The sequence below is a fragment of the Niallia sp. FSL R7-0648 genome (assembly GCF_038007005.1).
Classification (GTDB): Bacteria; Bacillota; Bacilli; order Bacillales; family Cytobacillaceae; genus Niallia; species Niallia circulans.
Window position 1 is genome coordinate 1,211,104 of the sequence record NZ_JBBOWE010000001.1, and the last position, 57,671, is coordinate 1,268,774.

53 protein-coding genes, 1 pseudogene and 2 riboswitches (2 of these 56 only partly in view) are annotated in these 57,671 nt (G+C 34.0%); of the genes and pseudogenes, 38 read left to right on the forward strand and 16 right to left on the reverse strand.

Features of this window, described 5'->3' with window-relative positions:
- The 3 genes from NSQ89_RS05665 to NSQ89_RS05675 all read left to right on the forward strand — a co-directional run.
- Positions 1 to 420, forward strand: partial view of a nitroreductase family protein gene (locus NSQ89_RS05665; RefSeq protein ID WP_095321836.1) — the 3' portion only. Its footprint begins 66 nt before the window's first position; the window shows 420 of its 486 coding nt (coding positions 67-486); the start codon falls outside the window, past its left edge; it ends in the stop codon at positions 418 to 420.
- A 268-nt stretch (positions 421 to 688) separates the two neighbouring features.
- Positions 689 to 1,687, forward strand: coding sequence for an asparaginase (locus NSQ89_RS05670; RefSeq protein WP_047942920.1), 999 nt, complete (start codon positions 689 to 691; stop codon positions 1,685 to 1,687).
- A gap of 413 nt (positions 1,688 to 2,100) precedes the next feature.
- On the forward strand, positions 2,101 to 4,806 hold the full coding sequence (locus NSQ89_RS05675) for an SH3 domain-containing protein (protein WP_341132363.1): 2,706 nt from the start codon (positions 2,101 to 2,103) through the stop codon (positions 4,804 to 4,806).
- Positions 4,807 to 5,738: 932 nt separating this feature from the next.
- Here NSQ89_RS05675 and NSQ89_RS05680 read toward each other — a convergent pair.
- Entirely contained in the window at positions 5,739 to 6,863 is a 1,125-nt protein-coding gene (locus tag NSQ89_RS05680; RefSeq protein WP_047942921.1) for an NAD(P)/FAD-dependent oxidoreductase, read from the reverse strand.
- 762 nt (positions 6,864 to 7,625) lie between these two features.
- Between NSQ89_RS05680 and NSQ89_RS05685 the strand changes: the two genes are divergently transcribed.
- The 3 genes from NSQ89_RS05685 to NSQ89_RS05695 all read left to right on the forward strand — a co-directional run bounded on the left by NSQ89_RS05685 (position 7,626) and on the right by NSQ89_RS05695 (position 11,079).
- Positions 7,626 to 8,912 (forward strand): C40 family peptidase, encoded by a 1,287-nt coding sequence (locus NSQ89_RS05685; protein WP_061796845.1) that lies wholly within the window; start codon positions 7,626 to 7,628, stop codon positions 8,910 to 8,912.
- Positions 8,913 to 9,577: 665 nt separating this feature from the next.
- Entirely contained in the window at positions 9,578 to 10,294 is a 717-nt protein-coding gene (locus NSQ89_RS05690; RefSeq protein ID WP_047942923.1) for a metal ABC transporter ATP-binding protein, read from the forward strand.
- Positions 10,231 to 11,079, forward strand: a complete 849-nt coding sequence (locus NSQ89_RS05695; protein WP_144579858.1) for a metal ABC transporter permease — start codon at positions 10,231 to 10,233, stop codon at positions 11,077 to 11,079. The genes NSQ89_RS05690 and NSQ89_RS05695 overlap by 64 nt, the downstream gene beginning before the upstream one ends.
- A gap of 47 nt (positions 11,080 to 11,126) precedes the next feature.
- Here NSQ89_RS05695 and NSQ89_RS05700 read toward each other — a convergent pair whose 3' ends face one another.
- Positions 11,127 to 12,089, reverse strand: a complete 963-nt coding sequence (locus NSQ89_RS05700; RefSeq protein WP_341132364.1) for a D-2-hydroxyacid dehydrogenase — start codon at positions 12,087 to 12,089, stop codon at positions 11,127 to 11,129.
- Positions 12,090 to 12,296: 207 nt separating this feature from the next.
- Positions 12,297 to 12,810, reverse strand: a pseudogene (locus tag NSQ89_RS05705) (PhnE/PtxC family ABC transporter permease); the annotation flags it as partial.
- 190 nt (positions 12,811 to 13,000) lie between these two features.
- Here NSQ89_RS05705 and NSQ89_RS05710 point away from each other — a divergent pair.
- From NSQ89_RS05710 to NSQ89_RS05730, 5 genes are all read left to right on the forward strand, one after another.
- Positions 13,001 to 14,557: a bifunctional metallophosphatase/5'-nucleotidase gene (locus NSQ89_RS05710; RefSeq protein WP_341132365.1), complete on the forward strand. Its 1,557-nt coding sequence runs from the start codon at positions 13,001 to 13,003 to the stop codon at positions 14,555 to 14,557.
- Between the two features lie 189 nt (positions 14,558 to 14,746).
- Entirely contained in the window at positions 14,747 to 15,472 is a 726-nt protein-coding gene (locus NSQ89_RS05715) for a gamma-glutamyl-gamma-aminobutyrate hydrolase family protein (protein ID WP_061796838.1), read from the forward strand.
- Between the two features lie 153 nt (positions 15,473 to 15,625).
- Positions 15,626 to 15,892, forward strand: coding sequence for a phosphocarrier protein HPr (locus NSQ89_RS05720; protein ID WP_016200885.1), 267 nt, complete (start codon positions 15,626 to 15,628; stop codon positions 15,890 to 15,892).
- Positions 15,893 to 16,209: 317 nt separating this feature from the next.
- Positions 16,210 to 16,998, forward strand: coding sequence for an ABC transporter ATP-binding protein (locus NSQ89_RS05725; protein ID WP_095321846.1), 789 nt, complete (start codon positions 16,210 to 16,212; stop codon positions 16,996 to 16,998).
- Between the two features lie 16 nt (positions 16,999 to 17,014).
- Entirely contained in the window at positions 17,015 to 17,788 is a 774-nt protein-coding gene (locus tag NSQ89_RS05730) for a Cof-type HAD-IIB family hydrolase (protein WP_047942929.1), read from the forward strand.
- Positions 17,789 to 18,061: 273 nt separating this feature from the next.
- On the opposite strand, the gene NSQ89_RS05735 is transcribed toward NSQ89_RS05730, so the two are convergent.
- Positions 18,062 to 18,382, reverse strand: coding sequence for a hypothetical protein (locus tag NSQ89_RS05735; RefSeq protein ID WP_082809996.1), 321 nt, complete (start codon positions 18,380 to 18,382; stop codon positions 18,062 to 18,064).
- A 372-nt stretch (positions 18,383 to 18,754) separates the two neighbouring features.
- On the opposite strand from NSQ89_RS05735, the gene NSQ89_RS05740 reads away from it, so the two are divergent.
- The gene (locus NSQ89_RS05740) at positions 18,755 to 19,270 is read left to right on the forward strand and encodes a hypothetical protein (RefSeq protein ID WP_095257669.1); all 516 of its coding nucleotides are present in this window, start codon (positions 18,755 to 18,757) and stop codon (positions 19,268 to 19,270) included.
- A 27-nt stretch (positions 19,271 to 19,297) separates the two neighbouring features.
- Positions 19,298 to 20,812 (forward strand): flotillin family protein, encoded by a 1,515-nt coding sequence (locus NSQ89_RS05745; RefSeq protein ID WP_095257645.1) that lies wholly within the window; start codon positions 19,298 to 19,300, stop codon positions 20,810 to 20,812.
- A 49-nt stretch (positions 20,813 to 20,861) separates the two neighbouring features.
- On the opposite strand, the gene NSQ89_RS05750 is transcribed toward NSQ89_RS05745, so the two are convergent.
- The 3 genes from NSQ89_RS05750 to proV are packed head-to-tail and all read right to left on the reverse strand — an operon-like array spanning position 20,862 to position 23,837.
- A complete protein-coding gene (locus NSQ89_RS05750) occupies positions 20,862 to 21,752 on the reverse strand; it encodes a glycine betaine ABC transporter substrate-binding protein (protein ID WP_047942933.1) in 891 nt (296 codons plus the stop codon).
- 1 nt (position 21,753) lies between these two features.
- Positions 21,754 to 22,599 carry an ABC transporter permease gene (locus tag NSQ89_RS05755; protein WP_047942934.1) on the reverse strand — a complete coding sequence of 282 codons (846 nt, stop codon included), beginning with the start codon at positions 22,597 to 22,599 and terminating at the stop codon, positions 21,754 to 21,756.
- Entirely contained in the window at positions 22,599 to 23,837 is a 1,239-nt protein-coding gene (proV, locus tag NSQ89_RS05760; protein WP_047942935.1) for a glycine betaine/L-proline ABC transporter ATP-binding protein ProV, read from the reverse strand. Before proV ends, NSQ89_RS05755 begins: the two co-directional genes overlap by 1 nt.
- Before the next feature lie 330 nt (positions 23,838 to 24,167).
- On the opposite strand from proV, the gene NSQ89_RS05765 reads away from it, so the two are divergent.
- The 11 genes from NSQ89_RS05765 (at position 24,168) to NSQ89_RS05815 (ending at position 34,625) form a co-directional block, all read left to right on the forward strand.
- Complete coding sequence (locus NSQ89_RS05765; protein WP_047942936.1) at positions 24,168 to 24,704, forward strand: GbsR/MarR family transcriptional regulator; 537 nt, start codon at positions 24,168 to 24,170, stop codon at positions 24,702 to 24,704.
- A gap of 229 nt (positions 24,705 to 24,933) precedes the next feature.
- The gene (locus tag NSQ89_RS05770) at positions 24,934 to 25,041 is read left to right on the forward strand and encodes a YjcZ family sporulation protein (protein WP_082138357.1); all 108 of its coding nucleotides are present in this window, start codon (positions 24,934 to 24,936) and stop codon (positions 25,039 to 25,041) included.
- Positions 25,042 to 25,077: 36 nt separating this feature from the next.
- On the forward strand, positions 25,078 to 25,212 hold the full coding sequence (locus NSQ89_RS05775) for a YjcZ family sporulation protein (RefSeq protein WP_082809995.1): 135 nt from the start codon (positions 25,078 to 25,080) through the stop codon (positions 25,210 to 25,212).
- A gap of 229 nt (positions 25,213 to 25,441) precedes the next feature.
- The gene (locus tag NSQ89_RS05780; protein WP_095321849.1) at positions 25,442 to 26,155 is read left to right on the forward strand and encodes an NAD-dependent deacylase; all 714 of its coding nucleotides are present in this window, start codon (positions 25,442 to 25,444) and stop codon (positions 26,153 to 26,155) included.
- Between the two features lie 168 nt (positions 26,156 to 26,323).
- A complete protein-coding gene (locus NSQ89_RS05785; protein ID WP_047942940.1) occupies positions 26,324 to 27,904 on the forward strand; it encodes a peptide chain release factor 3 in 1,581 nt (526 codons plus the stop codon).
- A 599-nt stretch (positions 27,905 to 28,503) separates the two neighbouring features.
- Positions 28,504 to 29,577, forward strand: a complete 1,074-nt coding sequence (locus NSQ89_RS05790) for an amino acid ABC transporter substrate-binding protein (RefSeq protein WP_047942941.1) — start codon at positions 28,504 to 28,506, stop codon at positions 29,575 to 29,577.
- Positions 29,578 to 29,724: 147 nt separating this feature from the next.
- A complete protein-coding gene (locus tag NSQ89_RS05795; RefSeq protein WP_341132366.1) occupies positions 29,725 to 30,849 on the forward strand; it encodes an amino acid ABC transporter permease in 1,125 nt (374 codons plus the stop codon).
- 8 nt (positions 30,850 to 30,857) lie between these two features.
- Complete coding sequence (locus tag NSQ89_RS05800) at positions 30,858 to 32,054, forward strand: amino acid ABC transporter permease (protein ID WP_047942943.1); 1,197 nt, start codon at positions 30,858 to 30,860, stop codon at positions 32,052 to 32,054.
- A 16-nt stretch (positions 32,055 to 32,070) separates the two neighbouring features.
- Positions 32,071 to 32,850 carry an amino acid ABC transporter ATP-binding protein gene (locus NSQ89_RS05805; RefSeq protein ID WP_047942944.1) on the forward strand — a complete coding sequence of 260 codons (780 nt, stop codon included), beginning with the start codon at positions 32,071 to 32,073 and terminating at the stop codon, positions 32,848 to 32,850.
- Positions 32,851 to 33,019: 169 nt separating this feature from the next.
- Entirely contained in the window at positions 33,020 to 33,511 is a 492-nt protein-coding gene (locus NSQ89_RS05810; protein WP_095257641.1) for a hypothetical protein, read from the forward strand.
- A gap of 121 nt (positions 33,512 to 33,632) precedes the next feature.
- Positions 33,633 to 33,729, forward strand: a riboswitch (yybP-ykoY riboswitch).
- A 122-nt stretch (positions 33,730 to 33,851) separates the two neighbouring features.
- A complete protein-coding gene (locus NSQ89_RS05815; protein WP_047942946.1) occupies positions 33,852 to 34,625 on the forward strand; it encodes a TerC family protein in 774 nt (257 codons plus the stop codon).
- Between the two features lie 72 nt (positions 34,626 to 34,697).
- Here the strand turns inward: NSQ89_RS05815 and NSQ89_RS05820 are convergent, their stop codons facing one another.
- Positions 34,698 to 34,892, reverse strand: coding sequence for an alpha/beta-type small acid-soluble spore protein (locus NSQ89_RS05820; protein ID WP_047942948.1), 195 nt, complete (start codon positions 34,890 to 34,892; stop codon positions 34,698 to 34,700).
- A gap of 374 nt (positions 34,893 to 35,266) precedes the next feature.
- Between NSQ89_RS05820 and NSQ89_RS05825 the strand changes: the two genes are divergently transcribed.
- The 3 genes from NSQ89_RS05825 (at position 35,267) to NSQ89_RS05835 (ending at position 37,062) form a co-directional block, all read left to right on the forward strand.
- Positions 35,267 to 36,622, forward strand: a complete 1,356-nt coding sequence (locus NSQ89_RS05825) for a TrkH family potassium uptake protein (protein WP_047942949.1) — start codon at positions 35,267 to 35,269, stop codon at positions 36,620 to 36,622.
- A 134-nt stretch (positions 36,623 to 36,756) separates the two neighbouring features.
- Positions 36,757 to 36,915, forward strand: a complete 159-nt coding sequence (locus tag NSQ89_RS05830; RefSeq protein ID WP_164463606.1) for a hypothetical protein — start codon at positions 36,757 to 36,759, stop codon at positions 36,913 to 36,915.
- A complete protein-coding gene (locus tag NSQ89_RS05835) occupies positions 36,916 to 37,062 on the forward strand; it encodes a hypothetical protein (protein ID WP_341132367.1) in 147 nt (48 codons plus the stop codon). It begins immediately after the preceding gene.
- Positions 37,063 to 37,106: 44 nt separating this feature from the next.
- Here NSQ89_RS05835 and NSQ89_RS05840 read toward each other — a convergent pair whose 3' ends face one another.
- The gene (locus NSQ89_RS05840) at positions 37,107 to 38,132 is read right to left on the reverse strand and encodes an acyltransferase family protein (RefSeq protein WP_095257638.1); all 1,026 of its coding nucleotides are present in this window, start codon (positions 38,130 to 38,132) and stop codon (positions 37,107 to 37,109) included.
- A 374-nt stretch (positions 38,133 to 38,506) separates the two neighbouring features.
- Here NSQ89_RS05840 and NSQ89_RS05845 point away from each other — a divergent pair, with 374 nt between their 5' ends.
- Positions 38,507 to 40,384, forward strand: coding sequence for an ATP-binding protein (locus NSQ89_RS05845; protein WP_341132368.1), 1,878 nt, complete (start codon positions 38,507 to 38,509; stop codon positions 40,382 to 40,384).
- Between the two features lie 226 nt (positions 40,385 to 40,610).
- The gene (locus tag NSQ89_RS05850; RefSeq protein WP_095257634.1) at positions 40,611 to 41,183 is read left to right on the forward strand and encodes a DUF2087 domain-containing protein; all 573 of its coding nucleotides are present in this window, start codon (positions 40,611 to 40,613) and stop codon (positions 41,181 to 41,183) included.
- Between the two features lie 60 nt (positions 41,184 to 41,243).
- Here NSQ89_RS05850 and NSQ89_RS05855 read toward each other — a convergent pair whose 3' ends face one another.
- On the reverse strand, positions 41,244 to 42,026 hold the full coding sequence (locus tag NSQ89_RS05855; protein WP_341132369.1) for a carbon-nitrogen family hydrolase: 783 nt from the start codon (positions 42,024 to 42,026) through the stop codon (positions 41,244 to 41,246).
- 218 nt (positions 42,027 to 42,244) lie between these two features.
- On the opposite strand from NSQ89_RS05855, the gene NSQ89_RS05860 reads away from it, so the two are divergent.
- Positions 42,245 to 43,420, forward strand: coding sequence for a pyridoxal phosphate-dependent aminotransferase (locus NSQ89_RS05860; RefSeq protein WP_061796811.1), 1,176 nt, complete (start codon positions 42,245 to 42,247; stop codon positions 43,418 to 43,420).
- A 390-nt stretch (positions 43,421 to 43,810) separates the two neighbouring features.
- Positions 43,811 to 44,080 carry an aspartyl-phosphate phosphatase Spo0E family protein gene (locus NSQ89_RS05865; protein WP_053215712.1) on the forward strand — a complete coding sequence of 90 codons (270 nt, stop codon included), beginning with the start codon at positions 43,811 to 43,813 and terminating at the stop codon, positions 44,078 to 44,080.
- A gap of 228 nt (positions 44,081 to 44,308) precedes the next feature.
- On the opposite strand, the gene NSQ89_RS05870 is transcribed toward NSQ89_RS05865, so the two are convergent.
- Positions 44,309 to 45,799, reverse strand: a complete 1,491-nt coding sequence (locus NSQ89_RS05870; RefSeq protein WP_047942956.1) for a PAS domain-containing sensor histidine kinase — start codon at positions 45,797 to 45,799, stop codon at positions 44,309 to 44,311.
- A gap of 173 nt (positions 45,800 to 45,972) precedes the next feature.
- Between NSQ89_RS05870 and NSQ89_RS05875 the strand changes: the two genes are divergently transcribed.
- A complete protein-coding gene (locus NSQ89_RS05875) occupies positions 45,973 to 46,413 on the forward strand; it encodes a MarR family winged helix-turn-helix transcriptional regulator (RefSeq protein WP_047942957.1) in 441 nt (146 codons plus the stop codon).
- A gap of 155 nt (positions 46,414 to 46,568) precedes the next feature.
- Positions 46,569 to 48,263 carry a M3 family oligoendopeptidase gene (locus NSQ89_RS05880; RefSeq protein WP_061796808.1) on the forward strand — a complete coding sequence of 565 codons (1,695 nt, stop codon included), beginning with the start codon at positions 46,569 to 46,571 and terminating at the stop codon, positions 48,261 to 48,263.
- Positions 48,264 to 48,311: 48 nt separating this feature from the next.
- On the opposite strand, the gene NSQ89_RS05885 is transcribed toward NSQ89_RS05880, so the two are convergent.
- Complete coding sequence (locus NSQ89_RS05885) at positions 48,312 to 50,468, reverse strand: ATP-dependent Clp protease ATP-binding subunit (RefSeq protein WP_336044863.1); 2,157 nt, start codon at positions 50,466 to 50,468, stop codon at positions 48,312 to 48,314.
- Between the two features lie 260 nt (positions 50,469 to 50,728).
- Here NSQ89_RS05885 and NSQ89_RS05890 point away from each other — a divergent pair, with 260 nt between their 5' ends.
- Positions 50,729 to 51,760 carry a YkvI family membrane protein gene (locus NSQ89_RS05890; RefSeq protein WP_047942960.1) on the forward strand — a complete coding sequence of 344 codons (1,032 nt, stop codon included), beginning with the start codon at positions 50,729 to 50,731 and terminating at the stop codon, positions 51,758 to 51,760.
- A gap of 73 nt (positions 51,761 to 51,833) precedes the next feature.
- Here NSQ89_RS05890 and NSQ89_RS05895 read toward each other — a convergent pair whose 3' ends face one another.
- Entirely contained in the window at positions 51,834 to 53,195 is a 1,362-nt protein-coding gene (locus NSQ89_RS05895; protein WP_047942961.1) for a PFL family protein, read from the reverse strand.
- Between the two features lie 17 nt (positions 53,196 to 53,212).
- Positions 53,213 to 53,491, reverse strand: coding sequence for an ACT domain-containing protein (locus NSQ89_RS05900; protein WP_047942962.1), 279 nt, complete (start codon positions 53,489 to 53,491; stop codon positions 53,213 to 53,215).
- 139 nt (positions 53,492 to 53,630) lie between these two features.
- A riboswitch (glycine riboswitch) is annotated at positions 53,631 to 53,712 on the reverse strand.
- Between the two features lie 209 nt (positions 53,713 to 53,921).
- Between NSQ89_RS05900 and NSQ89_RS05905 the strand changes: the two genes are divergently transcribed.
- On the forward strand, positions 53,922 to 54,026 hold the full coding sequence (locus NSQ89_RS05905) for a DUF6254 family protein (RefSeq protein ID WP_220040981.1): 105 nt from the start codon (positions 53,922 to 53,924) through the stop codon (positions 54,024 to 54,026).
- A 97-nt stretch (positions 54,027 to 54,123) separates the two neighbouring features.
- Here the strand turns inward: NSQ89_RS05905 and NSQ89_RS05910 are convergent, their stop codons facing one another.
- The gene (locus NSQ89_RS05910; protein WP_082138361.1) at positions 54,124 to 54,297 is read right to left on the reverse strand and encodes a YkvS family protein; all 174 of its coding nucleotides are present in this window, start codon (positions 54,295 to 54,297) and stop codon (positions 54,124 to 54,126) included.
- Positions 54,298 to 54,772: 475 nt separating this feature from the next.
- Between NSQ89_RS05910 and NSQ89_RS05915 the strand changes: the two genes are divergently transcribed.
- Positions 54,773 to 54,967 carry a hypothetical protein gene (locus NSQ89_RS05915; protein ID WP_047942963.1) on the forward strand — a complete coding sequence of 65 codons (195 nt, stop codon included), beginning with the start codon at positions 54,773 to 54,775 and terminating at the stop codon, positions 54,965 to 54,967.
- 98 nt (positions 54,968 to 55,065) lie between these two features.
- Here NSQ89_RS05915 and NSQ89_RS05920 read toward each other — a convergent pair whose 3' ends face one another.
- Complete coding sequence (locus tag NSQ89_RS05920; protein WP_341132370.1) at positions 55,066 to 55,434, reverse strand: PilZ domain-containing protein; 369 nt, start codon at positions 55,432 to 55,434, stop codon at positions 55,066 to 55,068.
- Between the two features lie 710 nt (positions 55,435 to 56,144).
- Between NSQ89_RS05920 and NSQ89_RS05925 the strand changes: the two genes are divergently transcribed.
- A complete protein-coding gene (locus NSQ89_RS05925) occupies positions 56,145 to 56,411 on the forward strand; it encodes a phosphocarrier protein HPr (RefSeq protein WP_016200927.1) in 267 nt (88 codons plus the stop codon).
- A protein-coding gene (gene ptsP / locus NSQ89_RS05930) for a phosphoenolpyruvate--protein phosphotransferase (RefSeq protein WP_047942965.1) crosses the window boundary here: on the forward strand, positions 56,411 to 57,671 show its 5' portion. The gene runs 458 nt beyond the window's last position; 1,261 of the gene's 1,719 nt are visible here — the first part of the coding sequence; it begins with the start codon at positions 56,411 to 56,413; its stop codon lies off the right edge, out of view. The genes NSQ89_RS05925 and ptsP overlap by 1 nt, the downstream gene beginning before the upstream one ends.

Below are 57,671 nucleotides of genomic sequence, written 5' to 3' on the forward strand. Positions count from 1 at the left end.
GATGCTATTATTATCGAATGGCTCCAACAGGCGAAATTTGCACCAAATCATAGGATGACAGAACCATGGAGAATTCTATTTGTTGGAGAGAATACCCGAGCGGAACTAAAACATAAAACAAATTTTGGTGGGGCTTCTAAGGTTATAGCTGTTTTATCGCATAAAGGAAGAAACCAAGTCGAACGGGATGAAAATTTAGCAGCAGTATCCTGTTTTATCCAAAATTTTATGCTGCAAGCATGGGACGCAGGAGTAGGTACGTTTTGGAGTTCTGTCGGATCTTCGGCTTTAGGGAGAAATACGTTAGGAGTAAGCGAGGATTATGAAGTGGTCGGAGTTCTTGCTATTGGTTACCCAGAAGAAATTATGGAACCAAAAGCGCGCACGTCTATTGAGGAGAAAATTACCTATTTAGATTAAAACATGATCTAGTAATTTTGCAATAAGCGAAAAAAAGGCTCAAACAATCATACGAATCTGTTTGGCTTTATTTTTGGCCGGACATCTCTGTTCCGGCCTTTTTTATTTTGCTTTCAGCTAAGAAAATAGAAATAGAGAGAAATAAATTCTTCTGAAAAAATGGATAGAATCCTCTTATTGCGGAAACTTCTTTAAATATATATAATAACGTGGTGTATACCGAAAATAGGTATATTTTTTAGGAGTATGGCATTTAGGAGGACTGTAAATGAAAAAATTGCTTTTACTTGCAACCGGCGGGACAATTGCTTCAATAGAAGGAAATGAAGGACTTGTTCCTGGTTTGTCTGCAGAAGAGCTCCTTCAATATTTTAAGAATGATATTTTAGAAGTTGATGTAACTTGTGAGATCATTATGAATAGAGATAGCACTAATATGCAGCCGGAACATTGGGTTATGATGGCTGAGATCATTGCTGAGCGGTATCATGAATTTGATGGTTTTATTATTACACATGGTACGGATACATTAGCGTATACATCAGCTGCACTTTCTTATATGCTTCAAGGTCTCAAAAAGCCTGTTGTAATTACTGGGTCACAGGTCCCGATTAGTTTTAAACAAACAGACGCTAAGAAAAATGTTATAGATAGTATTCGCTTTGCTAAAGAAGAGATAGGTGGAGTTTTTGTCGTTTTTGATGGACGAGTTATTATTGGTACAAGAGCAATGAAAATGCGAACAAAGAGCTATGATGCATTTGCGAGTATCAATCATCCATATGTAGCGACGATTGAAAAAGACCAAATTCACTTTTTATGGAAGCCTGATAAGCCGACAACTGAATTGCTGTTGGATACAAGCATATGCCCTGATGTCTTTTTATTAAAATTGCATCCAGGCACAAAGCCTGAGATCTTTGATTTTATTAAACAACACTATAAAGGGGTCATTATTGAAAGCTTTGGTAATGGGGGATTACCTTTTGAAGAAAGAAATCTATTGCCGAAGATTGAAGAAATGGTAGATGAAGGAATTGCTGTTGTTATCACAACTCAATGTTTGGAAGAAGGACAAGACCTCTTATTATATGAAGTAGGAAGAAAAGTGGCGCAATATAATATTATATTATCAGCAGATATGAATACAGAAGCAATAGTGGCAAAATTAATGTGGGTATTAGGAAATGAATTAACATTAAATGAAATAAAGAATCGCATGGAGAGCCAATTAGCTTATGATTTATCAGTTGATTGGGAAGGATAAAGATCCAACTACTGAGTGATGAAGCTTCCAATCTATCTTTTTGGTGATAGATTGGAAGCTTTTTTCATTCAGTTTTGCAGAAATAAGGTGTCTCAATTTTAAGTAGTCTAAGATACCTATTTTTGGTCTCTTTTATCATATCTAAATCATCGTGACTATTTATTTCTAGTGAGTAATGGTACTATTGGAATAGGTGAAACGTTTATATTTTGTGCTGTTATGAAACGTTAGACCTAGTAAAAGAGGCGATAATAAAAAAAACGTGACTATAGGATTATATACTAGTAGAATAATAGATAATATCATAGGTACTAAAGAATATATAATAGGGGTTTAGAGATTAGTAGTAACAAGATGATAGATGCAAGAATAACCAAATAATGAACTAAGTAAATAGATCTAGGAGGTATGTAGTGGTGAAAAAAGTAGTTGTACCTGGAATATTTTTAGCAGCATTATCTTCTCCGCTTTTTATGGAAGAGGCTCATGCAGCTTCCGTCACGAAGTATGTAGAGGTGAATAAAGGCTCGGTATTGAATGTAAGAGTCGGTCCATCTATTAGTACAAGTGTTGTAACCACATTAAAGGCAGGAGAAAAGGTTAATGTCCTTTCGGAAACGAATGGCTGGTCAAAAGTGGAAGTGGATGGAAAGATTGGATATGTATCATCAAGTTATCTGATAACAAAGCAAGTAAGTTCCGTAAAATATGTTTCCGTTGATCCTTCTTCAACTTTAAATGTAAGAGAGTCAGCTTCGACAAAAGCAAATGTAGTAACAAAGCTAAAAAACAATACAAAAGTCGAAGTAGTTTCAGAGTCCAATGGCTGGGCGAAAATTAAAGTAAATGGCATAAATGGATATGTATCATCTCAATACATAAAAACTGTTCAAACAGAGGAAAAGAAAACAGCCAATAGTTCAAACAAGCAACAAAAAGTGACTAAATACGTTAATGTTAATACTGGTTCCAGTTTAAATTTAAGAAACAGTCCCTCCAATTCAGCTTCCATTATTGTAAAATTGGCTAAAGATGTGCCTGTAACGGTTTATTCAGAATCCAATGGCTGGTCAAAAGTAGAAGCGTATGGAAAACAAGGATATGTAGCAACACAATATCTAACAGAGAAGAAAGGAACTGCTAGTCCTGAGAAAAAAGAAGAGACAAAAACAAGTACTAGTGAAGAGGCAGCGGCGAAATATGTCAATGTGGAAAAAAACTCTTCCCTTAATGTTAGAAAGGAAGCAAGTACTAATAGTGCTATTCTAACAAAACTTTTAAGAGGAACAGAGGTAAAAGTTCTGTCGAGTGCAAATGGATGGGATAAAGTAACTGTATCTGGAAAAACAGGTTATGTAAGCAGTAGTTATTTATCGGTGACAAAAATTACAGAAACAACAACTAATAATAAAGGGACCGATAAGAACGAAGCAAAGCAGCCGGAAAAAGCACCAACCGGAAAACAAATGAAAGTGAACGTTCAGGCAGGATCTAATTTAAATGTAAGGTCCACGGCATCAACAAGCGGATCGATTAAAGGGAAGCTTTCAGCAGGCACAGTAGTAACGGTATTATCAGAGAAAAACGGCTGGTCTCAAATCAAGACAAGTAAAGTAGCAGGCTATGTAAGCAGCGAATACTTAACAAGTATATCTACTCCCGATAAAGGTACAGATAAGAACGAAGCAAAGCAGCCGGAAAAAGCACCAACCGGAAAACAAATGAAAGTGAACGTTCAGGCAGGATCTAATTTAAATGTAAGATCCACGGCATCAACAAGCGGATCGATTAAAGGGAAGCTTTCAGCAGGCACAGTAGTAACGGTATTATCAGAGAAAAACGGCTGGTCTCAAATCAAGACAAGTAAAGTAGCAGGCTATGTAAGCAGCGAATACTTAACAAGTATATCTACTCCCGATAAAGAAACAGATAAGAACGAAGCGAAACAGCCGGAAGAAACGCCAACTGTAACCGAAAAAATCGTAAATGTTCAGGCAGGTTCTAGTTTGAATTTGCGATCAACACCATCAACAAGTGGCAAGATTCTTAGTAAGCTTCAAGCAGGTACTGTAGTAATCGTACAAGCAGAAGGAAATGGTTGGTCTAAAGTAAAAGTCAATAATCTAGAAGGCTATGTAAGTTCAGAGTATCTATCTAGCAAAGGCAATGGCTCAGCTAATGCAACGATTAATAAAAGTTATGTGAATTATAATCTCACACTAGAAGAAATGACAAATATTCAATTAAGTGTGAATCCACAAACAGATAAAAAATATGACACATATATTAGAGAAGATGCGATTGCCTTTAAAACAGCAGATTCAACAAAGGGTACTGTAATCGGAAATGGCTGGAGATTACGCGGAGGTGCTGGAACCGATTATTCTGTTGTCAGTACCTTGACTAGTGGCCAAGTATTAACGGTTACTTCTAAAATCAAAGGAACAGATGGTTATTACTGGTATAAAGTAAATTATTCACAATCATGGGTTACTGCTAGTAAGGAAGACACTGCTTACTATCTTAACCCAAACAATTTTATTAATAGTGATACACAATCACTGCAATTTCTAAAATTATCTGCAAAAGCAAATGTAGATGATAAAGAAGTAGATAGTAAGATTTTAGCTGGAAAAGGAATCTTAGCAGGAAAAGCTTCTTCTTTTGTAACTGCTGCTAATGCATATGGAATTAATGAGATTTATTTGATATCACATGCACTTTTAGAGACTGGAAATGGAACATCCACTTTAGCGAATGGTGTTCAGGTTAATGGTAAAACTGTGTATAACATGTATGGTATTGGTGCCTATGATGGATCAGCCATTTCAAGCGGTGCACAATATGCTTATAATGCAGGATGGTTTACGCCAGAGGCAGCCATTATAGGTGGAGCCAAATTTATTGCCCAAGGTTATGTTAATGCAGGACAAGATACTTTATATAAAATGAGATGGAATCCTGATGCAGCTGAGAAAACTGGAAATGCAACGCATCAATATGCTTCCGATATAGGCTGGGCTACTAAACAAGTGGGCCAAATTTATAACTTATATAGTCTGTTAAGTTCCTATACTTTAAACTATGAGATTCCAATATATAAAGTAAATGCAAAATAAAACTGAACGATTTCAGTTAAAAACGGAAATAGATAGCGTGAATTTTCCATTTATATCAATTAGCAGGTAAATCATTGGTCTGGTAATAATAGTGTTTGGAAAGGTTGTTTGCAATCTTTCTAAACATTATCCAGATGTTAATATACCCCAATTCGAAACTTAATTACTTTCAGAGATTAAAAGAAAGATTCTCATTGTATGGTACCTAACCAGGATTTGATTATAAGAACTGTCTTTTGCAAAAAAATCTGAGATATCTAAAATAATTTGATTTGAAAAACTTTAGGTTTCGCAAATCGAATCTGTATCCAGTAACATACTTTATTGCCTCTTTCTTATTGCAAGAGAAATACTAACATTTGCATCAATTGTTACTTTCACAACTCCTCCATTCCCCTAAGTAATCGTAATAATTCATTCCATTTAAAAAATAACTGTAACAAGAAGTATATTAAACAACAGCTAATTCGGAAAAATATTTATTTGTTCTTCTAACAAATAATAGGAAAACACAAACTCCTTTTTTTCTTCTGCAATCTATCATTTTTTCTCGATAATAGACGGGAATGAACGTTACATAGAATGAAAGTGAACGTAATACAGAACAATTTTAATACGAATATGATTGAAGAACCATATGTAGAAACTACTATCTATTCTCATGAGTTTCCAATATGAAGGTGTGTTTTACTCTTGTTCATGAATAATTTGGGATTCGAAATGAGGAAATAGATGGATAAGAAGTATTTAATAAGCAGTGTGTGGAAGCAAGTTAGGGAATTTATGATTAGTAAGGTAAATAAAAAATGAGAGAATATACCTAATGAAAGAAACACTTAACGTTAAACAGATAGAAAAACGTTAAGTGTTTTCATGGTTAAGGATTTGACAATAAAATCAATAAATAGAAGCTGCTTTAAGCGTTTCTGAATCTATCGCTCTTGAATAGAACTATCGATAGAATAGGGAGAGAAGTCGATATCTGATTCAGAATGAAGAAGAAATTTTGCCAGCTGCTGCCCAATAAATGGTCCCATTGTTAGGCCAGATGCCCCTAAACCATTAGCGAGCGTTATTCCTTCATAATGCTTTACTCTTCCGAATACTGGAAGAAAATCGTTTGTGAATGGGCGGAAACCTACTTTTACTTCACGCCATATCCCTTCTAACAAGCCTGGTGCAAATAGGAGAGCCTTATCAATTATTTCTTTTATTCCTTCAATTGTAACATGGGGAGATAATTCTGTTGTATTTTCGTGTGTTGCCCCAATTACAATCGTATTATCTTCTAAAGTTAATAAGTACTGATCATGCGGGGGCATTACTACAGGCCAGTTGGAACATTGAATGTCTTTTAATTGGATATGAAGTATTTGCCCTTTTTGTGCTTTTACATCAAAAGCTAAGTGGAGTGGCTCAAGTAATTCATTTGCCCAAACTCCAGCTGCGATAACCACTTCATCTGCATAAATAGATGTATTGTCACTAAGTTTAACCCCTTTAATTGTATTTCCCTCTCTTAACAGGGTACAAGATGAATGGATAAAGCTTGCCCCTAATTGTTTGCTTGCCTCCATGAGGGCATTTCTTAAAGCCCATCCATTTACTCTTGCAGCACCGCTTATATGTAATGCCATATATCCAGGAGCTAATAAGGGGAATAGAGACTGTGCTTCTGAAGATGAAAGAATGTCAATATCCCCAATTTCTGGTGCATCTATTTTTCGTTTTAACGTTCTTTCCTTCATGGCTTCCAATTTAGCTATGTCTGAATGAAGGCTGAGCGCACCAACTTTTTTATAGCCTGTATTTAATGAATGATAGTTATGTAAATCATTAACAAGAGAAGGATAATATTTTGCTCCTTCCCTAGCTAATAGATACCATTTTTTATTTCTACGTTGGGAATTCCATGGGCAAATGATTCCGGCAGCTGCTTTTGTTGCTTGTCCGCGATCTTCCCTATCGATAACAATAACTTCAGCCCCGCGCTTTGCTAATTCAAACGTAGTAGCAGCGCCAAGTATTCCGCCGCCTACGACCACTATTCTTTTCATATAATAATCAATTCCTTTTTAGTTAGTTTCAAGCTGGTTTCAAATGATTTTCTATTTAAGCACAAATTGGAGCAGATAGAAACTTTTTCTATCTACTATTTCATCAAAAGTTAAATTGGATAGATTAATTCCTGATTTAAGACAAAATAATGTCCGTTTAAAAAGCGCAATAATTTTGAAGAAACGCAGCTAAATAAACAGTTATTACTAATATAACATAGTGCATATATAGATTGAATTCACCATTTTGAAGGCGTTTATCCCATATTGTTAGAATTTTATTTAAATAAAAAAGATAATTAGTCTGTAGTCGCTAATGTGGTGCTTATTGTTTGGAAACGGAGAGAAGAGCGAGAAATGTTAGAAAATGTCGATATAATGCGATGAAATACTACTATTAAGAACGACTTAGTTACAGTATGTTAATTATTAAATCTGCATTTTGATAGGCATTTAATGGAAGAGAATAGGAAATAAGTTTGGAAAAAATGTGAACAAAGGCAGAAAAAAAGGCATTTGAAACACAATTGTAATATTCCTATTACTTAAATGACAAATTATGATGTTATACTTCTATTTGTGGCGAAAGATGTTTTATATAAAGAACTTTCGTCGAAAGCAGGATTATCGTTTGATTTATAGAAGAGAGAATACTATATTAAAAGAGTCTCTCTACCAATTACAACCATAAACATATAGACAATACATAGACAATTAGATTATAAGAATTCTACATTAGATAAGTGCAGGGGGGAAATGGAAATGTTAAAAAAGAAACTAGTGGTACTAAATACAACGATATTACTTGGATTAGGGACTAGCTTAGCCGTACCAGGAATAAATGCTCATGCGAATCAATCACCTAGCATTGTTCAACAAAAGGAATCTTTACAAGGCCAAATTTCAGACGCCCAAATTAAGATCGTAGAAGCACAAGAAGAATTAAAGAAATTAGAAGCACAAATTAAAAGAGTAGATAAGGCAATTGAGGAAAATAAAGCACTTATTGAAGAAACAAAGACAAAGATGGAAACAACAGAAAAAGAAATTGCCTCCCTTGAGAAAAAGATAAAAGAATTAGAAGATAGAATTGAAAAAAGAAATGATGTATTAAAAGAAAGAGCACGTACCTTCCAAGAAAATGGAGGAAGCGTTGATTATATTGAAGTTTTATTCGGTGCTGCTAGCTTTAAGGAGTTTGTTGACCGTGTAGGTGCTGTAGCTACAATCATGGAAGCAGATCAAGATTTAATTGCAAGCAATGAAGCGGATAAAAAAGATTTAGAAACGAAGCAAAACGAAGTAAAAGAAAAGTATGATGAACTGAAAAATACAAAATTAGATCTTGAAGAAATGCAAAAGCAAAATCAAGATAAACAGAAGAAAAATGAGCAAGCAAAAAAAGATTTGAAAGCAAAAGAAGCAGACAATAAAGAACGTAAAGCTGAATTGGAAGAAAAGTATGGCTCATTACAATCTGTAGAACCACAAATTAAAAAGATGATTCAACAAAAAGAACAAGATAACTTAAATCAATTAGTTGCTACAACAGTTGGAACTAGTGATAATGGAAGTTCTAATAATTCTTCTTCCGCAAGTTCTGATAAATCTACATCAGGTTCTAACAAATCAACAAATGGTCCAAAGAAAACGGTAAAAGCTAGTGGAAGTAAATCAAAAGCTATTACAGCAGGATATAAATATATTGGTAATTCTACTTATAAATTTGGTGGAGGAAGAACAGCATCAGATGTAGCAAATGGATTATTTGATTGCTCTGGTTTTGTTAGCTGGGCTTATTCACAGGCTGGATACAGTATTCCTGCAAGCACAGATGCTTTGAAAAACGCTGGGACTCGCGTATCTACAAGTGATATGCAGCCAGGAGATCTAGTATTCTTTAACACATATAAAACGGATGGTCATGTCGGAATTTACATTGGTGGAGGCAAGTTCATCGGTTCTCAAAGCTCTACTGGTGTTGCAATTGCATCTATGGACAGTGGATATTGGAAATCTGTATTTAATGGTAGAGTTGTTCGATTCTAATAGATTGATTTTTTATAAAGCATTACTTGATGAAATTTCATCAAGTAATGCTTTTTATTCTGATTTATTTATATTTAATATATACCCCAGTATTTAAAAGTTATGCATCATTTCCTATTTTTATTACAATATCAGTACGATAATCATAATAAGTTGACCACTATTGGCATCGCTATATTAATGGAGAAGCAGGTATATAAGAAGTAATTCTTGACCAATACAAAATTTTATTATAAAATTTTTAATCGGAATCGTTTTGATTTATGTTGACACTTAACAAGGAAAAGTCTATTATTAAGTGTCATGTATTATAGAAGGAAAGAAATGATAAATATTTATCTGGTGATTAAGTCATAACTTTATATTCGAACAAATAATGTTAATTTTTAAATCGTAATGAGTACGAAATTGACTACTTTTGTACGTACCCATTTCGAGAATGAAATAAATGAAGAATAGATTGCCGCAAATCGTAAAAATTATTAAAGTTAGATAAATGAAGCAATAACAAACAAAGACTTCGATAAAAAGTCGTTTCCTTATTTTTATTCAATACAAAGCACTAACATAACTTACTTATAACACAGTTTAAAGAGGAGCGGTTATAGAGGCGTTAGGGATAAGGAAGATAAATAAATAAATAAATGGAGAGGAGTAATTACTATATGAAACTAGCGACAGTATCAAAAATTACATTTGGATATGAACATGTTCCTGCACTTGAAGATGTATCATTTGAATTAGAATATGGAGAGTTTGTTGGGATTACAGGTCCTAATGGCGCAAGTAAATCTACCTTATTAAAGTTATTATTGGGGCTACTTAAGCCATGGTCAGGGGAAGTGAATATAAGTAAGTTAAATGCGAGTGGAAAAAAATTAACTGTAGGTTACGTTCCCCAACAAATTTCTTCTTTTAACGTTGGCTTCCCAAGCACCGTCATAGAACTTGTTCGATCAGGCAGATATCAACGTAAAAAATGGTATGAAAGATTAAAGGAAGTAGATCATGAAGCAGTAAAGAAATCATTAGAAATGGTTGGAATGTGGGATTACCGTAATAAGAAAATCGGTGAGTTATCTGGAGGGCAAAAGCAAAAGATTGTAATTGCACGTATTCTAGCATCTGAACCTGACTTGCTAGTTTTAGATGAACCGACCACAGGAATGGATGCAGATAGCAGGAAAGGCTTTTATGAATTTATGAAGCATCAAGTAAATGAACATAATAGAACAGTTGTCATGGTAACACATGATCAAGATGAGGTAGAGGATTATTTAGATAAAATTATTCATATTGAGAAAGGAGAAAAAGGCGGATGGAGATGTTTGAGCTTGAATTCATGCAAAGAGCATTTTGGGCAGGTGGGCTCATTGCAATAATTGCACCAATCATTGGAATTTATTTAGTCCTGCGAAGACAAGCATTGATGGCAGATACATTGTCACATATATCATTAGCGGGAGTGGCAATTGGTTTTTTCTTTCAAACGAATGTAACAATTTCTAGTCTTCTCGTTGTAATTGCTGGAGCAATTGGAATTGAATATATGCGACGAGCATACCATACTTATTCAGAAGTATCGATTGCTATTCTTATGGCTGCTGGATTATCGTTCGCTTTATTTCTCATGAGTTTATCTAGTGGCGGAATGACGACAAGCATGGATCAGTATTTATTCGGAAGTATTATTACGATTAGTAAACAACAAGTGATTGTATTAGCAATTGTGACTGGAATTATTCTTCTATTTTTTGTTTTCTTTACGAGAAAGATGTATATTATGACTTTTGATCAAGATACGGCAACAACTAGCGGTATTAATACCAATATGTTATCCATCGCATTTAGTATTTTAACTGGTATTGCTATTTCAGTAATTATCCCAACAATTGGCGTGTTATTGGTTTCTGCCTTGTTAGTATTGCCATCTGCCTTTTCCATCAAATTAGTAAAAGGTTTTAAATGGGTATTTATCGTGGCTATTTTAGTAGCGGCTGTTAGTATCTTTACTGGATTGTTTTCATCTTATCATTTAGGAACGCCTCCTGGTGCAACCATTACTCTATTATTAGTAGTTATTTTACTAGTAGGGTTTTTAAGCCAAAGGATTTATATGTTGGTTCGCCGTGCGTCAAGTCAGAAGAATTATAAAAAAGTAGGATGATAAAAAGAGGAGTGCTTTTTAAGTATACTCCTCTTTTTATCTATACATTAATAACCTTTTTGGTAATCCACTACATTAATTGCTAAATCTTCTTCTTTTAAATAATGATTTGCATTAAGGAGGAAAATGTCTTCGATTACTCTGCTATTGTAATGTTCTGTAGAGCCCGAAGTATGGGGAGTTATAATAACATTTTCCAAATCCCATAATGGACTTGTCTGCTGCAATGGTTCATTTTCAAAAACATCTAAGCCTGCACCCGAAATTTCTCCGTTTTTTAAAGCAGTGACCAAATCATCCTCTTTGACTATTTCTCCACGTCCAATGTTGATAAAAAAGGCAGAGTTTTTCATGTGTTGAAATTGCTCTTTTTGGAATAGTTGGTATGTATCGTCTGTTAACGGCAGTGTGACTACTACATAATCACAGAGAGGAAGGATTTCGTTTAGCTCTTCAGAAGTATATAACTCATCTACATAATCGGTTCGCTTACGTGAATTTCTTACTCCAATAACATGCATATCAAATGCCTTGGCAATTTTAGCTGTTTCTAGCCCAATTGCTCCTAAACCGATAATACCGATCGTTTTTTTGTGTGCTTCCAATTTAATGTCAGTTCCATCCCATTTTCTTTTAAGCTGATTTCGTACATATGTATGAATATTCCTTGTTAGACCAAGTAAGAGCGCAAAAATTGTTTCTGAAATAGGGTAGCCATGTACGCCATTTGCACTTGTAATGACGATATTCTTTTTTCTTAACTGTTCTAAAGGAAGGGAATTTACTCCTGCACTCCAAGTCTGAATCCATTTGAGCTGGTCGTTTTCCATAATAGTTTTTAAATCAAAACTACTTCTCCAGCCAAGAATGATTTCAGAATCAATCAAATGCTCTTGCCAATCATCTTGCTTTAATGCATGGATGATTTCCCATTCAGAAAATGTGGACCGTATCTTTTTCAAAAGGGAGGAATGGAGAGGGTGGGTAAGTAATAATTTTCTTTTTTTCATTTTGGGAACACTCCTTTGTTTTTGAAATTTATTATTCTATTGTAACAAATAAATTGATAATTGGTACTATTTTGTTATTTGCACAATAAACACACATCAAGGAAAGATGATGGGTGTTTATTTGAAATTCACTTTATATTTTTATGTAATTCTTCTTCTTAGAAATCTTATTATATCAATTATCGTTACCCTTACAATAATCCCTCACAGGATGATTCCAACTCGATCCCAATCTCATGTACTGATTGCAAAAATAAGTGGGGTTCCAATTCTTCCTGCACCGATGACACCTAAAATGGCAGCAGAACGAATGTTTATCTTGAACTTCCGGCTGCTAGCAAGCCTTCTGTTGGCCTCATATCTAGAATTCCCTCTAAATATAATTTTCCTAACATCTCTATGGATTGTGGACCTAATACTAGTATTCCAGCAAATGATCCAGAAACCAACTGCTATAATAAATAAAATAGCTATGATAACTTCAGGAAATGTCCGTACGAAGCTTAATGCAAATTTCCCAGTACTTGCGATTGTTTTTCCTTTGCTTCCTATTGTTAGCAGTCTAGAAGGCAAAGGGAAATACAAGGAAGTGCTGATATTAAGGTACCTATTATGGCAATCGCTAATGTATCAAGCAGACACGTAAAAAATCCTCGCCATCTGGCAAATATACATATTCCCAATCTGGATAGAAAAAGCCTGTGAAGATGGCAATAGAGATTAATGTAAATAATAAACAGCTTTTATCAGGTTTAAGAAAAAGAGGGTTAGAGGAGAAAGAAAAGAAATTATAGGTAGTTAAGGAAGAATGAACTTGTTATAATGAACTTGCTTAATAGAGGAATAAAAAGAAGCTTGATTATACTACTTTATTCAGAGGAATTGGAAATTTAGATACTGGAGATGAAATCTTGAATACAGAAGTAACTATATTATTAACAAGTGATATACATGGAAATGTTTTTCCATTGAATTATGGAAATAATACCCCGGCAGATGTTGGTCTTGGTAAAATTGCTTCTATAATTAGAAATGAAAGAACCAAGAACGAGCATACCATTGTTATTGACAATGGTGATTTAATACAGGGCACACCGTTAACCTATCATTATGTGAATTTTTTAGCAGATAAAAAAAATCCAATGATAACGATATTAAATGAATTAAAGTATGATGCGGCTGTAATAGGCAATCATGAATTTAATTATGGGTTAGATATTTTAAAATCGGCAGTGAAGGAATCGAGATTCCCTTGGCTATGTGCAAATATTGTCGATGTAAAAACAAACACTCCATTTTTAGGTAGTCCTTATGTAATTAAAAAAATAAATGGTTTTAAAATTGCTATTCTAGGGATAACAACCGATTACATTCCCAATTGGGAAAATCCTCAGAATATCGAAGGACTGCAATTTAATGATGCATTTGACAGTGCAAAAGAATGGGTAGAGCTGATTAAGAAGGAAGAGCAGCCGGATGTTCTTGTTATCTCTTATCATGGAGGATTTGAAAGGGATCCTGAGACTGGTGAACCATCAGAAGTATTGACTAGAGAGAATCAAGGATATACCATTTGTAAACAGATTGACGGGGTAGATGTACTTTTAACAGGTCATCAACATAGAGAATTAACCGGTAATATCAATGGAACAGAAATTATTCAACCAAGCAATAATGGAAAGTATGTAGGAAAAATAACATTAATACTAGATGATAAAGGCGAAGTAATCGAGAAAAGTTCTGAACTATTATCTGTTGCTGAAGTGGAAGCTGAGGAGGATATTCTATTATTAGTAAAGGAATATGAAGAGAGGACACAAGAATGGTTAGATACACCTATTGGCCGTATCGATGGGGAAATGTTAGTAAAAGATCCGATGCAAATCCGCTTAAAGGACAACCCGCTTATCGAATTTATTAATAAAGTGCAAATGGATGCAGTGCAAGTGAAAATCAGTAATACTGCACTTTTTAATAACGAATCACCGGGATTTAAGCCAAATGTAACAATGAGAGATATTGTATCCAATTATATTTATCCTAATACATTTAAAGTACTTTTGCTATCTGGAAAGGATATTCGTCACGCGCTCGAACATAGTGCAAAATACTTTGCTTTAAATGACGAAGGAGAGCCGATTGTCAACCCTTCGTTTGTTTACCCTAAGCCCCAGCATTACAACTACGATATGTGGGAAGGAATTGAATACACACTCAATCTAACTAAGCCAATTGGACAGAGAGTTGTTCAGTTAGATTTTGAGGGGGCGCCAATAGACGAGGAAGCTTTATATGAAGTAGTAATGAATAATTATCGAGCAGGAGGCGGCGGGGATTTCTTTATGTTCAAAAATAAGCCTGTTATCCGTGAAATTCAACTTGACGCTTCTGAATTAATAGCTAATTATATTATGGAGAGAAAGATCGTACCTGCGACTTGTAATCATAATTGGAAAGTCATTTGGTAAGTGGAAGATAGTATTTACACTTATAACAATAGCATAAAAGATAAAAACAGCTAAAACGGTAGATAGATGATCGTTATTTAGCTGTTTTTTCTGCTTCTATTTATAGAAAGTTTATTGACAAGCTCTTTTATTTCCTTTTTAATATTGTTAATATTGGAAAAATTAAATAGTGTCAGGGGATGGAGAGCGTTGAGTAAACCGGTAATAGGGATAACAGGTGCATACGTATTTAAAAATAAATTTATGGAAGGCACATATGTGCATCATGATTATCAAAAATCCGTTGCAGCCAATGGAGGATTGCCAGTTATCTTGCCGTTTGTAGAGGAGGACCTGGCAAGAGAAATGGTGGATCTTTGTGATGCTGTGATTTTGAGTGGGGGAGAAGATGTAGATCCGAGTTTATTTGGAGAAGATCCACATCAAAATATTGGAGACACCATTCTTTTGCGTGATAAAGTGGAAATACAAATAATTAAAAGAGCGATGGAAACGAATAAACCAATACTTGCGATTTGTAGAGGCATTCAAATTTTAAATGTTGCGTTAGGAGGAACATTAATACAAGATATTTCTTCGCAAATGAAAGATAGTATTAAACACACTCAATCTGTGAGCCGAAGTTTAGACACCCATTTTGTTTCTATTAAAGAAAAAAGTAAGTTAGCCAATATAATTGGAGAAACAAGAACTAGAGTAAATAGCCTTCATCATCAAGCTATTGATTGCTTAGCAGCCGGCTTAGAAATAGTTGCCACTAGTAGTGATGGAGTTATAGAAGCTGTTGAGCATAAGAGTTATCCTAACTTTTTACTAGGGATTCAATGGCATCCAGAATCAATGGCGTCAACTAATGATAAAATGAATCAGATTTTTATAGAATTCATAAAAAGTGTAAAAAAAAGCAGAGGCTAATACGGTAGAAAAGTTTGTCTAATAAATGTAAAATATTGAGAGATACACAACTAGAAAGCTCAAAACAGAAAAAGATGAAAAAAAAGTTAGTATTAAGTCCTAAAATCAGCTAAAATAGTAGGGTAAGACAATTTTTTCTTTGGAGGTATAACAATGAGCGAAAAAACATTTACAGTAATTGATGAAACTGGTATTCATGCAAGACCAGCAACATTATTAGTTAGCACTGCTAGCAAGTTCAAATCAGATATGCAAATCTCTTTCAAAGGGAAATCTGTGAACTTAAAGTCTATCATGGGCGTAATGTCATTAGGTGTACCTAAAGGTGGAGAAATTACTATTTCTGCAACTGGTGAAGATGAAGTAGAAGCAGTTGATGGTGTAGAAGCTGTCCTTAAAAAAGAAGGATTAGTTGGTTAATTTTTTACCCATGACCCTCTTTTATGAGGGTCTCTCTCCATTTATTTTTTATTAAATTAAAGCGGTTACATATTCAGCAGTGAATGGATATGAGATCATTAATTTTATGAACGTAAACATAAAGATTTGACCCTTAATCAAAATGGAATCATACATCAAGGTATTTTGAATGATTCCATGAAAGAAAGGTCAAGTCTTTTTATTATTTGGACTTGTTTGCTAAAATGAGCAATGATAAATACGAATGTTCTTGATTCCTCATTCTGTACAAATTATATGAATTTTTAGTAAAATGTAGAGAAGATAGGGGGATTGGCATGATTGTTAAATTAGAAGAGGTTGGCTTAAAAAGAAATGGTCAGTGGATTTTGAAAAATATTAATTGGGAGATTAAAAAAGGAGAAAATTGGATTCTGTATGGTCTAAATGGGGCCGGAAAGACAGCTTTGTTAAATATGATTTGTGCGTATTATCATCCGACTGTTGGAAAGATGGAAGTATTAGGGAAAGTATTTGGGAAGTCAGAGTTAGGAGGAGCGCTAAGGCGGAATATTGGACTAGTATCCAACCGGCTACAACAAAATTTATATGCATCAGATAGCGCATTTGAAATTGTACTTAGCGGCGCATATGCTTCGATTGGATTATATGAGTCACCAACAGCGGAAATTAGAAACAAGGCAATTGAAATAATGGAGAAGCTAGGCTGCTTGGATTATGCAGATAGACCATATAGTAGTTTATCACAAGGAGAGAGACAAAGAGTATTAATTGGAAGAGCGTTAATGGTAAATCCTGAACTAATTATTTTAGATGAACCAGCTACCGGCTTAGATTTTTTAGCAAGAGAACAATTATTAGATACCATTACTAGTTTGGTATCTGAAAATAGCAGCATCATTTACGTTACGCATCATGTGGAGGAAATATTACCAGTGTTTTCCCATACTTTTCTGCTGAAAAAGGGAGAGGAATTTATCTCAGGATATACAAAGGAAGTATTAACCAGCAAGAATATGAGCAGCTTTTTTTCGTTACCGGTAGAAGTCATTTGGAATAGTCAAAGACCACTATTGGCTAGAAGCAGCTCATTAATAAAGAAATAATAAAGGAGAAAGAATTTTGACATATAAAATTGTATTTATTGATATTGATGGTACATTAGTAAATGAAGAGAAACAAATTCCTAATGACGCGAAAGCAGCGATTAAGGAATTAAAGAAGCGGAATATCCCAATTGTTTTAGCAACTGGAAGAGCACCTTATTTCTTTTCCCATATTTTAGATGAGCTTGGTTTATCGTCATATATTTCTTTTAATGGGTCATATGTTGTCCATGGCAAAAAGGAAGTATATAAAAAACCAATCCCGATGAATACCCTAGAATTGCTAGAAAATACTGCCTTAAAAAATAATCATCCTATCGTTTTTCAAGGGAGTAAGGAAGGTTGTGCTAATCATAAAGAGCATGCACATATTATTGAATCCTTCCAATCATTAAAATTAAAGGCACCTTCTTATCGACAAGATTTTTGGAAGGAAGCCGATATTTATCAATGCTTGCTTTTTTGTGAGGAAAGCGAAGAAAAGGTATATGAAGAAGCGTTTTCTAATATACATTTTGTTCGTTGGCATCCTTTATCCATGGATGTTATTCCAACAGGTGGATCTAAAGCAGCTGGGATTGCACAAATTTTAAACATTTTAAATATCGATCCAAAGGAAGCAGTAGCATTTGGAGATGGATTAAACGACAAAGAAATGCTTTCGTATGTAGGAATGGGAATAGCTATGGGGAATGCTCATGAAGATATTAAGCCATATGCAAAATTTATTACAAAGCATGTAGATGATGGAGGACTAGCTTACGGATTACAAAAAATAAGCCTCCTTTAACCTATAATTCGTAAGAAGAGGTTTGGAGACAAAAAGATATTGGAGAAGTAGAATTGCATTTTCATGTGTTGCTTAGCACAGAGCACCACCTTGATTCAAAAAGTTTAAATAAATATCCTTTACTCAACTTCAGTTTCCAATATACAGCAATTTTCCTACAGTCTGGATACATATATAAAGAAGCTGCCAAAATATTTATCAGTTTTTTGGCAGCTTTTTAGTACTATCTGCAATAAGGCAGCAATTGCTGACTTTATATCAAAATAAGTTTGATTAGTCCTCCCAATTTTCATAGACAACCACTCCTCCTGATAAATCGATTGTATTACGTTCTCCTTTATACAGAAGTTTGCCATCTTCTTCTACAATTAGATTTTCATAAGTAAACACTTTTTTCCCGTTTGGCAAGGTAATGACTACTTTGTCCCCATATTCTTCTGTTCCTGTTTTCGGCTCACTAGCAAAATATCTATCTGAAAATATATAGCCTCCAAAAATTGTGGTAAGCAGTAAGATAGAGCCTAAAAAATACATCACTTTTTTACCAATATTATTTTTTTTTCCATTTTCCTCATGTTTATCTGTACGTTTCATATGCTTCTCCACAATATCACCTTTTCATTAAGTTTTATTGCTCAAATGGTAACAATGGTATATAGAAAATATTTAGTAGGTATAGATAAAATTCCCCTTAAATTAACATATGAAACAAATTCTTAAAGATGACGAAATATTAATGGCAGATTGATATTTTGGCATATTTATTAAGCTGGAGCTAAATAGGGGTATTAGGTATTTATTTCTGTATGTCAGTTCATACAATATAAGTATAAATTAGATGTTTTTCTAAAAATTCCTGAAACCTTTCTTCGTTTAAGTCGTAAGTATGGTAAGTACTAAAATGAAGGGGGTCTGATTTTAGTGAATACATAGCAAAATTAAATTTTTAGAAAGTGAATGATGTATATGGAATTATTCGGCTTTGATCTTCCGTCCATTTATTTAACTGTTTTAATTGGTTCGGGAATATGTGTCATATTAACCTTATTACTTTCAGACTTATTTGGTGGAGATGTTGGTGTATTTAATCCTACTTTAATCCTTGCTTTTTTTACGATATTATCAGCAAGTGGTTATCTTATGGAGAAGTATTCTACTATCAATAGCATCATTATTCTTTCCATTTCAGCAGTAATCGCACTTATTATTTCCAGCTGTTTACACCTTTTTGTTTTTATTCCTCTTGCCAATGCAGAAGAATCATTAGTTTATAGCGATGAATCACTTAAGGGAAGAATTGGTAAAGTTATTACAACAATTCCGAAGGACGGTTATGGAGAAATATTGATCGAAAGCATCAGTGGAAATATCTCAAAAACGGCAGCTAGCTTTTATAATGAAGAAATTGGCTTTGGTGAAGAAACGGTTGTAGTAGAGATTAAAGAAAATGTTGCTTATGTTGTTCGCAAGGATGGCATATAGAAAAGCAAACAAAAGGAGGAAAAATAAATGGCCATTGAGATTTATATTGTAATAGGAATTGTAGCATTTTTATTAATCGCACTTATTAGTATTTTTATGGCGAAATATAAAACTGCAGGACCGGATGAAGCATTAATTGTAACAGGTAGTTATTTAGGTTCTAAAAATGTTCATGTTGATGAATCAGGAAATAAAATTAAAATTATTAGAGGGGGAGGGGCATTTATTCTCCCAGTTTTCCAGCAATCCGAACCTCTGAGTTTATTATCTAGTAAATTAGATGTTTCTACACCGGAAGTATATACAGAACAAGGCGTTCCAGTTATGGCAGATGGCACAGCTATTATTAAAATTGGTGGTTCTATTGGTGAAATTGCCACTGCAGCTGAACAGTTTCTAGGAAAATCAAAACAAGATCGTGAAAACGAAGCAAGAGAAGTATTAGAAGGACATTTACGTTCAATTCTAGGTAGTATGACAGTCGAAGAAATTTATAAAAATCGGGATAAATTTTCGCAAGAAGTACAAAGGGTTGCTTCGCATGACTTAGCAAAAATGGGTCTAGTCATTGTATCCTTTACAATTAAAGATGTCAGAGATAAAAACGGATACTTAGAATCGCTTGGTAAACCAAGAATTGCTCAAGTAAAACGAGATGCAGATATTGCAACGGCTGAGGCAGATAAAGAAACAAGAATCAAAAAAGCCGAAGCAGATAAAGATGCTAAAAAGGCAGAGTTAGAAAGAGCAACAGAGATTGCCGAAGCAGAAAAAGAAAACCAAATGAAGATTGCTGATTATAGAAGAGAGCAAGATGTTGCGAAAGCACGTGCTGACCAAGCGTATGATTTAGAAAGTGCTCGATCTAAGCAAGAAGTTACCGAACAAGAAATGCAAATTAAGATCATTGAAAGACAGAAACAAATTGAGTTGGAAGAAAAAGAGATCTTAAGAAGAGAAAAGCAGTATGATTCAGAGGTTAAAAAGAAAGCAGATGCCGATCGTTACGCAATGGAACAGGCTGCCGAAGCGAATAAACGCCGAGAAATTGCCGAAGCAGATGCAAACCAATATCGTATTGAATCACAAGCAAAAGCGGAAGCAGAAAAAGTGCGGGTAGATGGTTTAGCAAAAGCGGAAGCAGAAAAAGCAAAAGGGGAAACAGAAGCAGAAATTATCCGCTTAAAAGGTTTGGCCGAAGCAGAAGCAAAACGCAAAATTGCCGAAGCATATGCACAATATGGTCAAGCGGCAATCTTGGATATGGTACTTGGTATGTTACCTGAATACGCAAAACAAGTGGCCAGCCCATTAGCTAATATCGATAAGATTACGGTTGTGGATACTGGAAGTGATAGCAGTAACGGTGGCGCAAATAAAGTCACAGGCTATGCAACAAACTTAATGTCAACAATGCAAGAATCACTAAAGGCATCTGCTGGAATCGATGTAAAAGAGTTACTTGAAAATTTATCAGGCAAAGGAAATATTCGTCAGAGTATTAATGAGTTAAACGATAATTTAAGTAATAAATCAGAATAAAGAAAAAAGAGACTCATCTGAAATTATTTCAGATGAGTCTCTTTTTTCTTTATTTTTTTTCTTTTAAATCTTCAATTGAATTAATATCTTTCATATAGCTAGGTACAACAAGACCTAGTTTTGTTCCTTCTAAGTTAGGTCCTAGATCTTCGAATTGACCTTTGTATTTGTTCGCATAGTCTTCATGCGTAATTGGTAACCAACCTGCAATATGTGCATCTAGGCTGCCATCTGCTACACCAGTCCACATCGGACCTGCTTCGACTTGACTTAACGTTACATTATAACCTAAATCTGTTAAAACTTTGCCGATAACATTGGTACTTGCAATTTCACTATCCCATGCTACATATCCAATTTTAATTTTGTCTCCGTCTACCTTGCTCACGCCTTTTGTCCATTCACTAACTTTATCAGCATTATCTTTTATCCATTTTTCAGCTGCTTTTGCTGGATCTTCACCTTCATAAATATCCATCATAACAACACCCATATCATCTGTTGTCCAATGGAAATTATCCAGAACTTGATATGCTTCAGGCATATCTTCTTTTAATCCATTACGTGCAATGGAGTGAATGTTTTCATCTGCACCAAAAGAGCCTTTTGGATCTTCTAAGTATTTTAAATCATATGCAGTGAACATCCAATGTGGAGTCCAGCCAGTTATGATAATTGGTTCTTTTTTATCATACGCTTTTTTTAGCGTAGCAGTCATTGCTGCGCTTGAGCCTTCTACTAATTTCCAATCTTTTAAGTCATAGTCGCTAATCGCCTTACTAGCTGCTTTCATGATACCTGCACCAGGATCGATGCCGATAATTTCATAATCAACTTTTTCACCAATTGTTGCATTCGGATCGTCTGCACTGTTAGAACCACAGGCAGCTAACCCTAAAGTAAGAGTGATTGCTCCTAATAAACTAGTCATTTTTTTCATATTATTTTGCCCCCTTTTTCTTTGTACCCACATTTTGGGTAATTCTATCTAAAATGATCGCAAGTACTACAATAGATATACCAGCTTCAAATCCACGCCCAATTTGAATTTGAGTTACAGCACGATATACATCAGCACCAAGTCCTGGTGCACCAACCATTGCAGCAATAACTACCATTGATAGTGCAAGCATAATACTTTGGTTAATCCCAGCTAGTATTGTTGGCATAGCAAGTGGTAACTCAACCTTTAATAATTTTTGGCTAGTTGTGCTACCGAAGCTTTCTGTCGCTTCTCTAATATCACTAGGAACCTGTTGGATTCCAAGAATAGTCAAACGAATAGTAGGTGGCATAGCAAATATTACCGATGCTACCACTCCAGGTACGACCCCGATACTAAAGAAGAAGATAGCAGGAATAAGATAAACAAAGGCTGGCATTGTTTGCATAAAGTCTAATATTGGGATAACAATATTGCGGACAGTGTTATTTTGTGAAGCCCATATTCCTAGTGGAACACCAATTATAATGGAGATAAATACAGCAGAGAGAACAAGAGCCAGTGTATCAATCATGGGTTCCCAATAGCCTAAATTATCTACTAGTAGTAATCCGATAAGAGTGAAGATTGCAATCTTCTTATTCGCTAATTTCCATGCGAGTAATGTAAGTAAAATGATTAATAAAATAGGAGGAATAAATCCAAAGAAGCCTACTAAAATATTTACTACAAATTCTAATACTGCAGTGATGCCATCAAATAATACTTCAAAAGTAGTTGTCAGCCAAGCAACAAAGGAATCAATCCAATCTGCAACTGGTAATTTAGGAATTAGATTATTCATTATTCATTCCCCCCAACTAATACTGATTCTTCGGTTGGCGGAGTATTAATAAGTTCGTTGTTACCAGCAAGGGCTCCAATAACTGCACCTCTAACCAGAATCCCTTTTAATCTATTCTGTTCATCTATTACGGCAACTGGAATGATTGCAGTTGATACTTTATCAAAAAGATCAGCTAATAATGTGTCACCTGTAACGGTAATTACATCTTTTTGTAAAATGTTTTCGATGCCTTCATTTTTTTCGGCAGCTGCACGTGCATCATCTGCTGTGATTGCTCCGAGTAATTCTCTTTTCTTATTAACGACATAGATGCTTGAAATTCCTAGTTTCTTCATCATTTGTAATGCGACACGAGGTCCCTTTTCAATCGTTACTGCTTCTGCGCGTTTCATTATATGATTGGCAGTCAATACTTTCGATAAATCTACATCTTCGACAAATCGTTCTACATAATCATTGGATGGATTCATTAATATTTCTTCAGGTGTTCCAACTTGAACAATGGATCCATCTTTCATTAGTGCTATACGATCGCCAATACGAAGTGCTTCATCTAAGTCATGTGTAATAAAGATAATTGTTTTTTCCATATTTGATTGCAAGTCTAATAATTCGTCCTGCATATCTTTTCGAATAAGAGGATCAAGGGCACTAAATGCTTCATCCATTAGAAGAATATCTGGGTCATTTGCTAAAGCGCGAGCAAGACCGACCCTTTGCTGCATTCCACCACTTAATTGGTCTGGATATTGGGATTCATAACCTGATAATCCAACTAATTTAAGTGATTCAAGTGCACGTTCTTTTCTTGTTGCTTTATCAATCCCTTGAATTTCTAATCCATATTCCGCATTTTCCAATATTGTTCGATGAGGGAGTAGAGCGAATTTTTGGAAGACCATACTTATTTTTTCTCTGCGAACTTTACGTAAGTCTTCTTTTGACATTTTTACGATGTCTTTGCCATCAATATAAATGTTCCCGATTGTAGGATCAATCAGACGATTAAACATACGTACTAATGTAGATTTACCACTACCGGATAGCCCCATGATTACAAAGATTTCACCAGGATTCACTTCAAAACTAGCCTTGTTTACACCGACTGTTGCTCCTGTTTTTTTGAGGATATCCTTTTTTGATTCACCACTATTTAGTAGTTGAATTGCTTTTTTTGCGTTTTTGCCGAAAATCTTTGTAACATTTTCGACTTTTAATTTTGCCATACTTTCCATTCTTTCACCTCTTTAATTCTAAACGCTCTGTAAAGCGAGCCTACATATATTATAGAAGATAACCAATAGACACTTCAAACTGTATAATCAGTTAAAAAGATTCATTCTGAACGTACAGAAAAAACTGTATGAACTATAGGGCTTATATGCTTAATAATGCGCCCAAATGCTTTGATATACTATCTAGGTTACTACTTTACAATTTTTTTATTCATGTTAATCTATAAACAGAAAAAGTATTTAAGTGCTTGATTATTGATTCACCTTGATTATTGAAATAATCATGATTACAATGTATAAGTAAACATATAATATGGATGTGAATGATAAATGACGGATAGGGAGCAGTTAAATATTGCTCGAGAGAGAGTGATTGATTCCGTAGCTCAAAACATGGATTTATATGGAGTGACTGAATCAATTGGTAGATTATATGGAATGCTATTGTTCCAAGAAAATCCTATGACGCTTGACGAAATGAAAGAAGAGCTAGGGATGAGTAAAACCAGTATGAGTACGTCGGTTAGAACCTTGCTTGAATTGAAGATGGTAGACAAAGTATGGCGAAAAGGTGTTCGAAAAGATTTATATAGAGCAGAAGAAGATTGGTATCAAACATTTATCGATTATTTCACAATTAAATGGCGGTTAGCGATTACTGAAAATATATATGCAATTGAAAAATCAATGAATGAAATAAAAGCTTTAATGAATAAAGAAGGAATTTCTGAAGATGTTATAAAAGATGCAACTAATGACTTAGAGAAAATGAATTATGCACTAGATTATTATGATTGGCTTGAACGTTTTGTAGATAGTTTAGAATCACATGAAATTTTTAATTTCATTCCAAAAAATAAAGAATAAAAAATTATATGAAGGTGCTATCTTCTAAGGGTTTTTTTAAAACTCGGAAGATAGCGCCTTTTGTAGTTTATAAAGAAAAATTTGATATAAGGGAAAAATCAGCAAGAAACGAGAACAATGTAATCCCAAGGATATCTGGTTAAAAAACCTAAAAAATGTGCATTTGTCTATCGCACATTTTTAATTCTTGAATAGGATATATGGAATCAAAAAAAGGAGGTTTTTATTCATGGGTGAAGTTGGAGTAGGTTACGGCGGAGGTTTCGCTCTTTTAGTAGTATTGTTTATTTTATTGGTAATTATTGGTGCTTCTTGGGGTTACGGCGGATTTTATTAATCCGTAACGAAACAGATATTAAAAGGAGGAAATAGAATGTACGGATATGGTTGTGGATATCCCGGCTATGGTTATGGCTATGGTGGTGCAGGTTACGGCGGAGGTTTCGCTTTAATCGTTGTTTTATTCATTCTTTTAATCATTGTGGGTGCAGCTTGCTTTAAATGGTAAAATAACGAAAAATGGAAGGCTGATTCGAAGAGTCAGTCTTCTTTTAATGATATTAAGTAGAGTGAATAAAGTACATATATTTATACAAAATATACTTTTTCGTGCAATGAAACGTGCAGGGTTCCACAGATTATCTTTTGGGGAGCAAATCATTCTTTCTTAATTTTGAGGAGTCATAACTATTTGCTAAAATGAATAGATAAGATATGTATTAGGGGGAAATGGATAGATGGATTCCTTAGTTCAATTAATAAAGTCTGCTAATTATTTTGTTATATTTACTGGTGCTGGGATGTCTACGGAGAGTGGATTGCCTGATTTTCGATCTGCTAATAAGGGATTATGGACTGCTGAAAAAAAACAATACCTTTCCAGTACGAGTGCCCTAAATAATCATGTGCAAGAATTTATTGAGTTTTATCGTAACCGAGTTCAAGGTATTCATGAATTTAAGCCGCATCATGGCTATTACATATTAAGTGATTGGGAAAGAAAAGGCTATGTAAAACAAATCATCACACAGAATGTGGATGGATTTCACGAAGAAGCAGGAAATCAGAAAGTTGCTGAATTGCATGGAACATTAAAAAAGGTTCATTGTGAAATATGTGGAAGGAGCTATCCTAGTGATGAATATTTACATGACAACTATTCATGCAGTTGTGGAGGAATATTAAGACCTTCCATTGTACTTTTTGGAGAAATGCTCCCAGAACAGCCATTTTTGAGAGCGGAAGAGGCAGCCATAAATTCTGATGTCTTCTTAGTTTTAGGGTCCTCTTTATCCGTTTCACCAGCAAATCAATTTCCCTTACTTGCAAAGCAAACAGGGGCTAAACTTATCATTATTAATAAAGAGCAAACTCAAATGGATGGCATTGCTGACATTGTCATTTATGAATCAATCGGAAAGGTATTAGAAGAAATTAATCTTAAGCTGTAATGTTCATCAATTGGCTAGGAATACATAAGATTGATGATACTCATAAAAAAAGAAAAATAGTACAAAGAAAAGTAGCTGAATACGTTTAAATCCATTGCAAACTTTGATATATCGAGATAATATAAGGGAATGGACTAAATTTGAAACCGTAAAAGAGAGGAAAGTAACATGTCAAAGAATTTTAAACAGGATGTACTATCTCGTCGCACCTTTGCGATTATTTCCCATCCGGATGCTGGAAAAACGACGTTAACGGAAAAGTTATTACTATTCGGCGGAGCAATTAGAGATGCTGGAACAGTAAAAGGGAAGAAAACAGGAAAATATGCGACAAGTGACTGGATGGAGATAGAAAAGCAAAGAGGGATTTCTGTTACATCAAGTGTGATGCAATTTGACTACAAAAATGCACGAGTAAATATTTTGGATACACCGGGACACCAAGACTTTAGTGAAGATACTTATCGTACTCTAACAGCTGTGGATAGTGCTGTGATGATTATTGATTCGGCAAAAGGAATAGAGGAACAAACGTTAAAGTTATTTAAAGTGTGTAAGATGCGAGGTATCCCTATTTTTACATTTATTAATAAATTAGATCGCCAAGGGAAGCCACCTCTTGAATTACTTGCGGAATTAGAAGAAGTAATGGGAATCGAGTCTTATCCAATGAATTGGCCGATTGGAATGGGGAAAGAATTTTTAGGTATATATGATCGTTTTTATAATCGAATTGAGCAGTTCCGTGTAGAAGATAAGGAAAGATATGTTGATCTAAATGAAGATGGTGAGATTGAAGGAGATCATCCAATTAAACAGGATTCTTTATATGATCAAACATTAGAAGAAATTATGCTTTTAAATGAAGCTGGAAATGAGTTTTCTGAGGAGAAAATTAATAATGGTGATTTAACACCTGTATTTTTTGGCAGTGCATTAAGTAATTTTGGGGTACAAACATTTTTAGAAACATATTTGCAATTTGCACCGTCTCCACAAGCTAGAAAATCTACCATTGGAGAGATTGATCCTTTATCAGAAGAGTTTTCGGGGTTCATTTTTAAAATTCAAGCGAATATGAATCCAGCTCACCGTGACCGTATTGCGTTTTTACGTATTTGTTCTGGGAAATTTGAAAGAGGCATGACGGTTAATTTACCTAGAACAGGGAAGCAAGTAAAGTTAGCGCAATCTACACAATTTATGGCAGATGATCGAAGTACAGTTAATGAGGCGGTTAGTGGAGATATTATTGGGTTGTATGATCCAGGTTTTTATCAAATTGGCGATACATTAACGGTTAGCAAGAATGCTTACCAATATGAAAAACTACCTCAATTTACACCTGAGCTTTTTGTGAAGGTAACGGCAAAGAATGTAATGAAACAAAAACATTTTCATAAAGGCATTCAGCAGCTCGTACAAGAAGGTGCAATTCAGTTATATAAGACTGTCAAAACAGAAGATTATTTGCTGGGAGCAGTTGGTCAGCTACAATTTGAAGTATTTGAGCATCGAATGAGAAATGAGTACAATGTAGAAGTAATTATGGAGCATGTAGGTTCAAAAATTGCCCGTTGGTTAGTGGATGAAGAGGTAAATGAAAATCTTTCTAGTGGAAGAAGTCTGCTCGTAGAGGATCGCTACGGCAAAAAAGCATTTTTATTTGAAAATGAATTTGCATTAAGATGGTTCCAAGATAAAAATCCAGAAGTGAAATTATATAATCCGATGGATGAACAAGAATAATTCACTAAAAGAAGAGATTATTACAAAAGTATTCTACCTGTTTTAAATGGAGATTCTTTTGTAAATAGTCTCTTTTTTATGTAATGGAAAATTAGCTCTATGTTGAAATGATGTCAGATTTTCGAACATATGAAAGGGGGAGGAAGGGAGAAGGAACAAGTGTTTATTATCAAAATGTAGCTTTTTGTTATGTTGAAATAATTTTTATTTGATGGAACGTAGATATATACTATCTTTTTTCTGATATAAAAGCGGAGAGATGGTTTTTGTATCGAGTAAAAAAGAAAGTCTTTCGGTATACGAATTACTGATATATAAGGTTTTTGTAAATCTAAATAAAAACGAAAACGTTTAAATTGTTTTCATAATTAAAAGTTTTCAAAAAACTATTTGTAATTCTAATAAAAATAGGTATAATAAAAACATGATGTTACAAAAGTTAACAAACAATTGTTAAATGAGTTGGCTTTTTAACTTCTAATAGGACTGATACTAACATTCGATGTAATAAGAGTATTCTTGTAAATATAATAGATTGAATATTCTTTTAATTAGAGTTTGCTAGTATCATAAAAACAAGATATAGGGGGATATATTGTATGAAGAAAAGTTTGTCGCTTACTTTTAGTATTTTATTAGTGCTTGTTCTAGCTTTAGCTGGCTGCTCAAGTAAGTCAGGATCAGATGGGGAAAGTACTAATGGTGCAAAAACAAGTTCTTCTAAAAGTTTACTTGAAACCATTAAAGATAGAGGGACATTAAAAGCAGGTGTTAATGATGCTCTTCCTGGTTTTGGCTACATAGGTTCAGATGGAAAAAATACTGGTTTTGATGTTGATTTTGCAAGAGCGATTGCAGCGGGAGTTCTTGGAGATCCTTCCAAAATTGAGTTTAGACCACTATCAGCTACAGACCGCTTTACTGCTGTTCAATCTGGTGAAGTAGATGTATTAATTCGTAATACAACTTGGACAACAAACCGTGATGCTGAAGTGGGGCTAAGTTTTGCTCCAGTTACTTTCTATGATGGGCAGGGAATAATGGTTCCAAAGGATAGTGGAATCAAAACACTGAAAGATTTAGAGGGTAAAACAATTGGAGTAGAAACGGGAACAACAACCGAATTAAACTTAGCTGATCAGATGAAAGCAGCTGGTGTTAACTATACAGCACAAACATTTGATAATGCAGATGCTGTAATTGCTGCATATGAACAGGGTTCTATTGATGCTTGGACAACAGATAAATCAGGATTAGTTTCTCGCCAGTCTACTTTGCAGGATCCAGATGCTCATATTATTTTAGAAGAAACATTATCAAAAGAACCACTAGCTCCAGCTGTGAAGGATGGAGACGAAAAATGGGCGGATGCAGTATCATGGATTGTATATGCAACCATTCAAGCGGAAGAATTCGGTATTACCTCTAAAAACGTAGATGATTTCTTAACTAGTGAAAACCCAGAGATTAAGCGTCTTTTAGGAGTGGAAGGTAATCTAGGAGAACAGCTAGGCTTAGCCAATGATTTTGCCTACCAAGTAATTAAACAAGTTGGTAACTATGGTGAAATATACGAGCGAAATTTAGGCCCTGACACAGTGTTCAAATTAGAGCGTGCACAAAATGCGTTATATACTGATGGGGGATTATTGTACTCTATTCCATTCCGTTAATAGGTAATAACACAGATAAAAATATGGGGGGTCTCAAAAACCAAAGTGTCTAATCTATTTGAGATACCCCCTATTCTTTTAAGTGAGAGGTGAGAAATAGTGGAAATGAAAAAAACAACATCGACTCCTCTTTGGAGAAATAGAAAAGTGGTCCCGATAATTAGTCAAATTATCTTTGTTCTAATTGTAGGAATAGTAATTGCCTTTATGGTGAGAAATGTAATATCAGGTCTCGAACAAATAGGTTTAGTATTAGGATTAGACTACTTAAATTTAAAAGCATCTTTCCCTATAGCAGAATCTATTATTAGTTATACACCTGACGATCCTTATACACGTGCTTTATTAGTAGGATTATTAAATACACTTAAGGTTTCCGTTTTTGGGATTATCCTTGCAACTATTATTGGAGTCATTGTAGGAGTTGCGAGATTATCAAACAACTGGTTAGTCAGTAAAGTGGCAACAGTATATGTTGAAGTTTTTAGAAATACACCATTATTGGTTCAAATTTTCATTTGGAATTTTGCTGTTTTTTTACCAATGCCGAAAATTCAAGATGCTATATCGGTTGGGCCGTTTTATTTTTCAAATAGAGGTGCCTCTATTCCGTGGTTTACCTTACAGGATAATACGCTGATCTGGCTTGTCATTCTAATTTTTTTAATCGCAGGAAGCATAATTTTATTCAAAAAATTAACCAAAGTATCGATAGAATCAGGTAAGTCTACATATCCGTTCATTTCAAGTGTGGGATTAATAGTAATTGGAACGATAATTATCTATATTATTTTAGGAAATGGACCACTTGGTTTTTCTGTTCCTGTATTTAATGGCAATTCATTTGAAGGAGGAACGTCATTATCCATCGGGTTTATGTCTGTTTTAGCTGCCTTAACAATCTATACATCAACCTATATTTCTGAAATTGTTCGTGCAGGAATAATGGGGGTTCCAAAAGGGCAGACAGAAGCTGCTAAAGCGCTTGGATTTAAAAGTCATAAAGCACTTCGGTTAATTATTTTTCCGCAAGCAATTAGAATCATTATCCCGCCATTAACAAGCCAATATTTAAATTTAATAAAAAACTCAAGTTTAGCAATGGCTGTAGCATATCAAGATATTGTTGGAATCGGAAATACAATTATTAACCAGACAGGACATACATTAGAAACTTTATTAATTGTTATTTCAGTGTATTTATTATTTAGCTTAACTACATCACTGTTAATGAATATTTTTAATAAAAAATTCCAGCTGGTAGAAAGGTAGGGAGGTAAATGGATAATATACAACTGAATACGGAACCAGTTTTGGAAACGAAAAAATTGAATAAACAAAAGAAATTACAATTATGGCTGAAAAATAACTTATTTAAGGATTGGAAAAATGCTATTTTAACGATTGTCACATTAATGGTTACTATCTATTTGCTTACGAGAATAGGTAAGTTTTTATTGGCAAGTGAATGGGGAGTTGTTACTGACAATTTAAGGCTCCTCTTTGTCGGACAATTTCCAATAGAAGAAATATGGAGATTGTGGATATCTCTTCTGTTATTATCAGTGTTTTTAGGTACTACTTGGGGAGCTTGGAGAGGGATTATCGGACATGTTGCCATTAGTCTTAGTATTCTTCTAGTTATATTTGGAGTAATTCCTTATACGGCAATGGAATCAAAAGTATATTTATTTACGAGTGCAGCAGTGATATTCCTTTTTTACTTTATCGGAAAATATGTTCCGAAGTTAAAAATCCCCCTCCTTATATTATGGATTTTATATATACCGATTACTCTTTCTATTATTAATGGGTTTGGTGTACTTGAGCCAGTAAAAACAAATATTTGGGGAGGATTTTTATTAACGCTTGTTATCGCTTCGGTTGCAATTATTTGTTCTTTCCCATTAGGTTTACTCCTAGCAGTGGGGAGACGAAGTAAACTGCCTATAATCAAATATTGCTGTATTCTTTATATAGAATTAATCCGAGGAATGCCGCTGATTATGGTGTTATTTATTGCCCAATTATTGCTGCCGATGTTCCTTGGGGGAATCGAACTAGATAATGTAGTCCGGGCAATGATAGCATTCACTTTATTCAGTGCGGCCTATTTAGCAGAAAATATCCGTGGAGGTCTGCAATCAATACCGAGAGGACAATTTGAAGCAGCGCAAGCTCTAGGATTAAATAATTTTAAGGTAATGATTTTTGTCATATTGCCACAGGCTTTAAAAGCAGTTATCCCAGCTATGGTTGGTCAATTTATTTCCATCTTTAAAGATACATCTTTAGTTGCGGTTATTGGATTAGCAGATTTTCTTGGAATGGGAAAAAAAATTGCTGCAAATCCGGAATATTTAGGTAAATATATGGAGTTATATATTGTGATTGCTTTTATATACTTCATCTTCTGTTTCTTAATGTCGCATGTAAGTAAGCATATAGAAAAATCACTTGGTGTAGGGACGAGATAGAAAGGAGAATGAGAGGATGGAAAGTGTCTTTAGTGTAAATAAATTGTCGACGCCTCTAAATGAGAGAGAGGATATTATTAAAGTTACTAAATTGAATAAATGGTATGGAGACCACCATGTATTAAAAGACGTAGATCTTACGGTAAAGCAAGGGGAGGTAATTGTAATTTTAGGACCATCAGGTTCTGGTAAGTCAACCTTTATTCGTACGATAAATGCTTTAGAGGAATTTCAAAAGGGGCACATAACGGTTGATAATATTGCATTAACAGATGATTTGAAAAACATTGAAGAAATTCGGAAAGAAACGGGAATGGTGTTTCAATCATTTAATTTATTCCCTCATATGACTATCCTAAAGAATATCTCTTTAGCACCAATTTGGGTGAGAAAGTGGAAAAAAACAAAGGCAGAACAAATTGCGAAAGAATTACTTGAAAGAGTTGGTATTCCAGAACAAGCAAATAAGTATCCAGGACAATTGTCAGGTGGACAACAGCAACGTGTTGCAATTGCACGAGCATTAGCGATGCAGCCGAAGATTATGCTGTTTGATGAACCTACTTCTGCACTAGATCCTGAAATGGTAAAGGAAGTATTAGATGTTATGAAAACTCTAGCAGAGTCAGGCATGACCATGTTGGTGGTAACACATGAGATGGGTTTTGCAAGACAAGTGGCAGATCGAATCATCCTTTTTGATAAAGGCGAAATTGTAGAAACCGGAAAACCGGAAGAACTATTTGATCATCCGAAGCATGAACGGACAAAAGCGTTTTTATCTCAGATATTATAAAAAGAGCCCTAGGGCTCTTTTTTAGTGTTTATATGAAATATGGATCTCTATAAACAGTATTTTCATCCATTTTTTTATTTTGTAAAAATATAACAATTTATTTTGAATAAAATATCAAGATTTCGCTAAAAATGTAATAGTAGGTATAGAAAAATAGATGGTGATACCAATGAAGGGCCTAAGTAGAATTGAAGCAATCATGTGGAGTATAGCTTTACCTGGTTTTAGTCAGTTATTATTGAAAAAATATTGGAAAGGAACACTATTAGTTATCTTAGAATTTATTATAAATGCGAAAAGTAATTTTAATTTAGCTATTATGCTGAGTTTTTGTGGCAATATCCAAGAGGCAATTGAAATTATCGACTTTCAATGGATATTGTTTTATCCGTGTTTATATATGTTCGCAATGTGGGATGCCTATAAGGAAGTTATGGAATCAGAAAATGAATATGCTTTCTTACCATTTGTGTTTTGCGCATATTTTGTTACCGTAGGTGTTTTTTATTCGACACAAATGAAGTTATTTGGAGTATTGTTAGGTCCTGTATTTTTGCCCATGGTATTTTTGATACCTGGAATCATTAGTGGGTATGTAGTTAAGTATTGCTTAATTTATTTTAAAAAAAGAAACATTCTTAAAGAGGAAAATGATGATTGACTAAGAAACAAGATGAAAGAAATACAGATAGAAAAAAATTATCAGTAAAATTAAAAAATATGCAAAAAACCATTGGCAAATAGTTCAATATTGTATATAATTAATACATATTAATATTTGTATACTACTCAAAGGGGAGTAGCTTTTAGGTTTAATACCTAAAACAAAGTCGTCAGTTCATGGCATATGCCATCGGCTTTGTTGGCATATTAGTGCTTAGCAAGACCTTTGCCTATTTGGCAAAGGTCTTTTTTTGCGCACTTTTGTACATAATAACGAAAGTCGTAGCAAAACCTGCTAATAGGAGTATACAAATAAAAACCTAAAGGGGGAAATTTTATTGGATGCAAGCATGTTACTAGAGTATGGGTGGGTTTTACTGATTCTTGTCGTTTTAGAGGGGTTACTAGCAGCTGATAATGCGGTTGTAATGGCTGTTATGGTTAAGCATTTGCCCGTAGAACAACAAAAAAAGGCACTTTTCTACGGATTATTGGGTGCTTTTGTATTCCGTTTTGCTACTTTATTTATGATTTCTTATTTAGTGGATGTTTGGCAAGTGCAAGCGATAGGGGCGCTTTATCTTCTCTTTATTGCAGTGCATAATATTTACGGAAAGTATGCGAAGAAGAATGAAGACGATAAAGACAAGAAGCCGAAGAAACAATCGGGTTTCTGGATGACTGTTTTTAAAGTAGAATTAGCAGACATTGCTTTTGCGATTGATTCCATGTTAGCAGCGGTTGCCCTTGCGATTACATTACCAAAAACAAATTGGTTTACGCTAGGCGGCATTGATGGAGGACAATTCTTAGTTATGTTCCTTGGGGGATTAATTGGATTGATCATTATGCGTTTTGCTGCAAACTGGTTTGTGAAGTTACTTCATTCTCGTCCATCTCTAGAAACAGCAGCATTTTTAATTGTAGGCTGGGTTGGGGTGAAATTAGCAGTATTTACGTTGGCACATCCATCGGTAGGATTCTTAGATGAGCATTTTCCGGAATCGAAAATATGGAAAGGAATCTTCTGGTTTGTGCTAGTAGCTATTGCAGTTGGTGGATATCTCTTCTCCAATAAAGAAGCAGTTAAAGCAAAAGAAAGTAATGCATAAGCATGATGAAAAAGCCATTCATTAGGAATGGCTTTTTCTTTTTGCTCAGGACTTTAGTTCAGCAGATTTAACTTATTGCGTTTTTCCAGATAACTCTGCCTGCGCTTGTTGGACAAGTCTTTTTGTTATTTCTCCCCCAACAGAACCATTAGCACGTGAAACAGTATCAGATCCTAAATTCACACCGAATTCTTGCGCAATTTCATACTTAACACTATCTAAGTATTGTTCAATTCCTGGAACTAATAATTTATTTCGAGAAGCCATTTTTGTTTCCTCCTTATGAATATATAGTACAGTTTATTTATCAATTAATTGTTTCCAAAAAAGTAATGATAAATGATTCTGTATTAATAATATGTGGATTTATTTTTAGTTCATTAGTGGTAAAGTTTGTGTATACGGGAGAAAATAGGATTTATTGTTGTTTATAGGTTAACCTAGCCTATAGGGAAACCTCCATTGCTTCATTAATTAATAGTACTTAAAAATAATCAAACTAATCTTAAAAGTTTCCTAAACATTTAAGATTAGCTTGAACGTCGAGGGATAGATAACTTATACTGTTTAATATCTATGATAAATAAAGCCATCATTAAATAGGATATATGGGTAGCTTCAAAGAAAGGAATTGTTTTTTAATGGGCAAGAAGTTTAAGTTAGTCCTTCAAAATTTGACTCCTGCGCAGATGATAACCAGTTATTATGGTTTAGCTGTCAGCATATCGGTTTTATTATTAAGTTTACCAGGAGTACATAAAGAAGGAGTAACAGTTTCCTTTATGGATACATTGTTTACTGCTGTAACGGCAGTAAGTGTAACAGGACTTACTGTAATTAATATCGCTGAAACGTATAGTACATTTGGAATAATAATATTAATGTTTGTTCTGCAATTTGGTGGTATTGGAGTAATGGCAATAGGTACATTCTTTTGGATGATTCTTCGTAAGAAGATTGGTTTAAGAGAGAGACAGTTAATAATGATTGACCACAATCAATCTAATCTTTCAGGTCTCGTCAATTTAATAAGAGAAATTATCAAAATCATTCTTATTATTGAAGTATTGGGTGCTATTATACTTTCAATGCAATTTCATAATTATTATCCTACCTGGGGGGATTCGATTTTACATGGAACTTTTGCCTCTGTTAGTGCGACAACCAATGGAGGATTAGATTTAACAGGAGAATCACTTACTCCCTTTAAGGATGATTATTTTGTCCAACTTGTTAATATTATTTTAATTACATTAGGAGCAATTGGATTTCCCGTGCTTATCGAAGTGAAAAATTACCTGTTTCCAAAAGAAGGGAAAAACCATCTAAAGTTTTCTTTATTCACTAAGTTAACAACCATTACTTTCGGTTTTCTTTTACTATTTGGAACGATTATGATTATTGTCTTAGAATGGGGTAATTATTATGCAGGAATGAGCTGGCATCAAATATTCTTCAATGCCTTTTTTCATTCTACCTCCACTCGAAGCGGCGGTTTAGCAACAATGGAATTAAATGAGTATTCTATGACAACTTTGCTTATCTTTTGTTTTCTTATGTTTATTGGTGCTTCCCCAAGTTCAGTTGGAGGAGGTATCAGAACAACAACCTTTGCATTGAATATCTTATTTATTTATCATTATGCAAATGGCAATAGGTATATTAAGATATTTAAACGAGAAATTCATGAAGAGGATATTATAAAATCATTGGTTGTAACGATATTTGCGATTGGTATTTGTCTTGTCGCTGTCATTGCCTTATCTATTTCTGAAAAGGCGTCCCTTATTGTGATTCTTTTCGAAGTTTGTTCTGCATTTGGAACAACTGGACTTTCTTTAGGATTAACACCAGAATTATCTACCTTTGGTAAGTGTGTAATTATGCTGCTTATGTTCATCGGAAGAATAGGGTTAACTTCTTTTATCTATATTATTGGAGGAAAAGAGAAAAAGGATAACTTCCATTATCCAAAAGAACGGATCATTGTTGGATAAGGGTAAGTAAGAAGTGAATGGAGCTGTCTATTTTAACAGCTCCATTCTTTTATGATTGTTTGACAAAAGTAGGAAAGCATATCTTTTTTTTTACATGTGGATAATAATGATGTAAATGGAAAGGAGAGATCATAATGGCTAAGAGAAAAGCTGAAGTTAACAGTGTAGAAAAATACAGCAAGACGCCAAAGAAAAATACGCAGGAAACAGAATTTTCCGCTGAATTTAGTAGGGGCGAAAACCCAATCAAAGGTGCTAATCGTAATGCAAAGCATGGAAGAGAGGGACAATAAATGGCGAAAAAAATAAAAAAACAACTACAGACAGAAGCTTCAAATGTAGAGTTTGGCCAAGAGTTTGGTGATGTTAATGCAAGTAAATTCTATGATACAGGAGCCTTAACAAAGGATAAAACAAAGAGAGCAACTAGAAAAAAATAAAAAATTTCCCATCAGTAAATTTCTTCACTGATGGGAACAAAAAATTATCTATTAGTTTGAAGAGAGCGCTGAACTCTTGAGAATAGCTTTTTTAATTTAGAACTTTTTAATTCAATAATAGGCTGTGTAAAGGAAATAATTATATTGCTTGAAAGCAGTACTGTAATTAAGAAAGATACAATTATAATCATCACATATGACCTAGGTGATTCAAAAATATCTGGTAAGTCACTTTGTCTAAAGAGACGGATAAAAAAGCCATGAAGTAAATATACATATAATGTTGATTTTCCGAACTTAGTAAAGAAATATTCCTTTTTTGGTACACAAGCAAAAAAGCAAAAAATCATCAGAAAACTTAATAGATAGAAAAATAATCGAATAGCCATCCCTATAAAATAACCTTCTCCAAGGGCTTCATAAGATTTTGATCCGAATAACCATTGATAATTAACAGTAGGGAATAGGTGAAATCCTATAAAAACAATCGTGAAAATAACAATAGCTAGGATGGTTGCTTTTTTTGTTTTTACTAAAGCAAAATGATCTTTTTTCATATAAAATCCTATTAAGAATAAAGGGAAGAACACAAAGGTTCTCGTTAAGCTTAAATAGCTGGACGTCCAATCGACCATACCAATCGCTAATCCTAGTATAAAGGAAAGTAAGATTCCATGTATAGGCTTTAACTTCACAAACGCTAGTAAAAAGATGTTCCAAAAAAACAAACTAATTAAAAACCATAAGGACCAATGTGGGGTCAACGGTTCAATGGCAAAAGTTGATTTTCCATATAGAAAATAATAAAAAATGCTGTATACAAGTTGGAAGATAAGGTAGGGAATGATTAGTTTTTTTGCATATTTTTTTATATATCCCTTTTCCGCTATCCCTTTGGCAAAAAATCCCGAAATAAGAATAAATGCTGGCATATGGAAAGTGTAAATTACTTTATATAGCGTATAAATATTTTGATTGTCATTTATGAATGATTGGATAAAATGACCGAAGACAACGAAAAAAATCAAAATAAATTTTGCATTATCAAAGTAGTAATCCCGTTGTTTCATAAACTCATCCTTTCATGAACGGAAATATCCTATATTTCATTTCACTAACTATATATAACACAAATTCCATTGTTTTAATCCCCTGTCGTTAATCTGTTAACTAAATAACTTCTGTTTATTACATAATTGCAATGTACGTTAGGCGAAGGAAAAATAAAAATTCTTATTAATAATACGTAAGGTTTAATTTTTTTGACTGAAGTAAAGGGAGAGGTAGATATTAAAATGATTATGGCTACTATCAGAGTTACATTTGTTTCTACATTTGTAAATTAATTTACTTTTTTTCTTTAAATTTTTCAGAAGGAAAGGAAATTCAAGAATAATGTAGAATTATGTAATCACTACGTTTGATAAGGGGGGTATCCATAAAGATGGATAGTATATCCTATTCTGAAGAATATCGACAATTACAAAATAAACTGAGGGAATTGGAAAGAGAGAATACCCTTCTAAAGGAAAAACTAGAAAAATATAGTCTTCTCCGAGATAGGAGATTTATTGCTTTCCAAACAATAAATGTAGGGATGGTTATATTTGATAGTAATGGAGTTATTCTAGATATTAATAAATATCTTTGTGATTACTTTAACGTGAATATGAATCAAGTAGTTGATAGGAATATAACGCATTTTGTGCAGCAGGAAGAACGTTTGGTGATAAGGGAACATATGGATGCTATAAAAACCAAATCAGGTACTTTTCAAAGCATATTCCCATTAACTATTAATGGGCGAAAACATTATTTTGAAACGCAAACTAGTCGATTGCCCGGTGAGATGGGATTTATTACAATTATTGAAAAGATAACAAAGGAATGTGAAAGAGAAAAAGAGAAAGAAGCGCAAAAGCTTTATAATGATTTTTTTACAGAGGCACTGGATGGTATTGTTCTTTGGAAAGAATCAGGGCAGATTATTGCAGCAAATGAATCAGCTTTAAAAATTTTTGAAAGTTCTGAAGAAAAATTATTAAAATCAAGGATTAGTGATTTTTTTTATAAAAAAGATAAACGGTACATGGATATGATGAAAAATCTCTATTATAAAAAATCTAATCGAGAAGAATTGATGTTTTTGATGCCAAATGGACAGAAAAAAATACTAGAATTTACAACTAAACTTCATTCGGTGGAAGGGTTAAACATGAGTATTTTCCGTAATATCACGGAACGTTATAAAATGGAAGAGGAATTACGTGAAAGTAAGGCGATGTTTGAGAATACATTTGAAGAAGTTTTTGACGGTATTATCATTTGGGATCAAAACTATCAAATAATTGATATGAACAAAGCAGCCGAACGTCTCCTTCATAAAAGTAAAGAGAATTTGATCGGTGTAGATTTAATATCCTTTCTCCCACCTGCAAAAACGATTGGAGAAGATATAAAGCCGAAATTATTAAATGTAAAAAAGGATGGACAAAATAGAGGGCTCTACACGGTAAAGTTTCCTAATAATAGAGAATATACGCAGCTTGAATATCGTAATAAATTTAATATTTATTCAGGACTAAGTATTACTACATTACGTGATATTACCGAAAATACCTTATTGGGAGAACAGCTGAGAAAGTCATCTACTTTAAATGTAGTGGGAGAATTGGCAGCGGGTATAGCTCATGAAATTCGAAATCCAATGACAGCTTTAAAGGGATTTATTCAATTGCTAGAAGATGGAGTTGCCTCACAGGAAAATGAAATGTATTTTTCTGTAATAAAAACGGAGCTTACTAGGATTGAATCCATTATTAATGAATTTTTATTACTTGCTAAACCACAAGCTGTTCAATATGTAAAACGAGATATAAGACAAATTATGAATGATACGATCGAATTGCTGTATGCACAAGCAGTGCTACAAAATGTTCAAATTATAAAAATGTTTACAGAAGATATGCCGACTATATATTGTGAACCAAATCAATTGAAACAGGTATTTATAAACATTATAAAAAATGCAATAGAGGCATTAGAAGACGGCGGGGAAATAGCTGTTTCCATTGAATATAAACAGGATTACTTTCATATAGCAATCCGTGATAATGGAAGAGGAATGGGCAAGGAAATACTTGCAAGAATTGGAGAACCATTTTATACGACCAAAGAAAAAGGAACAGGCTTAGGTTTACTAGTATCCTATCAAATTATTGAAGAGCATCAAGGGAAAGTGACAGTTGAGTCAGAACCAGGGGTTGGTACGACGTTCCACCTTGTACTTCCAGTGTGCAGAGAAAGCAAGCTAAATGAATGATCATTAGACCTGTTAGGGTGATAAAAAGAAGGGCTTATGTTAGGCCCTTTTTATTTTGGTTGTTTTTCGAATTGTTAAAGGAGTAGAAATCGGAGAAACAGATAAGGATTTGTTTAGTGATCTTTTCTACGGAAAAGATATGCTGAAAAAATATTATACCATATCTTGACATCATCACCTACTTAGATTATTATCTAATTAGATAATAATCAAAGTAGGTGATTGAATGCAATTAGATAAAATGGTTGCATTTTATAAAACAATGGGGGATCCCACCAGAATTAAAATAATCTCCTTATTGGCAAATAAACCATGGAATGGTCAAGCGATAGCAGAAAAACTGGGTCTATCTGCCCCAACCATTACGCATCATTTAAAGAAAATGCGTGACATAAATGTTGTGTATGAACGCAGAGATAAAAATACGATTTATTTTTTCTTGAATAAATCAGTCATTTTACAACAAAACGAGTCTTTAAGAAAATTAACAATTGGAATGGAGGAGAGTATTATGACTGTTACTAAAGAGGAACAAGCAAAAATCATTGAGAACTTTTTTACTAAAGAGGGCAGACTTAAAAATATTCCTTCGCAAAGAAAGAAAAAGTTAATAGTGCTCAAATACATGCTTGAGGGGCTGGTTTTTGGCAGGAAATATGAAGAAAAAGAAATAAATGCTTATATCCAGCAATATTTTGATGACTACGCGACAATAAGAAGAGAATTTATTATTAATCACTTTATGTATCGAGAAAATAGTATATATGAACTTAACCCTGAGGAAATGTGGGCGAAGTGAAGAAAAAGGACTGTTTATCATTATCTGATATAAACAGTCCTAGGTTAATATGTATAAAAATCACGTATAATATTCTGGTTTTCGATCAGCAAATATTGGGATGGTTTTACGTACCTCTGTTACTTTATCTAAATTAATCGAAGCTGTTAGAATTTCTTCTTTCTCCCCTGCTTCTGCAATAATTTCTCCCCATGGGTCAATAATCATGCTATGCCCAGCAAAGATATTATTTGCATCATTTCCGACACGATTACAAGCAATTACATAACATTGATTTTCAATGGCTCGTGCAATAAGCAGGCTTCTCCAGTGTGCCAATCTCGGTTCTGGCCATTCAGCTACTACAAAGATGGCTTCAGCTCCTTTTGTTGTATGTGCTCTTATCCACTCTGGAAAACGAATATCGTAGCAGATCATACTGGCAAAGTGTCTATCCTCTAAAGAAAAAAGACCATTAGTTGTCCCGCTCTTTAAATATAAATGTTCATCCATCAGTTGAAAAAGATGAAGTTTATCATACGTATGTACCACATCACCCGATTTATTTATCACAATAAGTGTATTGTAAACACCCTTTTCCTTCTTATTAGCAATTGATCCACCAACAATATGAACGCTATATTTGGTGGCTAATTTACTTAAAAAAGAAATAGTATTTTGAGCTTGTTTATCAGCAATCGCAGCTAATCTTGTTAAATCATAGCCGGTTGACCATAATTCTGGCAGTACAACAATATCACTGTTATCCTTGCAAGCAGCAATTTTTTTCTCTACTTGTTTAAAATTCTCTTCAGGCCTGCCAAATGCGATATCCATTTGAACCAAACTAATCTGTAATTTCAAATGATTCCACCTCTATTCATCTTCGTTAAATTCCGTTATAATGTTAATCAACAAAAAAATTCAATTATTATATTAATTTCGTTATATCATAAAAAAGCGAATTATTAAACGATTATTTCTATTTTAATCACTTAGGGAATGTTTAAAGTCGAAATTTCCTAATAGAAGTTTATCCAATAATAATTGGAAGGTTTTATCATTGAAGAAGGTGTGAGTACATGAAGAAATATGATCAATCTCAATTATTAAAGAATTTACCAGAGCAGTTTTTTGCTTCATTAGTTAGTAAAGTTAACAGCTATATTGAAAAAGGATATGATGTGATTAATTTAGGGCAAGGAAATCCAGACCAACCGACACCTTCTCACATTATCAAGAGCTTGCAGGTGGCTGCCGAACAGCCTGAGAATCATAAATATTCTCCATTTCGAGGATATAAACATTTAAAGGAAGCTATTAGTGAATTTTACAAAAAAGAATACGATGTTGACTTAGATCCTGAATCAGAGGTGGCGATATTATTTGGAGGAAAGGCCGGCCTTGTAGAGATACCTATATGTTTATTAAATCCAGGCGAAACAGTAATGGTTCCAGACCCTGGTTATCCCGACTATTTATCTGGGATTGCTTTAGCAAATGCAGAGACGGTGTTCATGCCATTGCGTGAAGAAAATAATTTTTTACCAAACTACAAGGAAGTGAGAAAGGAAGATTTAGAAAAAGCAAAGTTAATGTTCTTAAATTATCCGAACAATCCTACTGGAGCAATAGCAACAAAGGAATTTTTCGCTGAAACAATTTCTTTAAGTAAACAGCATGATATATGTATTGTGCACGATTTTGCATATGGAGCGATTGGGTTTGATGGAAAAAGGCCGCTTAGCTTTTTACAAGTAGAGGGTGCCAAAGATATTGGTGTAGAAATTTATACTTTGTCTAAGACATTTAATATGGCAGGTTGGCGAGTTGCCTTTGCAGTTGGAAATAGAAGTGTCATTTCCGCTATAAATCTTTATCAAGATCATTTATATGTTAGTTTATTTGGAGCGATTCAAGAAGCTGCCTATACGGCATTAACAGAATCTTTAGAGTGTATTAGAGACATGAATCAGCTTTACGAACAAAGACGAAATATCTTCATAAATGGTCTTAAAAAAATTGGTTGGGAAGTCAATGCTCCTGAAGGTTCATTCTTTGCATGGTTAAAAGTACCAGATGGGTTTACGTCACAAGAATTTAGTGATTATTTATTAGAAACAGTACATATTGCAATGGCTCCAGGCTCGGGCTTTGGTACATTTGGGGAGGGATATGTCCGAGTTGGTTTATTGACAGAAGAAGAGAGATTGCAAGAGGCGGTTGAAAGATTAAAAACACTCTCGATATTTAAGTAATTCCTCGATAATAGATAAGAATTCAGTCGAAAAAAGGCAAAGAATCATGGGAAATAACAATTTCGTATGATTCTTTGCCTTTTGCTCTTAATAGACTAATTTCCAGAAGTGCTGATGATCCTTCATACTAAGATGTTTACTGATAGGTGAAAGCGACTAGAAAGAAAGCGCTTTCTGTTGTTGTAAGTTGTTTTCGACTCTTTTCAGCAGTATTTTTGTCGAAAAAAAGAAGTGTAATCAAGAGAAAATAAGTCTAAATGCCTATTTTGACTTAGAAAAATGTCTAATATTGCGAATCTATTTACTTTTATTTGTTTTATTGTAATAATTCATCAAGTAAACAATTAATGCATTGTTTGTAAGTAAGGAATTTGATTAGGAGGAAGTAAGGTGTATTGTAGGAAAACAGAATTATTATTTGAAATTCAAGATAAAAGGGAGGTAATGATTAAAACAGCGAAAGAGCGTGGAACAATTGATGAGGAGACCATTAGATTGAGTCAAGAACTCGATAAATTAATCTATGAATATCAGCTTGTCTTTCGCTATGAAAGTGAGAAAAGAAAACAAATAAAACGACAATATAAAAACACGCGAATTTTTTGGTCCAATGCTAACCGATATAAACGGAAAAATTATTCCGAGGTTGTATATAGATAACTAAATGGTGAAGGGTAATGGCAGTGATTACCTTAATGATATTTCATCCAAATCAATGCCCTTCTTTAAAGAAAGATGTGACCTCCCTTAAACTACTTATCCTATTATCCACCAATATTTTGACAAAATAAAAAACGCTTCTTTTGTTCAATAGCTACTATCCTTCTTTTAAGAAGAATAATAGAAGATGAACAGCATTAATGATGCAAGAAGCGAATAGATAAATAATTATTTCATAATAGGTAAGATTATATTTACCTTCGTGCCTTTCTTTTCCCTACTGGATATATGGATTTCACCATCGAATGATTCAACGATTCTTTTACATACAACGAGCCCCAAACCAGTCCCTGTTTCCTTCGAAGTATTAAATGGCTCAAATATTTTCTTTAACTGTTGATTGGACATGCCAATGCCATTATCGGTGATTGTAATGATTACGTTTGACTTAACGGAACGTATGGAAAGTTCTAACTGCCCGCCATTTTCCATCGCTTCAAGAGCGTTTTTGGTTAAATTAAGTAATACTTGTTTCATTTGGTCGGCGATCCCGAGAATATAAATGTCTTGGTCAGATATCTTTTCTGTATATTTTACATTAAATAAATTTGCTTCCGAAACGATAAGCGGATTAAGTTCTGCGATGATTAATTTTAAATTTATTTTTTGCTTATTTTGTGCAGTTGGCTTTCCTAAGATAAGGAATTGACTTACGATTTCATTTATTCGTACAATTTCTTTTTGGATAATAGAAAAATAAAGCTGGTCTTGCTGATCGTGATATTTCTCACTTAATAATTGAATGAGACCTTTGATTCCGGTTAGAGGATTCCTAATTTCATGTGCAGAACTAGCAGCTAAATTGCCGACAAGTTCTAATTTTTGAATTTCGTTTTGCTTTGCTTCTTCTTCTCTTATTTTACGATGATAGTAAAGAATTAAAAGCATATAAACGAAATGGAAAATCACCATAAAAAAAAGAAGGAGCCATATTTTCGATTTTACGATGTTCCAAATATGTGGTTTTTCTAATTCCACAATGATGGTCCAGGGCAGACGATCAATTGGCATGCTTATAACTTCTTTTTTATTGATCGATGCACCATCATTTATATAAAGAATGCGTTCTTTTTGCTCATTCATAATGGCGATATTTTCCTCTGATGATAGCATTTTCGTGATATTTATTAAGTAATCGACACGGAGATAAGCAGTTATAATGGAGTTTAATTGATTATGGTCACTTATAATGGGCATGGCAATACCGATTACTTTCTGACCGTTACTTAATACTTCTTCTCTATTAGAAATTACTAAGTCCTTTGAATGAATAGCTTCCATTATATAATCCTCTTCAGAGATATCGATCGAATCATACGTATCGTTAACACCAGCAATTGTTTTACCTGAACTATCAAGCAGGAATAAACCACCATAAATATGCTCATTCGTAAACACTTTTTTTAATAGGTTATTAATTTCTTCTGCTGAATCGGTATTAGTTTGAATAGAGAGACTTAGAATATTTAAAGAAGAGACGATTTTGTTTATATAAGAGTCCCATTGTCGTTGGTGAATAGAGGCTACCCATTCTGCATGAGCCTTATTTTTTGCTTCTTCTCTATTTACTTGGTAATAAAAGAATAGAATAGCTGTAATAATGATCGGAATAACGACAATTGCAAAATATAAAAGCCTTTTGTGTGTGTTTATTTTCATCAATAGATTCTCCATAGGGTAATTCCAATATATAGATATAATTATAACATGAAATAGAGAAAGCTCAATGAAGGGGGTAGATTTCATCGGGAAATTGACAAAATCCTTAGGGAATAATATAATTTATCTGAATTCGAGATAGTGAATTATATACTAATAAGGGAAGTTTATAAATGGCAAAAAAAGATATCGATCAATCATTAAAGTTATATATTGTATTGTCACGTGCTTATCGGGCAATAAATGAAAATGTGAATAAGGCAATCACGGCAAACGGCTTGAATCCGACAGAGTTTGCAGTGCTGGAATTGCTGTATCATAAAGGCGATCAGCCGCTGCAGCAAATTGGGGGAAAGATTTTATTAGCAAGTGGAAGTATCACGTATGTGGTAGATAAATTAGAGGAAAAAGGATATTTAGTAAGGGTTGCTTGTCCAACTGATAGACGAGTTACATTTGCTCAAATTACTAATAATGGTAAGGAATTAATAGAAAATATTTTCCCAAATCATGAGCAAAGAATTCATGAAATCATGTCTGAATTGACAACAGAAGAAAAAGATACCGCAATTGAATTAATAAAAAGACTTGGATTATCTGTTAGAGATAAATAAGACAAAGTAACTTATAATAAGCGAGTATTTCAGATGGAAGATTTATTTTGTTAGGAATTAAATCTTCCATTATGAATATTCGCTTTTTTGTATTGGTCTTCCTAGTTTTCATGTATAATTAGAGAAGCTAGTTAAAAATGGAGGGATATAAAAAAATGAAGTTTTCGGAATTTACATACAAAAGACCCGATATAAATGAATTTACGATTAAAATGGACGAATTATTAATAGAGTTTAATAAGGCAGAGCATTTAGACCAACAAATGGCAGCAATGGAAAAAATAAATGAGCTTAGAAATGACATTTCCACTATGTTTAATTTATGCTATATTCGCCATTCTGTTGATACAAATGATGAGTTTTACCAGCAAGAACAAGATTATATCGATGAGATATCACCAAAGGTAGAAGGGCTTATTACAAAGTATTATCAAGCGCTTGTTCAATCAAAATTTAAACCACAATTAGAGGAAAAATGGGGCAAGCAATTATTTGCATTAGCAGAGGCACAATTAAAGGTATTCTCAGAGGATATCGTTGAATTACTTCAGCAAGAAAATAAACTTTCTACTGAATATACTAAGCTTGTTGCCTCAGCCAAGATTTTGTTTGAAGGGGAAGAAAGAACACTGGCACAATTACAGCCATTTACAGAATCAAAAAATCGCGAAACAAGAAAGGCAGCAAGTGAAGCTCGGTTCGCTTTTTTCCGTGAACATGAAGAGCAGTTAGATAGAATATACGATGATATGGTAAAGGTTCGTACAGAAATTGCTAATAAGCTAGGCTATAAAAACTTCGTCGAATTAGGTTATTATCGTATGTACCGCACAGATTATAATGCAGATATGGTTGCGGCCTTTAGAAAACAAGTAGAAGACTATATCGTCCCACTAGCAACTAAATTAAAAGAAAGACAAAGAGAAAGAATAGGAGTTGACTCCTTAAAGTTTTATGATGAACCATTCGAATTTGTAACTGGAAATGCAGCTCCTAAAGGCGATCCAGAATGGATCGTTGAAAATGGGCAAAAGATGTATAATGAATTATCAAAAGAAACAGGCGATTTCTTCTCTTATATGAGAGAAACAGAATTAATGGATTTGGTCGCTAAAAAGGGAAAAGCCGGTGGTGGCTATTGTACTTTTATCGAAAATTATAAAGCACCATTTATTTTCTCAAACTTTAATGGCACTTCAGGCGATATTGATGTCTTAACCCATGAAGCAGGTCATGCATTTCAAGTGTATTCTAGCGGCGGCTTTGCTATCCCAGAATACTATTGGCCAACATATGAAGCAGCAGAAATTCATTCCATGAGTATGGAGTTCTTCACATGGCCATGGATGGATTTATTCTTTAAAGAAGATGTAGAAAAATATAAGTTTTCTCATTTAAGTTCTGCTCTGCTATTCCTTCCGTATGGAGTATCAGTTGATGAATTTCAGCATTGGGTTTACGAAAACCCAACGGCTACTCCATCAGAAAGGAAGCAAGCATGGAGAAATATAGAAAGAAAATATAGTCCTCATCTTGATTATGATGGAAATGAATATTTGGAAAATGGCGGTTTCTGGCAAAAACAAGGACATATTTATAATTCCCCATTCTATTATATTGATTATACATTAGCACAAATATGTGCCTTCCAATTTTGGAAACGTTCAAGAGAGAATAAAGAAGAAGCTTGGGAAGATTATGTAAAGCTTTGCGGCTTGGGAGGCAGTATGCCATTTACAGAATTAGTCAAAGCAGCTAATTTAATTTCTCCTTTTGAAGAAGGCTGTGTGGAATCTGTAGTAGGGGAAATCGATGAATGGTTAAATTCAGTAGATGACCGTAATCTATAAAATTAAAAAACCGTGGGAATAATTCCTCCCACGGTTTTAGTTATTTATTTATGATAATGTTTTAGAGAGAACTGGTTTTATTTTAATTTGGTCATCCTCTAGAACAGCTGTTAATTCTGTTACAGATGAATCATCAAGAATAACATCTGCCAGTTGATCTTCTAAATGTTCTTGAATCACCCTTCTTAAAGGACGAGCTCCGAAGCTTGGATGGGTACCGAGTTCCACAATTTTTTCTTTTGCAGCGTCCTCCACATGTAACGTAATATTCTGTTCTTGCAAGTTTTGTGCAAGTTCTTCTATCAATAAATCAGTAATGCGAAGTAAGTGTTCTTTTTCAAGTGTTTTAAATTCAATAATCGCATCAAAGCGGTTAAGGAATTCTGGTTTAAAGAAGTTTCCTAATGTTTGTAATAAATTACTTTCTTCAATGGCATCATTATTTCCAAAGCCAACCACTTTATGCTTATGACCAACACTAGCATTACTTGTCATGATAATAACAGAATCTTTGAAGCTTACCGTACGTCCTTGACTATCTGTTAAACGTCCATCTTCTAAAATTTGCAGGAAGATAGATTGGATATCAGGATGTGCTTTTTCGATTTCATCTAGCAGGATAATGCTATATGGATTTCTTCTTACTTTTTCCGTTAATTGTCCTGCTTCTTCATGACCGACATAGCCTGGAGGAGAACCAATTATTTTACTAATACTATGTTTCTCCATATATTCACTCATGTCTAATCGAATCATGCTGTCTTTAGTGCCAAATAATTCTTCTGCAAGTGTTTTGGTAAGTTCCGTTTTTCCGACCCCGGTTGGACCGACAAATAGGAAGCTTCCAATTGGTCTTGTTTTCGATTTTAGTCCCGCTCTACTACGCTTAATAGCTTTAGCCACTTTTCGAACTGCCTCGTCCTGGCCAATCACCTTTACAGCTAATCGTTCACTTAAAAACTTCATTTTTTGTTGTTCATCTTCTTGTAGTTTTCCAACAGGAATACCTGTTTTCTTTTCGATAAGTTGTTGAATAAGAGCCACATCGACAATCGGTTTTTCTTCGATATTTGGTTCGTTTATAGCTTTTTCAAGCTGTTGCTCTTCTTTACGTAATTCAGCTGCTTTTTCGTAATTTTCTTCTTTTAATGCTTGTTCCTTTTCTTTTGCTATCATAGTAAGACGATTTTCAATTTCTTCTGTGTTTTGATAAGTAGAAGAAAGATTCATTTTAGAACCAGCTTCATCCATTAAATCAATTGCTTTATCTGGTAAAAAGCGATCTTGGATGTAACGGTGAGAGAGCTCTGCACATGCTTTAATTGCATCCTCAGTATAAGTAACTTCATGGAACTTTTCATACTTATCCTTTATACCATTTAAGATGGAAAGAGTAGCCTCAACAGATGGTTCACTTACCTGTACCGGCTGGAATCTTCGCTCTAAAGCAGCATCTTTTTCGATTTGACGGTATTCTTTTAGGGTAGTTGCCCCAATGATATGCAATTCGCCACGAGCCAGTGCTGGTTTTAGAATATTACCTGCATCCATTGAGCCTTCTGCAGAGCCTGCACCAACTAACTGATGAATTTCATCGATAAAGACGATTACATTCTTTCGAGCTTGGACTTCTTGAATTACTTGCTTCATTTTTTCTTCAAATTGTCCACGAATTCCAGTATTCGATACAAGAGAAGCAACATCCAATAAATAAATTTCTTTGTTTTGTAATTTTTTTGGAACATTACCTTCTATAATTTTTAATGCTAAGCCTTCCGCTATTGCTGTTTTTCCGACACCAGGTTCACCGATTAGCACGGGATTGTTTTTATTTCTCCGATTTAGAATTTCAATAACACGTTCGATTTCATTTTCTCTGCCGATAACGGGATCAATCAAACCAGCATTCGCCATTTGATTTAAGTTTTTCCCATGTTTGTCAAGAATACCTGATTTTCTATGATTGTTAGTAAAAGGAGCTTCCTTTGAAGCACTAGCTCCCCCTATTGGATTTGATTGGTTAAATGATTGAAATAACTCATCAAAAGGGGAAGGTTGGAAAAACATTGGGCCGCTTTGTGCTGTCATTTTTTGCTTTTCTTTTTGATAACATGCATGACAAAGGTTCATAGTGGTTTCCATATTGTTTAAAACAAATCGTAAACTGATTGTTGCATTATTTTGTTGGCACATTTCACATTTCATTATAAATATCCTCCTTTTGAATTTGACTAATATTGACCTTTTGTAATTATGATTATACTTTGACCTTTTTTGACTTTCAAGTATTTTGCCTCAAAATAAAATTTGGAAATTTTTAGTATGATTAAACCTCCTTTGTATCTATACCAATTTTCCTATTTTAAAAGGGTTAAACGTCATGGATAAAATAAATTTTTAATAGGCTAAAATGCTCGTCATTGTTTGTCCATTTCTACATATAGTTGATGTAGGGAGGGAAATATGTGAAAAATAAATGGAGTGCTGCAATTCAGCTTGCAGCAGTTTATGTAGGCACAGTTGTTGGTGCTGGTTTTGCGACAGGGAGAGAAATAGTAGTGTTCTTTTCACAATATGGATTTGTCGGTTTTTTAGGGATACTTTTAAGCGGGATTATTTTTGCATATTTCGGAGCAAAATTAATGAGGATATCTGTCAAAATCAAGGCATCTTCTTATCAAGAATTTACCATTTACTTGTTTGGTAACATTGTTGGAAACATGATTAACTTTCTATTATTATTGATGCTTTTAGGTGTTTGTGCAGTGATGTTCTCAGGAGCAGGTGCTGTATTTGAAGAGCAGCTTGGGCTGAATAAAAGCATTGGTGTCATCTTTACCATTATTCTTTCCTTACTTGTTATGAGGGTTGGTACAAAGGGATTGTTTGCTGTAAATACTTTTGTTGTACCCATTATGATCACGTTCAGTTTTATTTTATTTCTACTTTCTTTATCTTTGCCTGGATTTGTTGATGAGATATTTCAGATGGAGAATATTTCATGGAAAACGATAAGTTCTCCATTTTCGTATACGGCTTTGAATTTAGCTTTGGCCATTGCGGTTCTAGTACCTGCTGCTTCTGAAATTGGCGATGAAGAAGTGGCTAAATGGGGAGGGATATTAGGAGGAATCGCTTTAATGCTTATACTAATATCTAGTCATTTTTCTCTTATTATGCTATCAGATATTTATCGGTATTCCATTCCGATGGCTGTTATTATGAAAAATTTAGCCCCGCAGCTTTCATGGGTATATATTTTAGTCATTTATGGAGAAATTTTTAGTTCTGTTATTGGGAATATCTATGGGTTAGAGAGGCAGCTGCGCAGTTTTATTCCTTTACCAAGCATGGTTATAATTGGAGGAATTATTTTAGTTTCTTATCTAATTAGTTACGTGCAATATGGTACGCTATTATCCTTTTTATATCCTATATTTGGATATATAAGTTTAGTCTTCTTACTATTCTTATGGATAAAGCCTATACCAAAGTGATGAATAGCAGCACAAGAAGTATCCTATTGTTTAGGAAGTGATAGGAATACTTCTTGTCAGTATATAATAATTACTAATTAATTAAAGCTTGTAGAGGAGATGGAATACGTCCACCACGATTAATTAGTTTATCAGAGCTATATGGATTGACACCCATAACTGGTGCACGACCTAATAATCCGCCGAATTCAACGATTTCTCCTTCTTTTTTCCCTGGAACAGGAATAACACGAACAGCTGTTGTTTTTTTATTAATCATCCCAATGGCTGCTTCATCGGCAATTATGGCAGATAAAGTAGCAGCTGTAGCATCTCCAGTAAGAGCAATCATGTCAAGACCGACAGAGCAGACGCATGTCATCGCCTCTAATTTAGACAGGGTTAGGCTATTGTCTAAAATTCCTTTAATCATACCATTGTCTTCGCTCACGGGAATAAAGGCTCCACTTAATCCGCCGACATAGCTGCTTGCCATTGCACCACCTTTTTTTACTGCATCATTCATTAACGCAAGGGCAGCAATAGTGCCATGTGTTCCAACTCGTTCTAAGCCGATTTCTTCTAATATCTCTGCAACACTATCGTTAATAGCATTTGTTGGAGCAAGGGATAGATCCATAATACCGAACGGTACGTTTAATCGTTCTGCAACGACACGACCTATTAATTCACCAGCACGAGTAATTTTAAAGGTTGTTTTTTTGATGATTTCTGATACTTCGCCTAAATCTGCTTCAGGGTATTTTTTTAGTGCACTTAAAACGACTCCAGGACCACTAACCCCTACATTGATAACGACTTCTCCTTCACCAGCTCCATGGAAAGCACCTGCCATGAAGGGATTATCCTCCACAGGATTACAGAAGACAACTAGCTTAGCACAAGCTAAACCATTTGTGTCTTTCGTATTTTCTGCTGCTTTTTTGATGATTTCTCCCATTTGTTTGACAGCATCCATATTAATTCCTGTTCTTGTGGTAGCAACAGATACAGAAGCACAAACACGGTCCGTCACAGAAAGTGCTTCTGGGAGAGCATCTAATAATGTTTGATCTCCTTTAGAAATGCCTTTATGAACAAGAGCAGAATATCCACCAATAAAATCTACATTTAAATCTTTTGCAGCTTTATCTAGGGTTTTTGCAAGCATTACGGCCTGTTCTACTGTACTATTTCCGAGTATTTCTGCGATAGGAGTGATGGAAATACGCTTATTAATAATGGGAATTCCATATTCTTTTTCTACCGCATTTGCCACTTCTGTCAATTTGCTTGCATAAGTTGTAATTTTTTTGTATACAGAATCATTTAATTTTTGAAAATCAGAATCAGCACAATCATAAAGACTGATTCCCATTGTCACAGTACGAATATCAAGATTCTCCATCTGTACCATGTTGATTGTTTCCATCATTTCATTTAATGCAATTTTCATTATTGGACCCTCTTTTCTTAAACGCGGTGCATAGATTGGAAGATTTCTTCTAATTGGATATTTATTTTTAAATGAAGCTGCTGGCTTAGTTCGTCAAACTGTTTTGTTAAGTTATCTAAGTTTTCTTTATCCGTGATATCTACGAGCATCATCATCGTAAAGAAATCTTGGAGAATGGTTTGACTTATATCTAGGATATTAATGTGATTATTAGAAAGGATTGTGGTAACCTTGCTGATAATCCCGATTTGATCTTTTCCAATTACGCTGACAACTGCGCGACGTTGTTGAACCATCATTTCACCTCATAATTCGCTATTGTTTTACATCTTAAATAAAAGAGTAGGTAAGAATGTATGAAAAAAACAGATTGGAGACACCAATCTGTTTCAAAGGATAAGAAGAACCAGGACACGATAACTTTAAGTATGTATTGGTTGATCTTCTGTCCTTTTACCTGAGATTGTGAATCCTTCGGTGCCGTTTTTAACAGAACGGTCTCTCCAGAAGCTGCTCCTGTTATAGTTTGATCCATAACATTCATAGCATGCAATTATTTAAGAAATATAATGTGATGTTAACAGTTTTTGTTCAAGTGGTCAACAGAATATTTGCAAACATAGTGTCACTTAGATAGGGAGAGAATAGTCATGAAACGTTAAGAAAGCAATGGATAAAAAACAAAATACTGTTCATGATAAAACGGAATGGATGGAGGTGAGAAAAGTGTCAAAAGCGCAGAGAGAAAAGGAAAGAGAATGGACTGTACGTAAACAAAAACAAAAACCGCATGGAAAAGTAAAAACGAAAAAGGAATTAGCAGAAGAGTAATTTCTTCCTTATAATATAGAGATAGGTAAAGCGCATACAAAAAAGAAGTCAATAAGTGGGGAAATTCCCAATCTGACTTCTTTTTTCTGTTTCTTGTTTATTTAATGATACGATAATTTTTATGGTTAACAACGGTTCTTTGCTCAAGTTCTAAATCACGGTAATTATTCATATAAGTCAAATCGACAATAACTGAATTTTCATTTACCTTTTCAACAATGCCTTGCAAGCCTCTAAATTCAATAATATTTCCAACCTCAGCTATTTTCACGCACAATCTCTCCTTATCATTCCAAAATTTATATAAATTCTGAATATAGTTTTCACTACTTAGAACTTATTCGTAAACATATAGGTATATAAACTTACTAAATATATACTATGAAAATATGAATAAAATGTGTGTTATTTCCTTTTATAAGTGCTTGTTACTAAATAATTATTTCTATACCTCATTAATAAATAAAGGGAAATGCTGGTTTATCGAAAAATTATGTATTTTGATGCGAAAAGAAAGTGGTATGAGGAACCAGTTTCTAGAATAACCGATATTCGACTATCCTTGATGATTAAAATGCATACACTTTTCTGATATTAGATGATATTATAACATAATTAGTAGAATTATACATAATAATATCAAAAATAGTGACATAAAAAGGAATTATGTAGAATTCTTTACTTAAAGTAAAAAAGTAATTTAAAATATGGTCAAAAAATGAAGGAAAGGTTAATTGGTGAAGAGGATGAATAAAGAAATAGCGGAAGAAGTTTTAGACAAGTTAATGAAAAGAGAAATAGAAAGCTATCGAGTAAAAAAAGAGGATTTTCTTACATTCCGTGCAGAATTAGTAAAGAGGGAAGATTTTAAACATTTTAAAGGAATTGCGGAAATAGGAGGAGATGTTACGTATAAATATATGGATGAACCGAGAAGTTAAAGGGTTGAAATTAATTCGCTCTCTATAATATATAGTGAATACAAGAAAACCTCGCTTTTCATAAGCGGGGTTTATCAATAGAGGTCACCGTAAATTAATTACGGTGTCTCTTTGTTCTCTATTCGGGAAAGTTCCTTTAGTCCCCTGATAATCTGCTGCTTAGCTACCTTGTTTCCTGTGCCTTCAAAGCCATATTCATATTGATTTCCGATTTTTTTCTTCCACGATATATGACCAGGCATTACTATTTCTCTTCTATTTAGATGGAATTGAAGCTGCAAAAGTAATCGTGTATCATCAGCTGGTAAGTCATATTCTGTTCGGAAACGTAACCCGTTGGGGCTTATATTATTTATAAAAGCATGACCTTTTCTAGAAAGAGTAGCTTCGTCAACTTTTACAGTAAATGTAGCATCTATAAAATCAGTTAATTGATATCGAAAAGATTCATTCCGGTTGTATCTCATAATTTCCCTCTCTTTTGTCCATGATCCAGTTAAATCATTAATGCTTGGAGAGTAATGGCATTAAACTGGAAAATGCTCTAGTTTCTAAGTCTAGAAAAAGTAATCACTTTTACATAGAATTAATGTAACTCGGAAGTTTTAATAATATTTAAGCTTGTTTAAGGAGATAATGCAATATATTTTTCATTTTAAAATGTTTCTATGTAAATCCTTGTCTGAATTGCAAGAAGTACAGTTTCTTTTTTTAGATAATGTTAAATGCAGCTAATTGAATAAAAGTTAACTTTTTGGGGATTTTATAAACAGGAATTAATCATCCAAAATTGGACTAATTCCCCTAAAATTCCCCATAAAGTTAACTATTTTTTGTCGTTTAGTAAATTTTGATTGTCTATATAACAAAGAAATGCTATTCTTTCATTTGAGATGTCTTTTTCAAAAAACTTAAATTACCTGCCTATTTTGAACACTATTCTACTTGTTCTCATCTTTTTAGAAGATGCTATAAATGGTTGTAAAGAAAGTTTGTGTACATAGACAATTAATTTTTTTCGACAAAATACATAGCTTTCAGTTTACAATTGTAATATATAAATTATATATTATTTATGATAAACAATTGTTGGTTTATATTAAGGTTGTTTAAGTTTGAAAAGTTTAGCTTATGTTAACATCTTATAACTTAATCGATAAAGGAGAATGATTTTATTATGGTAGAAAAACAATTTAAAGTTATTGCAGATACAGGAATTCATGCTAGACCGGCGACTCTTTTAGTACAAGCTGCTAGCAAGTTTGACTCAGATATTCAATTAGAATATAAAGAGAAAAAAGTGAATCTTAAATCGATTATGGGTGTTATGTCATTAGGTATTGCTCAAGGTGCTGATATTAAAATTATTGCTGAAGGTAACGACGAACAGGAAGCAATTAATGGATTACAAGAAACTTTAAATAAAGAAGGTTTAGCAGAATAATGAGTTTTTTACAAGGAATTGCTGCATCTAGTGGAATAGCCATTGCTAAAGCTTATCGCCTAGTTGAACCAGATCTTTCTTTTGAAAAGACTAGTGTGGAAAATGCAGAAAGTGAAATTTCTCGTTTTCAAGAAGCTTTAAATAAAGCGAAATCAGAATTAGAAGCTATTCGTGAAAAAGCTAATAAAGAGCTTGGTGCGGATAAAGCTGCTATTTTTGAAGCGCATTTATTAGTATTAAGTGATCCAGAATTAATTGCACCTATTGAAGACAAAATTAAAACAGACCTAGTGAACGCAGAATTTGCATTAAAAGAAACAACAGACATGTTTATTACGATGTTTGAATCAATGGATAACGAGTATATGCAAGAAAGAGCTGCAGATATTCGCGATGTAACAAAGCGTGTAATGTCTCACCTTTTAGGCGTACATTTAGCAAATCCAAGTATGATTTCTGAAGAAGTAGTAGTAGTTGCAGAAGATTTAACACCATCTGATACGGCACAACTTAACCGCCAATTTGTTAAGGGATTCACAACAGATATTGGTGGAAGAACATCTCACTCTGCCATCATGGCTCGTTCTTTAGAAATTCCTGCTGTTGTAGGGACAAAAAAAGCAACAGAAGAAATTAATAATGGCGATTTAGTCATTGTTGATGGATTAAAAGGAGAAATCCATGTTAATCCAACACCTGAAGTAGTCGAAAGCTATAAAAAAGTTGCCGAGCAATATGAACAGCAAAAAGCAGAGTGGGCTAAACTAGTTAATGAACAAACAGTAAGCTCTGACGGTGTTCACGTTGAACTTGCTGCAAATATCGGTACACCTAATGATTTAGAAGGGGTAACGAATAACGGTGCAGAAGCTGTCGGTTTATATCGTACAGAATTCTTATACATGGGAAGAGATCAGCTTCCAACAGAAGATGAGCAATTTGAGTCTTATAAAGCTGTTCTTGAAGGCATGAAAGGGAAGCCAGTTGTTGTTCGTACATTAGATATTGGTGGAGATAAAGAATTACCTTATCTAGATCTGCCAAAAGAAATGAACCCATTCTTAGGTTTCCGTGCAATTCGTCTTTGCCTGGAGGAGAAAGATATTTTCCGTACGCAATTAAGAGCATTGCTGCGTGCAAGCTCATATGGAAATCTGAAAATTATGTTCCCAATGATTGCTACATTAAATGAATTCCGTGCAGCTAAATCTCTTTTAGAAGAAGAGAAAGCTAATTTAGTGTCTGAAGGCGTTAAAGTTG

Excerpts from the sequence above, each read along its gene's own strand:
- NSQ89_RS05670 (WP_047942920.1), top strand. The coding sequence starts at position 689 with ATGAAAAAATTGCTTTTACTTGCAACCGGCGGGACAATTGCTTCAATA.
- NSQ89_RS05680 (WP_047942921.1), bottom strand. The coding sequence starts at position 6,863 with ATGAAAAGAATAGTGGTCGTAGGCGGCGGAATACTTGGCGCTGCTACT.
- NSQ89_RS05685 (WP_061796845.1), top strand. The coding sequence starts at position 7,626 with ATGTTAAAAAAGAAACTAGTGGTACTAAATACAACGATATTACTTGGA.
- NSQ89_RS05690 (WP_047942923.1), top strand. The coding sequence starts at position 9,578 with ATGAAACTAGCGACAGTATCAAAAATTACATTTGGATATGAACATGTT.
- NSQ89_RS05695 (WP_144579858.1), top strand. The coding sequence starts at position 10,231 with ATGGAGATGTTTGAGCTTGAATTCATGCAAAGAGCATTTTGGGCAGGT.
- NSQ89_RS05700 (WP_341132364.1), bottom strand. The coding sequence starts at position 12,089 with ATGAAAAAAAGAAAATTATTACTTACCCACCCTCTCCATTCCTCCCTT.
- NSQ89_RS05720 (WP_016200885.1), top strand. The coding sequence starts at position 15,626 with ATGAGCGAAAAAACATTTACAGTAATTGATGAAACTGGTATTCATGCA.
- NSQ89_RS05725 (WP_095321846.1), top strand. The coding sequence starts at position 16,210 with ATGATTGTTAAATTAGAAGAGGTTGGCTTAAAAAGAAATGGTCAGTGG.
- NSQ89_RS05735 (WP_082809996.1), bottom strand. The coding sequence starts at position 18,382 with ATGAAACGTACAGATAAACATGAGGAAAATGGAAAAAAAAATAATATT.
- NSQ89_RS05740 (WP_095257669.1), top strand. The coding sequence starts at position 18,755 with ATGGAATTATTCGGCTTTGATCTTCCGTCCATTTATTTAACTGTTTTA.
- NSQ89_RS05745 (WP_095257645.1), top strand. The coding sequence starts at position 19,298 with ATGGCCATTGAGATTTATATTGTAATAGGAATTGTAGCATTTTTATTA.
- NSQ89_RS05750 (WP_047942933.1), bottom strand. The coding sequence starts at position 21,752 with ATGAAAAAAATGACTAGTTTATTAGGAGCAATCACTCTTACTTTAGGG.
- NSQ89_RS05755 (WP_047942934.1), bottom strand. The coding sequence starts at position 22,599 with ATGAATAATCTAATTCCTAAATTACCAGTTGCAGATTGGATTGATTCC.
- proV (WP_047942935.1), bottom strand. The coding sequence starts at position 23,837 with ATGGAAAGTATGGCAAAATTAAAAGTCGAAAATGTTACAAAGATTTTC.
- NSQ89_RS05765 (WP_047942936.1), top strand. The coding sequence starts at position 24,168 with ATGACGGATAGGGAGCAGTTAAATATTGCTCGAGAGAGAGTGATTGAT.
- NSQ89_RS05770 (WP_082138357.1), top strand. The coding sequence starts at position 24,934 with ATGGGTGAAGTTGGAGTAGGTTACGGCGGAGGTTTCGCTCTTTTAGTA.
- NSQ89_RS05775 (WP_082809995.1), top strand. The coding sequence starts at position 25,078 with ATGTACGGATATGGTTGTGGATATCCCGGCTATGGTTATGGCTATGGT.
- NSQ89_RS05780 (WP_095321849.1), top strand. The coding sequence starts at position 25,442 with ATGGATTCCTTAGTTCAATTAATAAAGTCTGCTAATTATTTTGTTATA.
- NSQ89_RS05785 (WP_047942940.1), top strand. The coding sequence starts at position 26,324 with ATGTCAAAGAATTTTAAACAGGATGTACTATCTCGTCGCACCTTTGCG.
- NSQ89_RS05790 (WP_047942941.1), top strand. The coding sequence starts at position 28,504 with ATGAAGAAAAGTTTGTCGCTTACTTTTAGTATTTTATTAGTGCTTGTT.
- NSQ89_RS05800 (WP_047942943.1), top strand. The coding sequence starts at position 30,858 with ATGGATAATATACAACTGAATACGGAACCAGTTTTGGAAACGAAAAAA.
- NSQ89_RS05805 (WP_047942944.1), top strand. The coding sequence starts at position 32,071 with ATGGAAAGTGTCTTTAGTGTAAATAAATTGTCGACGCCTCTAAATGAG.
- NSQ89_RS05810 (WP_095257641.1), top strand. The coding sequence starts at position 33,020 with ATGAAGGGCCTAAGTAGAATTGAAGCAATCATGTGGAGTATAGCTTTA.
- NSQ89_RS05820 (WP_047942948.1), bottom strand. The coding sequence starts at position 34,892 with ATGGCTTCTCGAAATAAATTATTAGTTCCAGGAATTGAACAATACTTA.
- NSQ89_RS05825 (WP_047942949.1), top strand. The coding sequence starts at position 35,267 with ATGGGCAAGAAGTTTAAGTTAGTCCTTCAAAATTTGACTCCTGCGCAG.
- NSQ89_RS05830 (WP_164463606.1), top strand. The coding sequence starts at position 36,757 with ATGGCTAAGAGAAAAGCTGAAGTTAACAGTGTAGAAAAATACAGCAAG.
- NSQ89_RS05835 (WP_341132367.1), top strand. The coding sequence starts at position 36,916 with ATGGCGAAAAAAATAAAAAAACAACTACAGACAGAAGCTTCAAATGTA.
- NSQ89_RS05840 (WP_095257638.1), bottom strand. The coding sequence starts at position 38,132 with ATGAAACAACGGGATTACTACTTTGATAATGCAAAATTTATTTTGATT.
- NSQ89_RS05845 (WP_341132368.1), top strand. The coding sequence starts at position 38,507 with ATGGATAGTATATCCTATTCTGAAGAATATCGACAATTACAAAATAAA.
- NSQ89_RS05850 (WP_095257634.1), top strand. The coding sequence starts at position 40,611 with ATGCAATTAGATAAAATGGTTGCATTTTATAAAACAATGGGGGATCCC.
- NSQ89_RS05860 (WP_061796811.1), top strand. The coding sequence starts at position 42,245 with ATGAAGAAATATGATCAATCTCAATTATTAAAGAATTTACCAGAGCAG.
- NSQ89_RS05870 (WP_047942956.1), bottom strand. The coding sequence starts at position 45,799 with ATGAAAATAAACACACACAAAAGGCTTTTATATTTTGCAATTGTCGTT.
- NSQ89_RS05875 (WP_047942957.1), top strand. The coding sequence starts at position 45,973 with ATGGCAAAAAAAGATATCGATCAATCATTAAAGTTATATATTGTATTG.
- NSQ89_RS05880 (WP_061796808.1), top strand. The coding sequence starts at position 46,569 with ATGAAGTTTTCGGAATTTACATACAAAAGACCCGATATAAATGAATTT.
- NSQ89_RS05885 (WP_336044863.1), bottom strand. The coding sequence starts at position 50,468 with ATGAAATGTGAAATGTGCCAACAAAATAATGCAACAATCAGTTTACGA.
- NSQ89_RS05895 (WP_047942961.1), bottom strand. The coding sequence starts at position 53,195 with ATGAAAATTGCATTAAATGAAATGATGGAAACAATCAACATGGTACAG.
- NSQ89_RS05900 (WP_047942962.1), bottom strand. The coding sequence starts at position 53,491 with ATGGTTCAACAACGTCGCGCAGTTGTCAGCGTAATTGGAAAAGATCAA.
- NSQ89_RS05915 (WP_047942963.1), top strand. The coding sequence starts at position 54,773 with ATGAATAAAGAAATAGCGGAAGAAGTTTTAGACAAGTTAATGAAAAGA.
- NSQ89_RS05920 (WP_341132370.1), bottom strand. The coding sequence starts at position 55,434 with ATGAGATACAACCGGAATGAATCTTTTCGATATCAATTAACTGATTTT.
- NSQ89_RS05925 (WP_016200927.1), top strand. The coding sequence starts at position 56,145 with ATGGTAGAAAAACAATTTAAAGTTATTGCAGATACAGGAATTCATGCT.